A 48,283-nucleotide genomic window follows, 5' to 3' on the forward strand; every position below is an offset into this window, starting at 1 on the left:
GCGGTGGTGACGTGAGCGTGCGGTGGCGGTGTCGCGGTCGTGCGGTGGTGGGACGTCGGTGCGGGCGTCGCGGCGGTGCCCCCCCCCCCGCCCGCCCGCCCCGCCGCCCCCGCCGCCCCCGCCGCCCCCGCCGCCTCCGCGGCCTCCGCCGCCTCCGCCGACCCCACCGCCTCCGCCGGCCCCGCCGCCCCCGTCCCGCTCTCCGGCCGCTTCGACGACGACGCACGCCATCTCGCCGAACAGGCCGCGGCAGCCGAGCGGATCCTCGCGGCGCTGCCCCCGGTCCCCGGGAGGTCCCGGGACGAGCGGGCCCGCGCCGCGACCGCGCACGCGGAGGTCCGCGCCGTCCGGCGGGACTTCCTCGCCCGGCACACCGACACCGTCTACGGGCTGCTCACCGACGGCCTGACCCGGCGCCCGCGCCTGCCCGACCTCGTGGACGCCGCCGCCGACCGGGTGCCCGGCCTGGTGCCCACCCGTGCGCAGATGGCCGCCGAACTCCGCTTCGTCCAGGCCGAGAAGGAAGGCCGCGAGATCGACCAGGGCCGGTTCTGCGGCGCCGTGCTGCGCTCGCCCACCGCCGGCCGGCACCTCGTGGAGACGATGCTCGGGCCCACCCCGCGCGCCCTGGAACTCCTGGACCGCTTCCGCGCCGAGGGCCGCGTCGAACTGGACGCCGTCCACGTCGAACGCCGCGGCACCGCGGCGCACGTCGAGTTCCGCAACCCGGGCCGGCTCAACGCCGAGAACGCCCGGCTCGTCGCCGACCTCGACACCGCCGTCGACCTCGTCCTGCTCGACGACACGGTCCGCGTCGGCGTCCTGCGCGGCGGCACCACCGACCACCCCGCCCACCGGGGGCGGCGCGTCTTCAGCGCCGGCATCGACCTCACCGACCTGCGCGACGGCCGGATCCCGCTGGTCGGCTTCCTCCTCGCCCGGGAACTCGGCTACGTCAACAAGCTGCTCCACGGCCTGCTGACCGACCCGGCCCCCGGCGCCGGCAGCGAACGGTACGTCACCAAACCGTGGATCGGCGCCGTCGACACCTTCGCCATCGGCGGCGGCATGCAACTCCTGCTCACCATCGACCACGTCGTCGCCGAAGAGGGCGCCTACGTCAGCCTGCCCGCCGCCGAGGAGGGCATCGTGCCCGGCGCGGGCAACCTCCGGCTCACCCGGCAGACGGGAGCCCGCCTCGCCCGGCAGGTCGTGCTCGGCGGACGCCGGATCGCCGCCACCGACCCCGAGGCCGCCGCGGTCTACGACGAGGTCGTCCCCGCCGACCGCATGGACGAGGCGGTCGAGCGCGCCGCGGCGGCCCTCGCCGCCCCCGCCGTCGCCGCCAACCGGCGGATGCTCGCCCTCGCCGAGGAGCCGCTCGACCACTTCCGCACCTACCTCGCCGAGTTCGCCTTCGCCCAGGCGGACCGCGCCTACGCCCCGGACGTCCTCGACAAGGTCGAACGCCGCTGGCAGGAGCGCGAGCGGCGGCGCGCCGCACGGGGGAGCCGGACATGACCGGTGCCCCCGACCTGAGCGCGGCGGACCTGCACGGGTCCCTCCAGGACCCGGTGCTCGGCGCCATCGGCTTCCTCAACGAGGTGATGGACCGCCACCCCGACGCCATCTCCTTCGCCCCCGGCGCCCCGCACCCCGACTTCGTCCAGGGCCTCGACCTGCGGACCCTGACCGACCGCTTCCTCAGCCACCTGCGCACCGACCGCGGCCTCGACCCGTCCCGCGCCGAACGCGTGCTCTACGAGTACGGCCCCGCCCAGGGGCTCATCAACGACCTCGTGACCGAGGCCCTCCGCACCGACCAGGGCATCCACGCCGCACCCGAGGACGTCGTGATCACCGTGGGCGCCCAGGAGGCCATGCTCCTCACCCTGCGGGCCCTGTACCGGGACGCCGCCCACGACGTGCTCGCCGTGGCCGACCCGTGCTTCCCGGGCATCGTCGGCGCCGCACGACTCCTGGACATCCCCGTCACCGACGTCCGCGAGGACGCCGCCGGACTCGACGTGGAGCACCTCGCCGCCCGCTGCCGGCAGGCCCGGTCCGAAGGGTGCCGCGTCCGCGCCTGCTACGTCGCCCCCGACTTCTCCAACCCCGGCGGCGCCCGCATGACCCTCGACGCCCGGCACGCGCTGCTCGACCTGGCGGAACGCGAGGACCTGCTGCTCATAGAGGACAACGCCTACGCCTTCACCGCCCCCGAGGACGACGCCCTGCCCGGCCTCAAGGCCCTCGACACCTGGCGGCGCGTCGTCCACCTGGGCACGTTCGCCAAGGTCGGGTTCCCCGGGGCCCGCGTCGGCTACGCCGTCGCCGACCAGCGCGTCGGCCGGGCCGGCGGCACCCGGTCCCTCGCCCGGGAGCTCGCCGACCTCAAGACGATGGTCACCGTCAACACCTCGCCCCTGTCCCAGGCCGTCGTCGGTGGCCTCCTGCTGGAACACGGGCGCTCCCTGCGGGCCCTGGCCCGGCGCAAGGCCGACCGCTACCGGTCCAACCTCGCCCACCTGACCGGCGCCCTGGAACGGCACCTGACCGACGACGCGCCGCCGGGCGTCTCCTGGCACCGCCCGGCCGGCGGCTTCTTCGCCCGCGTCGACCTGCCCGTCCCCGCCGACCTCGCCCTCCTGGAGGTCTCGGCGGACCGGTACGGCGTGCTGTGGACGCCGATGCGGCAGTTCTCCCTCACCGACCGCGGCGACCGGCAGATCCGGCTGTCGTGCAGCTACCTGGAGCCCGACCGGATCGAGACCGGTGTGCGGCGCCTCGCGGCCTTCCTCAGGAAGGAGGCCGCGGGATGACGAGCGGACACCGCACGCGGGCCGCCACCCCCCGACGCCCCACGAAAGGCCCCCGCCGATGCGCCTGAACAGTTACGACGACTTCACCCCGCTGAAGGAGGTCGTCCTCGGCTCGGCGGACGGCTACCTCGACCGGGTGCGCGACATGTCGTTCGACATGTTCATCAGCGACAACCTCTCCGGAGCCCGCGGCTACTACCCCTCCATCTCCACCTGGCGCGACGGCGAGGAACGCCGCGACCGCAACACCCCCCACCGCCTGGCGCAGAAGGAGCGCTTCCTCGGCGAACTCGTCGAGGACGTCGAAGGACTCGCGGCGCAGCTCACCGCGCTCGGCGTCACGGTGCACCGGCCCCTGGCGCCCGCCCGGGAGACGACCCGGGTCGCCACCCCCGCCTTCGAGGCCGCCGTCACACCGCCGCTGAACCTCCGCGACAACACCCTGATCATGGGCGACGAGATCATCGAGACCCCGCCCATGCTGCACGACCGCTACTTCGAGACCCAGTTCCTCAAGCCGGTCTTCCTGGAGTACTTCCGCGGCGGCGCCCGCTGGACGACCATGCCGCGCCCGCTGATGACCGACCACTCCTTCGACCCCGCCAACGTCGCCCACGCCGCACCGAACATCGAAGTCCCCCTCGAGCCGCGGGAGTCGCCGTACGACGTGGGCATCGAACCGATGATCGACGGGGCCAACTGCCTGCGGCTGGGCCGCGACCTGATCGTCAACGTCTCCAACGCCAACCACGCCCTCGCGCTCGACTGGCTGACGCGCCACCTCGACGGACGGTTCCGCGTGCACCGCATGGACCGGCTGACCCAGAGCCACATCGACTCCGTCGTGGTCCCGCTGCGCCCCGGCACCCTGCTGCTGCGCGACCCGGGCGTCGTGGACTACCTGCCCGAGGCCCTGCGCGGCTGGGACGTCGTGGTCCCGCCGCCGCCCGGCGTCGACGACTACCCGCAGTACGAGAACGACGACCCGATCCCCGCCAGCCCCTACATCGACCTCAACGTGCTCTCCGTCGACGAGGACACCGTCCTGGTCAACGACGCCTGCAAGACCCTCGTGGCCACGCTGGAGCAGCACGGGTTCACCGTCGTCCCCGTCCGCCACCGCCACCGGCGTCTGTTCGGCGGCGGCTTCCACTGCTTCACCCTCGACACGGTGCGCACCGGCGGAGCCGAGGACTACCTGGCCTGAACACCCCGCCCCGACCGCACGCCGACCCCCCCGACAGCAGGAGCGTCCCGATGCAGGAAACAGCACCCGACCCGGCCGCCGGGCGGCAGCCGGCACCCGCCGGGCCGGAGGACGCCGTCGCGGCCCGCGCCCACGCCTGCGCGGCAGCCCTGGCCTCGGACCCGGCCTCCGTACGGCTCGCCGCACGGCTGAAGGTCGCCTCGGTACTCCTGGGCAGGGCCTCCCCGGCCCCCGACGCCTCCTGGCGCGACCTGGTGCGCCACGTGGGCACCGACGACGGACGGAGCGAGGCGCAGGAGGCCTGGGCGAACGCGTCGGCCGCGGCCGACGCGACCGCCGAACGCCTCGGAGGGTACGAGCTGCGCGCGCTGCGGCTGATGACGGACGACCCGGACCTGCCGCACACCCGGCACGGGCTCCTGACGCCGGAGGAGACCGAGGCCGTCGTCGCACGCGGCGCCGGACCGCTGCGGCCGCTGCCGGGCCGCCGCTTCCACGAACTCTTCGAGGAACGTGTCCGGCGCCACCCCGACGCCGTGGCCGTCGTGCACGGGACCACCACGCGCACGTACCGCGAACTCAACGACGACGCCAACCGGATCGCCGGGGCGCTGCTGCGGGAGGGGCTTGCCCCGGAGGACGTCGTGGCCGTCGTCACCGGACGCCACCCGCTCTGGCCGGCCGCGGTGCTCGCCGTCTTCAAGGCGGGCGGCTGCTACCTGCCGCTGGAGCCCGAGTTCCCCGCCTCGCGCATCGCCAGGACCCTCACCCGCAGCGAGTGCCGCTGGGTGCTCTCCGACCCCGACGTGCCGTCCCTCGACGAGGCCCTGCACGGCCGCGACACGATCCGCCGGATGACCGTCGGGGACCTCGCCCGCGGCGACGGACCCACGCGGGACCCGGGCGTCGCCGTGGCCGGGGACCAACTGGCGTACGTCTACTTCACGTCGGGGTCCACCGGTGAGCCCAAGGGCGCCATGTGCGAGCACGACGGCTTCCTCAACCACCTCTACGCCAAGATCGAGGACCTCGGCGTCCAGGAGGGCGACACCGTCGGGCAGACCGCCCCCCAGTGCTTCGACATCTCCCTGTGGCAGCTGGTCTCCCCGTTCCTCGTCGGCGGCCGCGTCCTGCTGGTCGAGCAGGAGGCCGTACTGGACGTGGCCCGGTTCACGGACCTCGTCAACCGGCACCGCGTCCAGGTCCTCCAACTCGTGCCCACCTACCTCGAACTCGTCCTCGCGGAGGCCGCCCGGGGCCGCGCCGCCCTGCCGCACCTGCGCGTCATGGCCGTCACCGGCGAGGCGCTCAAGAAGGAACTGGTGCGCCGCTGGTTCGAGCAGTTCCCCGGCGTGCCCCTCGTCAACTGCTACGGCCTCACCGAGGTGAGCGACGACTCCCACCACGGCGTCATGCGCACCGTGCCGGACCACCGCTCGGTGCCGCTCGGCGACACCATCCGCAACTGCCGCGTCTACGTCATGGACGAACAGCTCCACCTCGTCCCCGACGGCGCCCCGGGCGAGATCGTCATCGCCGGTGTGTGCGTCGGCCGCGGCTACGTCAACGACCCCGACCGCACCACCGCCGTCTACCGCCAGGACCCCCTGCGGCCCGCCGAACGCCTCTACCGCTCCGGCGACTTCGGCCGCCGGCTCCCCTCCGGCGAACTGGAGTACCTGGGCCGGCGCGACGCCCAGGTGAAGATCAGCGGCTTCCGCATCGAGATCGGCGAGATCGAGGACCGGCTGCTCCAGGTCCCCGGCGTCCGCGACGGTGCCGTCGTCGTCGCCGGCTCCGACGACGCGCCCCAGCTCGTCGCCTACTACACGGGCGAGGACGCCCCCGACGGAGCGGGCACCGCACACGCCCTGGGCACCGCCCTGCCCCACTACATGGTTCCGCACCGGCTCCACCGCGTCCGTGAACTCCCCCTGTCCGGCAACGGGAAGATCGACAAGAAGGCCCTCACCGCCCGCGCCCGCGACAACGCGCACGCCCGGGGGAGCGCCGGCACCGGCGCCCCGCGGCTGGACACCCCCGCCGAACGCCGTGTCGCGGCCGTCTGGGCCCGCCTGCTGCACGTGCCGGAGGACCGCATCGGACGCGACAGCCGCTTCACCGACCTCGGCGGCACCTCCCTCACCGCGATCCGCCTGGCCATCGAACTCGACCGCAGGGTGACCGTCGCCGAACTCCGCGACACCCCCACGGTCGCCGAAGTCGCCGCCCTGCTGGACGGCAAGTCCGCGCCCGCCACGGCGCCCGCACCCCCGCCGACGTCGCGCGCGTCGCGGCCGCGCTCGGCATCGAACCCCTGACGGAACGGGAGGGCTTCGCGCCCCGCACCGCACTCGCCCCCGGCGTGTACTCCGGCAGCCACTGGCCCGCCGAGGACCCGATGTGCATGCACCACGAGCTGAGCCACGCCGCCACCGTCCCCGGCACCCTGCTCTTCGCGTGCCTCACCGCCCCCGACAGCGGAGGCCGCACCACCGTCGCCGACTCCCAGCAGGTACTCGCCGCGCTCCCGTCCGGCCTGACCGCCCGCTTCGCCGAGCACGGCTGGCTGCTGCGCCGTGCCTACCACGACGTCGGCCTCTCCTGGCCCGAGGCGTTCGGCAGCACCGACCGCGCGCCGGTCGACGCGTACTGCGCCGAAGCAGCCGTCGAACCCACCTGGCTCGCCGACGGCCGTCTGCTCACCCGCCAGCGCCGCGCCGCGGTGGTGCCCCACCCGCGCACCGGAGCCCCCTGCTGGTTCAACCAGATCGCCTTCCTGAACGGCCTCACCCTCGAACCCGCGATCCGGGAGTACCTCACCGACGTCTACGGACCCGGCGGGCTGCCCTTCGACACCGCCGCGGGCGACGGCGGCCCCGTCACCGCCGGCACGGTCGAGGAGATCAACGCCGTCTACGACCGGTTCACCGTCGGGGAGCCCTGGCAGCAGGGCGACGTCCTGCTCGTCGACAACATCCGCACCGCCCACGCCCGTGAACCCTACGAGGGCGCCCGGGAGATCGCCGTCGTCCTCGGCGACCCGGTACGGCTGCCCGGCCACGTCCTGCCGCTGAGCGACGGCGGGCCCTCGTGACGCGTCCCGGACCCGCCGTCCGCGACGGCCGGCCCGCACCCGACGCCGCCGGGCCGGCCACCGCCCCGGCGACGTACGCCCAGGAACGCGCCTGGCTGGCCTCCCGGCTGGCCCACGACCCGCCCACCTACTGCGCCGTCGACGAGTTCCCCCTGCACGCGGCCGTGACCGCGAACGACCTCGTGCACGCCCTGTATGTCCTCATGGACCGCCACGAACCCCTGCGCACCGTCCTGCGGACCGTGGACGGACGGCTCCGCCAGGAGGTGCACCCGCGCCCCGAGCCGAAGATCGAACTGGCCGACCTGAGCGCGCACGACCACGCCGCACAGGCCGAGGAGCGGCGCTCCCTGCGCGCCCGGCTGGCCCGCACCCCGTTCGACCCCCACCGGGCGCCCCAGTGGCGCGCGGCCGTCCTGAACCTGGGGGAGGGGGCCTGGTCGGTGGTCTTCGCGGCCCACCACACGGTGTACGACACCGCCTCCGGCTTCAACGTCCACGCCGAACTCACCGAACTCTGCGCCGCCGCCGAGGAAGGACGCGAGGCCCGCCTGCCCCGGCTGCCCCTCGGCTACGGCGCGTACGCGCGGCGCGAACGCGAGCGGGCACGCACCGGCGGCGCCGACGCGGCCGCCGCCCACTGGCGGACCCGGCTGCGCGGGCTGCCCCCCGTGCACACCGTCCCGCTGGACCGGCCGCGCCCACCCGCCCGCACCTTCCGCGGGGGCGAGGTGCGCGCCGCCCTGCCGGTCGGCGTCACCGCCGCCCTGACCGGAGCCGCCCGGCACCACGGGACCCGCCCCGTCATGCTGTTCCTCGCCGCCTGGACCGCCCTGCTCCACCACCACTCCGGCGCCACCGACCTCGCCGTCGGCCTGCCCGTCGCCGGCCGCGACGACCCCGCCACCCGCGCCATGGTCGGCACCTTCGTCAACATGCGCGTCCTGCGGGCCGACCTCTCCGGCGACCCCGACGGCACCGAACTGGTCCGCCGCACCACCGCCGCCGTCCGCGCCGGGGAGAAGTTCGACATCCCCTTCCAGAGCCTCGTCGAACTCCTCGCGGCGCCACGCCTGCCCGGCGTACCGCCCCTCTACCAGCTCGCCTTCAACCACACCCCCGCCGACGGTCTGGGCCCGCCCGTCTCCTCCTGCGAGGAGGACCTCCTCCTCGACGTCGCCGGCAGCGGCCTCCGCCTCGTCTACGACGCCGCCCTCTTCGACCGCTCCACCGCCGACCTGCTGCTCGCCGACTACCTGCGGCTGCTCGCCGCCCTCCTCGACGCTCCCGGCACCCGCCTCTCCGCGCTGCCGACCGGCACCGCCCCCCGGGGCACCCCGCGCCCCGCACCCACCGCGCCGCGCGCACGGACCGCCCCGCGCGACGCGGCCGAGGAACGGGTGGCGGCCGTCTGGCGGACGCTGCTCGGCACCGACACCGTCGACGTCCACGAGGACTTCTTCACCGCGGGCGGCCACTCGCTCCAGGCCCTGCGTCTGCTGGCCCGCCTCGCCCCGGCGCGGGGAAGCGGCCCCACGCTGCGGACCTTCTTCGCAGACCCGACGGTGGCCGGACTCGCCACCGCCCTGAAAAGCACCCCGGACGGGAGGACGGCATGGCGGTGACCGGCCGGATCGACGGCACACCGAGCGACGTGTGGCACGAGGAGGTGCTCGCCGCGCAGTTCGCCCACGAGGCCGAACACCTGCTGCCCCACTACGTCGCCGTCGAGCGGGCCCTCCTGCGCGAGTACCTGAGGATGGGGCTGGTCGACACCGCGGGCGCCGCATCCCTCGACGCCCGCCTCGGCTCGCTCGACGCCGACGCGATACGCGCCGACCCGCAGCGGAACATGTCCGACATCTCCTTCGCGCTGGAACACCACGTGCAGTCCGGCCCCACCCCGCCCTTCGCCGCCTGGCACGTCGACCGCAGCCGCAACGACGCCCAGGTGTGCGCCCAGCTCATGGCAGCACGCACCGGCTTCACCGCCGTCGCGGCGGACCTCCTGGACCTCGGCCGGGCCGTCACCGCCCTAGCCGCCCGCCACACCGACACCCCCATGCCCGGCTACACCCACGGCCAGGCCGCGCAGATCATCACCCCCGGCTACCACCTCGCCGCCCTCGCCGCCGAGACCAACGCCGCACTGCGCCGCATGCTGCACACCTACGACGAGACGGACGCCTGCCCGCTGGGATCCGGCGCCATGGCCGGACAGGAACTGCCCTGGGACCGCGACCGGCTCGCCGCCCACCTCGGCTTCGCCCGAGCCCAGCCGCACGCGCTGGTCGGCGTCGCCTCCCGCACCTGGACCACCGCGATGGCATCGGACCTCGCCGGCTACGCCGCCGTCCTCAGCCGCTTCACCACCGACTTCATGACCTGGGGCGGCAGCGGCTTCGGCTTCCTCGACCTGCCCGACGACCTCGCGGGCATCTCCGCGGCCATGCCGCAGAAGCGCAACTTCCCCGTGCTCGAACGCATCCGCGGACGCTGCGCCCATGTCGTCGGCCGGGCCGCCGACCTCGTCGCCGGACAGCGCAACACCCCGTACAGCAACACCGTCGAGGTGTCGAAGGAGACCGGCGCCCACCTGTACACCCAGGCCCGGGCCATGCGCTCTCTGCTGCGTCTGACCCACGCCGTCGTCACCGGCACCACCTACCGCACCGACCGGATGCGCGGCGCCTGCGCCGAGGACCACCTCGGCGGCTTCACCCTCGCCAACCGCCTCACCCTGGACTGCGGCATCCCCTGGCGCACCGCCCAGATCGTCGCCGGACGCTACGTCAAGCGCGCCGTCGAGCAGGGCCTGCGCGCCGACCGCCCCGACGCCGGTCTGCTGCGGGCCTGCGCCGCCGAATCCGGTCACGAGGCCGAACCGGCCGCCGAACTGCTCGCCGAGTCCTTCGACATCGACGCCGGACTGCGCGCCAAGCGCTCGGCCGGCTCCGCCCACCCCGACCAGGTCGCGCGGCTCCTCGCCGACGAGTCGCGCGAACTCGACCGGCTCGACGCCGAGTGGTCGCGCAGGACCGCACACCGGACGGCCGCGGCACGTCACCTCGAAACCCCCGTCACCGCACGGGACGAGGCATGACGGGGCTGCCGGCGGCCGCCCGCCGGGTCGCCGTGGACATCGCCGAGGGCAGCGGCGCCGCCTGCGGCACCTTCGGGGAACTCCTCCAGGGCGTCCTGCCCGACGGCACGGCCTTCCTCGCCACCCTCCCGATCAGCCTCGGCAGCCGCGCCCGGTTCCGCTTCGACCCGCACGGCCCGCTCCACGTCTACCCCGCGCACAAGACCAAGTCGCTCACGCTGGCGAGGGCCATGCTCGACGCCCACGGCGACGGCGGCGGGGGCACCCTCCTGCTGGACAGCGACCTGCTCGTCGGCAAGGGACTCGCCAGCTCCTCCGCCGACCTCGTCGCGACGGCCCGCGGCGTCGGCACCGTACTCGGACTGGACACCTCACCGGCCGCCGTCGAGGACTGGCTGCGCCCCGTCGAACCCACCGACGGGGTCATGCACCCCGGCGTCGTCGTCTTCGAACACCGTGCCGTCCGGCTCCGCGCCCGCCTCGGCGTGCTGCCGCCCGTCACCGTCGTCGCCGTCGACGAGGGCGGACACCTCGACACCGTCGCGCACAACCGGCGCCCCCACCCCGTGCCGCCCGGACTGCGGCACGAGTACGCGCGACTCGTCGACGACCTCGCCCGCGCCGTGCGCGGCGCCGACCTGAGCGCCGTCGGCGCGGTCAGCACCCGCAGCGCCGTCCTCAACCAGCGCCGGCTGCCCAAGCGCAACCTCGACGCCATGACCGCCATCGCCGACCGCGTCGGCGCCCCCGGAGTGGTCTGCACGCACAGCGGCACCATGCTCGGGCTGCTCCTCGACACCACCGCCGACGGGCACCGGGAGAGGCTCGCAGCGGCGCGCGCCGCCTGCTCCGGGCTTCCCGGAACCCTCTCCGTCTACCGCTCGGCCGCCGCGGAGGCGCCGGAGACGCGGTAGCCGGAGAGGGGCACCGGATCACACCGCGGCGGACTCCGCGCTCTTCGTCCAGTGCATGCCGTCCTGCGCGACGACCAGCCCGTCCTTGACGGCCGGAACGTCGTCGTCCGCCTCACCGAAGGCCGCCTGCATCTGGATGCGGTGCCCCTCCCAGTGGACGTCGCGGGACTGCTGCCGCAGGTCCTTCTTGCGCTGGTCCCGGTAGTCGTCGGAGGTCAGCGCCGTGTCGTCCGAGGCACCGCCGCCGACCAGCCCGACGAACGCCCCGGCGCCGGGCGCGGGGTCACGGGTGACGCGCCGGGCGTCGTCGAAGTACTGCTGCTCGTCGCGGGTGACGTCGTAGAAGCTGACGAGGAAGTCGTGGAAGGTCTGGTACTCCTTGCGGTAGCGGGCCTCGTACTCCGCGAAGCACTCCTCTTCCTCCAGGTCGCCGCGGAGCACGCTGTTGACGGAACGCGCGGCCAGCAGTGCGCTGAACGTGGCCATGTGCACGCCGGAGGAGAACAGCGGGTCGATGAAGCCCACCGCGTCGCCCACCAGCGTCAGGCCCGGCCGCCAGAAGCCGTCGTGCAGGTACGAGTAGTCCTTGCGCACCCGGACCTCGCCGTACGGCCCGCTGGTGACCCGTTCCGCCTCCGACAGGTAGTCGGAGACGAGCGGGCAGTCGGCGATCATCCCGGCCAGCGCCTGGCCGCGGTCGCCCCGGATCCGGTCGGCGCACTCCTTGCGCACCACCGCGCCCACCGAGGTGAGGGTGTCGGAGAGCGGGATGTACCAGAACCAGCCCGAGTCGAAGGCGACGCAGGTGATGTTGCCGCTGTTCGGCGCGGGCGGTCGCTTGCCGCCCTCGAAGTAGCCGTAGAGCGCGATGTTCTGGAAGAACTCCGAGTAGCGGCGCTGGCCGCCGACGCGTGACTGCAGCCGGCTCTGGTTGCCGGAGGCGTCGACGACGAACCGCGCGCGCGTCTCCCGCCCGGTGCCGTCCTCGTCCGTGTAGCGCACCCCGTTCACCCGGCCGTCGTCCTCCAGGACGTCGCGGACCGCGCAGCGCTCACGGACCACGACGCCCTTGCGCCGGGCGTTGTCGAGCAGCAACTGGTCGAACTTCATGCGCTCGACCTGGTAGGCGTACGAGGTGGGGCCCGCGAACTTCTCGGAGAGCGCGAAGTCGAAGGTCCACGGTTCGGTGCTGGAGCCCCAGCGGAACGTGCCGCCGTGCTTCTTCACGAACCCGGCACCGTGCAGTTCCTCGGACACGCCGAGGAGCGCGCAGATCCCGTGCACCGTGGACGGCAGCAGGGACTCACCGATCTGGTGCCGGGGGAAGCTCTCCTTCTCCAGCAGCAGGACACGGTGCCCCTGCATGGCCACGAACGTCGCGGCCGACGACCCGGCGGGGCCGCCTCCTACGACGATCACGTCGAACGGCTCCGCCGATTCCGAATCGCCGGTACTGGTCATGGTGGCCCTTCCGACCGAGGGGAGACCGGCCGATGGGACCGGCCGGCGGCGACCACGGCGCGGTCGTCCGGACGGAATCCTCGCGGGCGGAGCCCCCCGGAACATCGGTGTCAGCCACCGTTACGCGCGGCGGCGCCCCGCGCTCACACCATCGGCGAGAAGAAGTACGTGTTGCGGGCCTCGAAGAGCAGGTCCTCGTTCAGCCGGAAGAAGTCGGCGAACCGCAGGTCCACCTCGCTGCCGTCCTTCAGCGTCCCGTGGAACTCACCCTCCACGGCGGCGTCGCCCGTGCCGACCACCAGGCTGACGACCGTGTGACTCCCCGTGTCGATGACCCGCTCACCACGGTAGAAGGCGTCGAGTCCGTCCCGTCCGACGATCGGTTCGTAGCCCGGACGCTCGTACACCGCGCGGTCGGCGAAGAGCCCGACGACTCCCCGGACGTCTCCGTCGTCCACCAACGCGTAGTAGCGGCGGACTCGTTCGGCGATCTGGTCCACCTCGAAAGCGGTCATGCCGTTTCCTTCCGGTCATGAGGGCGCTCGGCGCTCCGCGCGACGGGGAGCCGACCGGCGCCGACGGTGGGGGGAAGAGGGATCCGGTCCGCGGTGCGCGAGAACGGGTCCGGCAGGCGACAGGCGAACGGCCTGGCTGCGTGAGTTCTGCGAGAGCTGTGCAACTCCTGCAAGACTAGACACACTTCGGCGGGTTGTGGCGGCCCGCCGGGAAAAGAAGTCCGGTGGGCGGCACCGTCGTCGGGGCCGGCGTCGGCCGGCCCCGGGTCACGGCTCGCGACGGGCGTCCGCGGCGTCCGCGGCGCCCCGCGGCCGCCCCAGGGCGCTGCGCAACTCCTTCCGTCCCGACAGGCCGAGCTTGCGGTAGACGGAGGTGAGATGCAGTTCCACCGTGCGGCGCGTCACGAAGAGCGCCTCCGCGATCTGCAGGTTGGTCCGCCCCGCCGCCGCCAGCCGCGCCACCTGCTTCTCGCTGCGGGTGAGTTCGCCCGCACCGCGCGAGGCGGCGCGCCGCGGCCGGGCCCCCGCGCTGAGCAGCAGACCGTGCGCCTCGTCGTGCAGGGCGTGGGCCCCGAGCGCGTGCGACTCGTCCCAGCCCCGGCGCAGCACCTTCCGGGCCGGTCCGACGTGCCCGGCCCGCAGCAGCGCACGGCCGCGGGCCACCCGGGTCCGTGCCAGCGAGAGCGCGGCCCCGCTCTGCGCCAGCACGCTCTCGGCGTCCTCGAGGATCTGCGGGCGCCCGCGTTCCCCGCCCGCCGAGGCCAGCAGTTCCAGTGCGGTGCCCAGGGCGACGGGGAAGTCGGCGGAGTGCGCCAGATCCACGGCCCGGGTGGCCAGACGGCCGGCCTCGGCCGGGTCGCCGGCGGCCAGGTGGGCGTGGCCGGCCCAGTACCACCACGGCGAGGCGGCCGGGTTCGTCCGCTGCCACAGCCCCTGCCGGCGGCCGCACTCCGTCAGATCCGCCACCGCGGCCACCGGGTCGTCCTGGGCCAGCCGGAGCCGCCCGCGGGCGGCGAGGTACTCGTTCCACTGCCAGGCGTCGTCGATCGTGTCCGGCGGCACCGTACCGGCCAGGGCCTCGGCCGCCACGACGTCGCCCCGGTCGAGGAGCGCGTGCAGCCGGACCGCCAGCGCCAGCGTCTGGTGGTGGGTGACCCGCGCGCCGGGCGTCGACCCCAGGGCCTGGGCCGTGGAGCGGAGCGCCTGGTCGATACGCCCGAGCCGCTGGGCGGCCTCGCCGTCCAGGGCGAGCAGACCCGCCCGCAGGTGGTCGGGCACGGCGTCGGCACCCTCCAGCAGCTGCTGGTACACGTGGGCGGCGTCGGCGGGACGGTCCGCGTACGCCAGCGCGGCGGCCGCGGCGGCCAGCGAGACGGGGGAGTCGGTGAGCGGAGTACCGCTCAGCAGCACTCTGTCCGCCGCGGACAGTGCCTGCGGGAGGCGCTCGCCCCGGCTCACCGCGATGAAGGCCCGGCCCGCCAGCAGGGCCCGCTCCTCCGCGGTCGTGCCGGGCAGGTCCAGGCGCAGCGACACCCCTTCGAGCAGGTCCGTGTAGGCCTCGCGGTTGTCGGTCGCGGCCAGCAGCATGTCCGCCTCCAGCAGCTGGAGACGCGCCCGTCCGGAGGGCGAACCGGTGTCCTGGGCGGCCAGCAGCTGAGCCGCGCGTCCCGTCCTGCCGGTGCGGGTCAGTGCGCCGACGAGTGTGCTGAGCACCGTCAGACGCAGGTCGGGGTCGGGCAGGCGGTCCAGCACGGACGTCAGGTGCCCGATACCGGACTCCGCGTCCACCCTGCTCTCGGCGATGCCCAGTTCCGTCACCAGCACCGGGTCGCAGGTGTCCTCGCGGCCGGGCGGGACGCAGGACCGCAGTAGCCTCACCGCGTGTTCCGCGGCCCCGCGCAGGAGAGCCGTGCGGGCCTCCTCCCGCAGCAGGGCCCGCGCCCACGGCTCCCGCGCGACGGCCGGTGACGCCAGCAGATGCCCGGCGATGTCGCCGGCCGGTGCTCCGCTGTCGTGCAGCAGCCGGGCGGCGCGCCCGTGCAGGTCCGTCCGGGTCCTGGAGGGGGTGCCCGTCAGGACCGCGTTCCGGACGGCGGGGTGCGCGAGGGACCACGTGTCCGCGGCGGACGCCCGGGCCAGCCCGACCGCTTCCAGCCTGCGCAGGGCACGGGTGAACGCGGTCGTCTCCACCCGCGCCAGACCGGCCCCGGTCGTGGTCGCGGTCCCGTCGCCCAGCACGGCCATCGCCTGCGCCGCGCGCACCGCGACGGGGGACTGCCCGTGCAGGAGACGCCGCACCCGTGCACCGAACAGCGGGATGTCGCCCCCGCCCGCCGCTTCGAGACCGGCGCCCGTGAGCGGCAGGCGCAGCTCGCCCAGTCCGGCGACCAGCGCCGTCACCAGCGAGGGGATACCGCCGGTCGCGGCCAGGCAGCCCGCCTGGAACCCGGCCTCGACGGCGGTCCCCGCCAGGCGGCGCACCACCGTGGCGACACCCGGCCCGGAGAGCGGCCGGGGCCTGAGCACCTCGAGCATCGAACGGGTCGCCCACTCCATGGGCGCGGCCGGCTCCTCGCGGTCGCGCCAGCCGAGGGCCAGCAGGACCGGCAGGTCGTGCCGGGTCCGCATGAGACGGACGAGCGCCCGGATCGACGCCAGGTCGGCGCGGTCGGCGTCGTCGACCGACAGGAGCGTCGGACGCGTCACCGAGGCGGAGCCCACCATTTGCAGGTAGGCGAGGAGCGGGCCGTGGAGCGGCGGTGCGGCGGCGGCATCGGGCGAGGCGACCGGGACGCGTGCCCGCCCGCCCCGGTCGCCGGACCGCCCGCCCCGGGCGACGGCGCGTCCGTCGGGGGCCGCGGGGTCGAGGGCGGCGGTGCCGAGCGGAGCGCTCGGGGAGCCGAAGCGGAGCATCCGTTCCCGCGCCCCCGCCGTTTCGACGACGCGCAGACCGCGGCGCTCGGCCTCCTCGGCCAGCGCCCGCAGGAGCGCCGTCCTGCCTATGCCGGCCGGCCCCTTGACGACGACGAGACCGGTGCGTCCCGCCGCGGTACGGCGGACGAGGTCGCGCAGGACAGCGGTCTCCCGCTCACGTTCGACGAGGTGCGGATGTGTCCGACCGGCCGACAGCTCTTGGTCGTGGGCGCCCGACGTAGTGATACTGACCGCCTCCCTGGGCCCTGCACCCGGTCCTGATCACACCATGATCGAGTGAAATCGACCTTAGGAAGCGGAATCCTGCTCGGTCAAGCAAACCTTCGCGCGGTGCGAAAACACTGTGGTCCCGGGGTTCGGTGCGCCGTTCACCGCGCGCCGATGTCCGGTGGAAGGGCATGGCGCCCGCTGATGCCGAGCTTGCGGTACGCGTTGGTCAGATACCTCTCGATCATGCGCCTGGACACCTGGAGCTCACGCGCGATGTCCGCGTTGTGCAGTCCGGCGGCCGCCAGCCCGGCGACCCGCGCCTCGGACGGAGTGAGTTCGAGCGGCTGCTCGGGCACGGCGGGGCGCCGGCCGATCTGCTCCCGGATCTGCCGCGTCACCCGGTCCGCACCGCATACGACGGACAGCTCGCGGGCCCGTTCCAGCGCGCCGGCGGCCCGCCGCCCGTCCACGCCCTCCCTGCTGCCGTAGGCGTACAGCGCCAGGCACAGCTCGTGGGCGTTCGTGGACCGCTCCAGCACGGAGACCGCCTCCGCCAGCAGCTCCGTTCCCCGGCGGCCCGGTGTGACGCGGCCGAGCGCCACCAGTGCCCGCCCCACCACGGACGGTGCGCCCCACCGGCGTGCCTGCTCCACCTCCAGCCGTGCCGCGGCCAGCGCCCGGTCCTGCTCGCCCAGCCGGTGGTGCATGAGCGCGGCCCGGGAGGACCACGGCAGCACGGCCGGATTCGACCAGCCGATCCGCTCCAGCCGCTCACCGGCCGTACGGAAGTGGTGGAGGGCGATGAGGTCGTGCCGGCGCCGGGCCGCGAGCAGACCGCGCGTCATGTGCAGGAGCGCGGCGTGGTACTGGTCCTGGTGGTGGGACAGGTTGCCGGTCAGCAACCTCTCGGCCAGCTCGGGCTCGTCGCTGTGCAGGGTGACGATGGTCTGTACGGCGGTGCAGAGGGCCGAGGCACGGGCCTGCGCCTCCTCGGCCGTGCCGGTCGGTACGACCGCCCGGCGGGCCTCGGCGATCCGGCCGTGGGAGAGGGCCACCATGGCGCGCTCCGCCCGCAGCACGGCCGTCTCCGCGTCCGTGTCCCGGTGGCCGATGCGCCGGCCGACCTCGTCCAGCCAGCGGACCGTCGGGGCGGTGTGCTCCGCGGCGGCCAGGGCGTTCACCGCCAGCGGCAGGGGAGTGTGGGCATGGCGGGGATCCGGCGGTTCGAGGGCCAAGAGGGGTGCGCCGAGGTCCGCCACCCGTTCGGCCGACGCGTTGTTGGTGACGAACGCGACGTGGATCAGCGCGGCGAGCAGTTCCCGTTCGCCCACCGTCCCCGCGGGCGGCCGGGACCCCAGCCCGTCGAGCCGGCGCAGAGCGGCCGGAAGGACCGCGGGGTCCTGGGCGCCCAGGGCGTAGTGGCGGGCCTCCAGCCGCAGCGCGAGTTCGGCCGCCGCGGCGTCGTCCCCGCCCCGCGTCCGCAACCGGGCGGCGAGGTCCCCGGTCAGGGCGGCGATGCCGGACTCCGACGGCTGGTAGAGCAGCGGGCCCAGCTGCACCGCGGCGGCGGCACGGTCCAGGGTGGACTCGAACAACGGCAGCGCCTCGACCACGTGCCGCAGCGCGGCGACGGTCGCGAACTGCCGCTCCGCCACGGCCAGGTCGGTCAGCACCCGGGCCCGGAGCAGGCCGGTGCACGAGCCGTCCAGCAGGGCCTGGCGCAGATACCGGGCCGCGTCGCGCGGCGCTCCCCGCGCCAGCGCGCGGTCGGCGGCGGCACGCAGGATGCCCACAGCCCCCGGAGCCCGCAGGGTGTGCACCGACATGAGCTGCCCGGCGGCGGCCTCCACGGAGTGCCCCGTCCGGTGCAGCAGGACCGCGGCGCGGTTGCGCATGACGGTGAGCTCGTCCGCCGGGACGCCGTCCGCCAGCGCGTCCCACAGGAGCGTGCCGTACCCCTCGTTCCCCGGCCGGCCCAGCCCCCAGCGGTGCAGTGTGCCGACCGCCTCCGCGTACCCGGCCGCGTCCAGGTCCGCCAGCAGGGCGGCGACCCGCTGGTCCGCACCGCCGCCCAGGACGCACAGGGCCTGCACGGTGCGGCGCACCGGGCCGGGCTGGGACCGCAGGAAGGCGGACAGGTACTGGCACAGGGTCTCGGAGCGGAGCGTACGCACGAGTTCCGCGTCCTGGGCCCGGGGCCGCAGACCGCGGGAGTAGGCCTCGTCCAGCAGGGACCGGAGCAGCAGCGGATTGCTGGCGGACCGCACCCGCACCGCCGTCACGAACTCCGCGTCCGCGCCGCCGCCCAGGGCGGCCTCGACCGACCGGCGCACGGCCCCGGGGCCGAGGGGGCCCAGCCGGACCCTCCGGTCCGCCGCGCCCACCAGCGCGCCCAGGGCGGAGCCCGGGGCGGGCACGGCACCGGACGGCAGCGACAGGGCGAACACGACGCGGCGGCCGTGCCGTCCGTCCAGGCCCTTCGAGAGCTCCGCCAGCGACTCCGTGTCGCACCACTGCAGATCGTCGACCAGGACGAGTACCGCACCGTCGCCGGGCACACCGTCCAGGACCGCCGACAGGGGTACCCGGTCGCCGACCGGTCCGCGGTGCGCGTCGGCGCAGGCCCGCCGCGCCTTGCCGGATCCCGCCGTCGCCGCGACGCAGGCCGCGGACTCCACCAGCTGGTCGACCACACCGAACGCCAGCGACCGCTCCGAGCGGGACGCCTGCGCCCTGAGGACCGTGATCCGCGCGCCGGACGCCTGCTGGGGCAGGGCTTCGAGGAACGACGATCTGCCCGCGCCGAGCGGCCCCTCGACCAGCAGCATCGACCCGTGTCCCGCCGCGGCCCGGCGCAGGCAGGCAGCCGCCAGCGCCAGTTCGGTCTCACGTTCCAGTAGCACCTAAGTCGTCCCGTTCCCCTGCGCTCCGGCGGCCGTCCCCGTAGGTACTTCTACCCATCCTCGGACCGACGAGCGCCGGAACACCGCCGGGCCCGCCACCGCGTCCGCATCCAGTACGCATCAGGCGGACGAACGGCTCACACCCCGCGACGGGCCACTACGGGGACAGAGCGCAACGGGTGAAGATGTCCGTCAGCTCCCGGGCCAGGTGGTCCAGATCGGCGACAGCGAACAACTCGTGGTGGCGGACCACGTTGTCGAGGGCGCCCTGCACGGCCAGCGCCAGCACCGGCGGGTCGGCGATGCGGAACTCGCCCGCACGGCATCCCTCCTCGAGCAGTGCCACCAGACTCTCCACCGACAGAGCGCTGCGCGCGACGTCGTCCAGCTCCGGTACCGGCCGCTCGCGGACGAGTTCGGCGATCTCGGTGAGCGCCCGGGCGTGCGCCGGGTAACGGGTCATGAAGTCGAAGTGCGCGGCGATGTAGGCGACCAGCTTCCCGTGATACGTCGCCTCCTGCGCGACGCGGCTGGTCCGCAGCGTCCCCGCCTTCTCCACGATGGTGCGGGTGACTTCCCGCAGCAACTGCGGCTTCCCGGCGAAATGGTAGGAGATCAGGCCGGTGCTGCTCAGGTTCGCGTGTCTGCAGATCGCCGTGAACGACGTCTTCGTGTGGCCGATCTCGGCCAGTGTCTCGATCGTGGCCTCGACGATCTGCGCCCTCCGCGCCTCCTGGGTGAAGGTGCGGCCGTGCACGGGGCCGGAGACCGGTTTCCTGTACATCGTGTCCTCAAGTTGGTGGTGACAGGCGCTTGTCCTGTTTCGGCCGCCCACGGGACGGCTGCGAAACCCGCACCCCGGCAGCCCCCGTCCGGCAAACTCCCGGAACACGGCCCCAGTTCTAGCAGGCACGTTGCGAGTGGGCGGTCCCCGCGGCGCCGTAACGGTGGATCCCACCGAGGACCGGTCCGGCGCGCGCCGTGAGGATGGCGGCGCGGCGGTGGAGCGGCCACCGCGCCAAGACACGGGAAAGGGCGGTGGGACAGGTGAACCCGTTCGACGATCCGGACGCCACCTTCCAGGTCCTCGTCAACGACGAGGGGCAGCACTCGCTGTGGCCCGCGTTCGCGGAGGTCCCCGACGGCTGGACCGTCGCGCACGACGAGGACAGCCGCGAGGCGTGCCTGGCCCACATCGAGGAGAACTGGACCGACCTGCGGCCCAGGAGCCTGATCGAGGCCATGGAACGCTGACCGAGGCACACCCCGAGGAGCGCGCATGCGACACGACACCCTCGTCGACGCCATCGGCAACACCCCGGCCGTCCGGCTGCGGACGGACACCCCCGACGGCGTCGAGGTCTACGCCAAACTCGAACTGCTCAACCCCTACGCCATGAAGGACCGCGTCGCCCGCCGCATCATCCTCGAGGCCCGCCGCACCGGCGCGCTGCGAGAGGGCGCTCCCATCGTGGAGAGCTCCTCCGGCACCATGGCCCTCGGCGTCGCCCTGGTCGGCACCTATCTCGGACACCCGGTGCACATCGTCACCGACCCCCGCATCGACCCCGTCACCCTCGCCAAGCTGGAGGCGATGGGCTGCAGGGTGCACGTCGTGGAGGCCATGACCGCCCAGGGCTGGCAGAGCGCGCGCCTCGAACGCCTCGCCGACCTGATGCGCGACCTGCCGGGCGCCTGGTGGCCGCAGCAGTACAGCAACCCGGACAACCCGGCGGCCTACCGCACCCTCGCCGACGAACTCCTCGACGACCTGGGCACCGTCGACGTCCTGGTCGGCTCGGTCGGCAGCGGCGGCTCGCTCTGCGGCACCTCCGCCGCGCTCCTGGAGCACCTGCCGGACCTGAAGGTGGTCGGCGTCGACTGCGTGGGCAGCGTCCTGTTCGGCCAGCCCGACCTCACCACCCGCAAGCAGAGCGGACTCGGGAACAGCCTCTACCCCGACAACATCGACTACCGGCTCTTCGACGAGGTCCACTGGCTCTCCGACGACGAGGCCTTCGACGCGACGAAGAGCCTCGCGAGGGAACAGAAGATCTTCGCCGGCAACACCTCCGGTTCGGTCTACCGGGTCCTCACCCACCTCGCGGCCCACGCCGCGCCCGGCACCCGGCTCGTCGGCATCATGCCGGACCGCGGGGACCGCTATGCCGAGACCGTCTACCGCCACGAGGCCGCGGGCCCCGTCGCCACCGTCCCCACCGAAGTGCCCTTCGGCACGACCGTCCACCGGTGGTCCTACGCGGCGATTCCGCGCCGGCACCGCCCCGTGCTCTTCTTCGTCGAGTCCAACACCACCGGCACCGGCATGCTGGCCCTGCGCACCGCGACCCGGCTCGGCCTCGCCCCGGTCCTGCTGACCAAGGACCCGGCCCGGTACGCGGGACTGGAGGAGACCGGCTGTCCCGCCGTCCGCTGCGACACCGAGGACGAGGCGGCCCTGCGCGCCGCCGCCGACTCGGCCGCCGCAGGACGCCCCGTCGCGGGGGTCACCACCACCAGCGACTTCTACCTCGTCCACGCGGCGGCCCTGGCCGGGTCGTTCCGGCGGCCCGGACACGCCTCGGGCACCGCCGCGCTCTGCCGTGACAAGTCGCTGAGCCGCGCCGTCCTGGGCGAGGCGGGTGTGCCGCAGCCCGCCCACGCCGTCGTCGCGTCGGCCGACGACGTCACCGCCGCCGTCGCCCGCGTCGGCCTGCCCTGCGTGGTCAAGCCGGCCGACGGCTCCGGCTCGCAGGACGTGCGCTGGTGCGCCGACGAGGCGAGCGCCCTCGCGCAGGCCGCGCGGATCCTCGCCGTCAGCGAGAACGTCCGGGGCCAGCAGCGCGCGGGCAGGGTACTCGTCGAAGAATTCGCGCAGGGCCCCGAGTACAGCGTGGAGATGTTCTGCGCCGGCGGCGAGGCCGTGTGCGTCGGAATCACCCAGCGGACCACCACCGCACTGCCGTACTTCGTCGAGACCGGCCACCTCTTCCCGGCCGTACTGCCCGCCGCGGCCGAGGCGGAGCTGGCGGAGAGCGCGCGGCAGGCACTCAAGGCCGGCGGCTTCGAACTCGGCCCCGCCCACGTCGAGGTCCGGCTGACCCCGACGGGACCCGTCGTCATCGAGGTCAACGGACGCCTGGCCGGCGGCATGATCCCCGAGCTGATCCGCGCGGCGACCGGCATCGACCTGCTGGAGCAGCAGCTCCGCGCCGCCACCGGGCGTCCCCTCGCGCTGGGCGCGGACCGTGCCCGGCACGCCGGGCTGCGGTTCCTGACGGCGACGGAGACAGGACGACTGACCGGCATCATCGGTGCCGCCGAGGCCGCCCGGGTCCCCGGCGTCGAATCCGTCGTCACCACCGGAGTACCCGGCCGCGCGGTCCGCCCGCCGCAGGACGCCTACGACCGCCTGGGCCACGTCGTCGCCGTCGGCTCGACACCGGGGGAGGTCGAGACCGCCCTGGACACCGCGACGGCACTGATCCGGGTGGAGACCACCCCGACCCCCTGAGACCGCCGCACCACCGGCTGCCCCGCCGACCGCACTACCCGGGCACCCGTGCGCACCTGGAGGCGCCACCGGCCGCACCGCCCGCCGGGTCGGCCGGCCGGCTCCCCCAACCGTCGGACAACCGGCGGTGCAGCCGGTAGGCACCCCGCCCGAGCCCGGCTGTTCCGGCCCGCGCCCGGCTGTTCCGCCCGGGTTCGGCTGCCGGGCGGTTCGGGCTGCCCTGTCCAGCCCGGCCACCCCGCCCTGCGCCCGGCTGTCCCTGCACGGACTCCGGTCACCTCGTCCTGTGGCCGGCTGTCCCTGCACGGGCTCCGGTCACCCCGTCCCGCACGCCGCTGCCCGCTGCCCCTGCACGGCCCCGGCCTTGGGCCGGGGCCGTGCAGGGGGCCCCGGGCCCGGGGCTTCGCGACGGGGTTCGGGACCGACCGCCGCACCGCCGTTCACTCGGCGGCCGTGCCACGACGCCCCGAGGGACGACGCCCCGAGGGACGGCGGCCCGCGTGGCGGCTACGCGCCCCGCAGTCCCGGGCGGGCGGCTCCGCCCCCGAGGCTCACCCCCCGCAGTACCTCGCGGGGATCGGGCAGCCGCCGCAGCGCCACGGCCGCCGAGGCCGACGCCGACGCGAACGGTGCCGGGGCAGGCGCGGGCGGCTGCGGGCCGTCGGACTGCTGCTGCGCCGCCCACGCCGCGATGTGCGCCCGGGACCGCAGCCCCAGTGTGGTGCGGATGTGCCGGATGTGCGTCTCCACCGTGCGTACGGACACATGGATGCGCGCCGCGATCTGCCGGTTGGTCAAACCCTCCACGACCAGTGCGGCCACGTCCCGCTCCCGCCTGCTCAGCGGATGCGCGGCCCCCCTGGCCCGAGGCTCCGCCGATTCCTCGCCGAGCGCCAGGCACAGCGCCTGCCGCCACGGCATCGACCGCCCCGCCTCCAGCCAGGACTCGGCCCGGCCCACGGGCAGCGCCCGCAGCGCGGTCTCGCGCGCCTGCTGGACATGCTGCCGCCACCAGCCGCTCTCTCCCGGCCTGCCGCCGCGCACCCGCTCCGCCACGCCCAGCAGGCGTACCCCCCGGTCGAACCGGTAGCCGCGGGTGGCGACCAGCGCCAGCCCCTCCAACGCCCGTGCGGCGTCCTCATGATGATGCGCACGGCAGCGCAGCGCCTGTGTGAAGTACTCCTCCGCCCGTTTCAAGTCGCCCTTCTCCAGCGCCAGCGAACCAGCGGTGGACAGAACGGCGCTCAGCCACTGCGGGGCCACCCCGCGGCGCAGCACGGGAAGGGCCCGTCCGAGCTCGCGTTCCGCGCCCGCCGGGTCGCCGTTCTCCAGCCAGTGCCGGGCGAGGGCGCCCAGACTCAGTGCCACGAGGGTGTCGTGCTGCGACCGCAGTCCGATCTCCAGCGACTCGTCCAGATCGTCGAGGGACGCCCGGTGCTCGTCGCGCCCCTGGCGCAGGATCCCGCGTTCCAGCAGCAGCCGGCCCAACAGCGCGGTGCGGCCCCGCCGCCGCTCCTCCCGCACCGCCCGGTCGATGCGCAGCGCCGCCTCGTCGGGCTCGGTGTCCCGGCAGGCGAGAGCCGCCGCCTCCAGTGCCACGGCGCGGTACTCGGAGTCCGGTGCGGTCTGCGCCAGGGCGTGCTCCACGAGCCCGGCCACCTCGGCGCCCCGCCCCTGCGCCCACTCCACCGCGGCCAACGCGCCGGCGAGGAGCAGCTGGCGTTCGTCGGAGCCCGTTCCCAGCCGCCGCACCGCGTGCGCGAGGTTGACGCGCTCCTCGGTCAGCCGGTCCAGCGTCGCGACCGGCACCACGGCCTCGTTCCGCAAGGGGAGCGACATCGTCGTCAGCCAGGCGGTCAGCTGTTCGTACGTCGCCGTGTCCTCGCCCTCGGCGACGAGCCGCTCCTGCCCGAAACACAGCGTGGACTCCAGCATCCGGAAGCGGGCGGCGCCACCGCCCGCGCCCGTCAGCGGGGTGATGACGGACTTCGACTCCAGGGCGACCAGGAGTTCCGGCAGCGCGATCGCCGCCCCCGGCACGTCCGCCGTGACCGCCGTGGCCGCGTCCGGCCCGAAACCGCCCGGCAGGACCGACAGCCGTCGCAGCAGCGCCTGTTCCACCGGCTTCAGCAGCGCGTACCCCCACTCCAGCGCGGCGCGAAGACTCTGGTGGCGGTCGTCGGCGAGCCGCCAGCCGTTCGTCAGGAGCGCCAGCCGGTCGTGCAGCCGGGAGCGGATCTCGGCCGGTGGGAAGACCCGGATCAGCCGGGCGGCCATCTCGATGGGGAGCGGCAACCCGTCCAGACGCGCGCATATATCGGCCACGTCGGCGGCGTTGTCGCGGCTGAGCCGGAAGTCCGGGGCGACGGCGCGGGCCCGGTCCATGAAAAGCGAGACCGCGTCCGAACGCAGGCTGTCGGCAAGCGAGTCGACGGACTCGGGATCGCTCAGCGCCAGACCGGTCACGGAGAACACCGACTCGCCCGGCAGACACAGCGGTTCCCTGCTCGTGGCGAGCACGCTCAGCCGCGGTCGTCCGGGGAGCAGCTCGGTCAGCAGCGTCCCGCACGTGTACAGGACGTGGTCGCAGTCGTCCAGGACGAGCAGCCGGTCCGGGGCCGAGGCCGCCGTGCCGCCGTCCGGTTCGTCGCCGAGTGCCTCGAGAACGCGTCGGCGCACGGCCTCGGCGCCGGTGACCGCGCCCAGCCTCACCACCGACACCTCGCTCCGGCGGCCGCGCGCCTCCTGCCCGGCCACCTCCAGCGCCAGCCGGGACTTGCCCACGCCGGCGGGGCCGGTGAGCGTCAGCAGCCGCACCTCGTGCAACAGCCGGGTCAGCTCGACCAGTTCGTCGGCCCGGCCGACGAAGCTGCTCAGCTGGGTCAGGAGCTCGCTGCCCAGTCCGGCGTCCACACCGCCGGACCTGTGCCGCAGCCGGTAGGAGCGCTGCCGGCAGGCGTTGGAGCAGTAGCGGGCCCGGGGCTGCGAGGTGCGGGACTGTTTGGAGCGGGTCAGTGAGGTTCCGCAGGTGTCGCACGTGACAGTCGTGGGGGTGGACATGGCACACACCTTTCGTGGTGTCGGCGGGTGCAGTGACGCGCTGTACTTCGGAAGGGGAGGCCGACTGCGGAGAAACTAAAACAGCCGGTCGGAAGAAGGCATGAAACCGGCGTGGCGAAAACGCCGGAAAACAGCGCGGAGCAGCGGCGGGCAGCCGGACAATTGAAAAGAAACTTTCCAGTGCATCGGTGCGCGCCGGGCCCGGTCCGCCGTCGGGAAGGCGAAGAAGGAGAGCAGCGGTCCGGGGAACTACCGGCCGCGTGTGCTCGCGTTCGGCCCGGTCATCCGCCGGTGAACCGGCCGTACCGGTTCAGCAGCCGGACGTCGGTGTGCGGGGTATCTGCAAGGCGGGTGGTCACTACCGGATACCCTCTTTCTGCACTGATGTGGGGGTGTCACCGAGGACGAATGCCGGGACGCGGGGCACCCGATTCGCTTCGCGTGATTGCATCCGAGCCTAGGAATGGCCGCGTCCGCGGGTCAAGCAACGCTTTGCTCGTACCCAAAAGACTGTGGTTCGGAGGTTCGGTGGGGCACGGTGCCCGTTTCTCCGGACGACGGAGTCCGTTTCGGGCCCGTTTCGAAAAGGCACCCCGCGCGGCTGCTCGCGGACCGCGCCCCAAACGTCGTACGGCGGACCCGTTTCGTGTGCGGAGGACGCCGGATTACTTCCGTTTCCCGGTGGCCCGGCGGTCGCGGCCCATGATCAGCCGGGCAGCTCCGCCTCCACCAGATCGGCCGCTCGCCGGGAGCCGTCTCCCGGTGCGAGTTCCCGCTGCGCTGCGCAGCGCGCGGCGACGGCCGGATCGTCGGCGAGCCGCAGAACGGCCGCACGCAGCGCCTCGACGGCGACGTCGGCGGAGTCGACGCGCTCGGCGACACCCAGCCGGACCAGCATGGCGGCGTTGTCGAACTGATCGCCGGCCTGGGGCACGCAGAGCATCGGGGTGCCGGTGGCCAGGCCCTCCTGGGCGCCGCCGGCACCGGCGTGGGTGACGAAGAGGTCGGCCTGCCGCAAGACGCCCGGCTGGGGCACCCAGGGTCGGACCTCGACGTTGTCCGGCAGCGAGCCCAGTTCCTCCACCGACACCTGGCTGCCCACCTGGAGCAGCAGATACCAGTCGGGCAGCGTGCCGAAGGCCTCCGCGCAGGTCCGGTAGAAGCGGGGCTGTTTCGTGAAGTTGGAGCCGAGCGAGACCAACGCGACGCGCCTGCCCGCTGCTTCGGCAGGGCGTGTCCAGACATCGTGATCCGGCCGCTCGCCCTGGCACGGGCCGACGAAACTGTAACGGCGGGTGTCCACACGGTCGGCGTGGGGCTGGAGGGCGGGGTGGATCAGGACGAGCGAGCGCGGCGGGCGGCTCATGAAGGTGTCCGGGTCGACTCCCGCCAGGCCGTTGGCGCCGAGCCAGGAGCGCCAGTGCGCGTCATGGGCGCGGCCGCGAGCGCAGGACTTCAGCTCCTGGGCCAGCTTCGCACCGACCTCCTCCTCGTAGCCCTCCCAGGGCACCAGCTGGGGGGACAGTTGCACGTAGCCCACGGACCAGCGGTGCGCGAGCACCTGGGCCGCCCAGCCGGAGAAGTCGCTGAGCACCAGGTCCGGGACGTCGTTCCGGTAGAGCTCCGCCAACTGCGGGAGCGCCTGGACGGCGTCCCGCAGGAACAACTCGGCGACGTCGAGCCGGGTCTCGCCCCATCTGCTCTGGTCGTCCCCGGCGGCGGGCAGTGTGGACCTCCAGACCCGGGGCTCGGCCCCGGTGGCGCGCACCCGCTCGACGAAGTCGCCCTCGTCGGGGATGGCATAACTGACCCGGTGGCCGCGGGCGACCAACTCCCGGACGATTCCCAGGCTCGGATTCACATGACCGTGGTGGGCGATACTGACCATGGCGACGTGACTCATGCTGTGGACGGTAGTGGAGACGACCTATGCCCACAACGGTCTTCCGGGGCGTGACAGCGGGGTAGGGGAACGGGTGCGGTGATCCACGACTCAGGGAGCGTCCATGGCCGAAATTCGATCCGTCCAGGTTGCCGAAGGATTTCACGTCTTCGCGCCACAGGTGGAAGGCGCACTCATTTCCGAGATCCACTTCATCTACAACGAGGTGTTCGTGGAGCGCGACTACCTCAAACACGGGATACGCATTCCCGGTTCCGCGCGGGTCGTGGACGTCGGTGCGAACGTGGGCATGTTCTCACTGTTCGTCGTGGGTGAGTGCCCGGATGCCCGGATCCTGGCCTTCGAACCGATTCCCGAGATCTACCAGGCATTGCGGGAAAACCTGAGCAGGTACGGCGCGAAGGGCGTGAAACCGGTGCGGGCGGCGCTCGGCGGACTGCCCGAGGAACAGGTCCGGTTCACCTATTTCCCCGCGCTGCCCGGTAACTCCACGCGCCACCCCGAGGAGAAACAACTCAACAAGAGGCTGGTCCAGGAGCAACTGGGCCCCGAAGCGGTGGACCGCATCCTGGGCGCCGTCGAGGTGGAGGCCGAGGTGCTCCGGTTGTCCGACGCCCTGCGCGACTGGGCGCCCGAGGGGCCGATCGATCTGCTGAAGATCGATGTGGAGGGCTCGGAACTCGAAGTCCTGGAAGGCCTCGACGGCTCGGACTGGCGACGGATCCGACAGTGCGTGATCGAGGTGCAGGACCTAGACGGCCGCCTGGACGCCGTACTCGGCCTGCTCGGTGCCGAGGGTTTCACCGTCGCGACCGAACGTGCGACCAACATCCCGGACGTGCTGCGCCACTGGATGGTGTACGCCGCGAAGGAGGCCGGCCAGTGACCAGCCCGACGCCGCCGTCGGGCTGAAACGGCCTTCGCAGGGTCCGTCTGTACGATGCTCGGGCGTCTTGCCTCACGTACCTCGCCGACAACGGTGTGCCGGATCACCTGCTCGCCGGGTGGGCCGGACACCAACGTGAAGACGACGAGGAAGCGGTACGTGGAGCCGGACGCGGCGGACCTGCTTCCGGCGGCGGAGGCGTGTGGAGGTCTCGCGGGGGGAGTGTGACAGATCATGACAGACAAAGGTGTGAACCCGTGACCGAAGGCAAGACCGAGACGCTGCAGTACCGCTTTGACGGGCCGGAACACCTACCAGTCCTGATCCTCGGTCCCTCACTGGGCACCACCTGGCACATGTGGGACCGGCAGGTCCCCGAGCTGTCGCAGCAGTGGCGGATCTTCCGGTTCGACCTGCCGGGGCACGGGGGCGCTCCGGCCCATCCGGCCGGTTCCGTCGCCGAACTCACCGAGCGCCTGCTCGCCACCCTCGACGGGCTCGGGGTGCAGCGCTTCGGCTACGCGGGCTGCGCGTTCGGCGGTGCCGTCGGCATCGAGCTGGCGCTGCGGCACCCCGAGCGCCTCGCCTCCCTCGCGCTCATCGCCGCCTCGCCCCGCTTCGGCACGGCCGACGAGTTCCGTCAGCGCGGCGTGATCGTCCGCACCAACGGGCTCGACCCCATCGCGCGCAGCTCACCGGAGCGCTGGTTCACCGGCGGGTACGCCGCCGCCCAGCCCGCGATCACCGAGTGGGCCGTACAGATGGTGCGCACCACCGACCCCGGCTGCTACATCTCCGCCTGCGAGGCCCTGGCCGCCTTCGACGTGCGCGGCGAACTCGGCCGGGTCGGCGTCCCCACCCTGGTCCTCGTCGGCTCCGACGACCAGGTCACCGGCCCCGCCGAGGCCCGCACCCTGGTCGCCGGCATCCCCGACGCCCGCCTCGCCGTCGTCCCCGGCGCCTCCCACCTGGTTCCCGTCGAGCAGCCCGCGGCCGTCACCGACCTGCTGGTCCGGCACTTCACCACCGCGTGGCAGGCCCCGCACGACATCAACGCCACCGGCCAGATCCCCGTACCGGCCGCCCATCCCGCCGCACCGCCGGCCCCCGCCTCCGCCCCCGCCGCCGGGGCGCCGGGCGTCGCGCAGCCGGCCCTGGCCGCGCCTCCCCAGGCCGCGCCCATCGCCGAGATCGAGCCGGCCGCCGTGCCCCAGCAGCCGCAGGGGCGGCCCGACCCGTACGACACGGGGCTCAAGGTGCGCCGCGAGGTGCTCGGCGACGCTCACGTCGACCAGGCGCTCGCGCAGGCCGACGCGTTCTCGGAGGACTTCCAGGAGCTGCTCACCCGGTACGCCTGGGGCGAGGTCTGGGACCGGCCGGGCCTGGACCGGCGCTCCCGCAGCTGTGTCACCCTCACCGCCCTCGTCGCCGGCGGCCACCTGGACGAACTCGCGCCCCACCTCAGGGCCGCCCTGCGCAACGGCCTCACCCCCGGCGAGATCAAGGAAGTGCTGCTGCAGGCCGCTGTCTACTGCGGCGTACCGGCCGCCAACCGGGCCTTCAAGGTGGCCCAGCAGGTCGTGCGCGAGGCGACGACACCGCAGGAGTGAGCGGACCGCGGGCGAGCGCCCCGCCGGTGCGGGATCCGGGCGCGGCGGCAAGATGGGGAGCATGAAGCTCACCAAGAAGTCGCACTCCTGCGTCCGCCTCGAGAAGGACGGGCAGACGCTCGTCCTGGACCCCGGCGGTTTCAGCGAGGAGGACGCCGCGCTCGGCGCGGACGCGATCCTCGTGACCCACGAGCACCCCGACCACTTCGACGAGCTGCGGCTGCGCGCCGCGATGGAGGACAATCCGGCGGCGCGGATCTGGACGCTGAAGTCGGTCGCGGAGAAGATCTCGGGGGCGTTCCCCGGCCGCGTGCACACCGTCGGCCACGGGGACGCCTTCACCGCGGCCGGCTTCGACGTACAGGTCCACGGCGAACTGCACGCGGTGATCCACCCGGACATCCCGCGCGTCACCAACATCGGCTTCCTCGTGGAGGGCGGCAGGCTCTTCCACCCCGGCGACGCCCTCACCGTCCCCGACCGGCCGGTGGAGACGCTGATGCTCCCCGTCATGGCCCCCTGGAACAAGATCGCCGAGGTCATCGACTACGTCCGTGAGGTCGGCCCGCAGCGTGCCTACGACATCCACGACGCGCTGCTCACCGACCTCGCCCGCCCGGTCTACGACCGGCAGATCGGGGAGCTGGGCGGCGCCGAGCACCTGCGGCTGGCCTCGGGGGACTCCGCCCGGGTGTGACGCCCCGCGGACGTGCGGGTCCGGTCGCGTTCCGGGCCGGGCAACGGCGGGACCGCGTTGTCGGTGCCGCCCGGTAGGTTGGGGAACATGCGCATCGCGACCTGGAACGTGAACTCGATCACCGCCCGCCTGCCGAGGCTCCTGGCCTGGCTGGAGGGCAGCGGCACCGACGTGCTCTGCCTCCAGGAGGCCAAGGTCGCCGAGGAGCAGTTCCCCTTCGACGCGCTGCGCGAGGCGGGCTACGAGTCGGCGGTCCACGCCACCGGCCGGTGGAACGGAGTGGCGGTGCTCTCCCGCGTCGGTCTGGAGGACGTGGTCAAGGGACTGCCGGGCGACCCGGGGTACGACGGCGTGCAGGAGCCCCGCGCGATCTCCGCCACCTGCGGCCCGGTCCGCGTCTGGTCGGTGTACGTGCCCAACGGCCGCGAGGTGGAGCACGCGCACTACGCCTACAAGCTCCAGTGGTTCGAGGCACTGCGCGCGGCCGTCGAGGGCGACGCGGCCGGCAGCCGCCCGTTCGCCGTGATGGGCGACTACAACGTCGCACCGACGGACGACGACGTCTACGACCGTGCCGCCTTCGAGGGCTCCACCCACGTCACCCCTGCCGAGCGCGCCGCCCTCGCCTCACTGCGCGGCGCCGGCCTGTCCGACGTGGTCCCGCGCCCGCTGAAGTACGACCAGCCCTTCACGTACTGGGACTACCGCCAGCTCTGCTTCCCCAAGAACCGGGGCATGCGCATCGACCTGGTGTACGGGAACGAGCCCTTCGCCAAGGCGGTCACCGACTCCTACGTCGACCGCGAGGAGCGCAAGGGCAAGGGCGCCTCGGACCACGCGCCGGTCGTGGTGGACCTGGACGTGTGAGGACACACCGCCGTGCGCGCCGTGTGGTGCGCACGGCGGTACGAATGACAGTCTGGTGGTATGAACTTCCCCTTCCTGGGCAAGCGGCGCGAAGGTCCCCGGGTGCACGACGCCGAGGGCATCGGCGACCTGCTCGCCGAATGCGATCTGCTGCGATCGCAGGCGCTGCGGGAGGGGGTCCGGCTCGACGACTCGGCGTACTCCTTGGAGCAGCTCGACCAGGTGCTCCCGCGCTGGCGGAGCGACGAGGAGATCCAGTCCTGGCTGGGCAACGACGCGGGTCTCTATCTCGGCACGGTGATCGTGCGCACCGTGCCCGGTGCTGTCTGGGCCATCCGGTCCGACGGCCAGCCGGTCGTCCGGCTGGCCTCAGGCCGGGAGTTCGACGTGGTGGCGAGCGGGCACGCGTGGGCGGAGAGCGGCGTCCCCGAACTCTCGCAGCTGTACGGCGAAGTTGCCGAAGCGTGAACCCTTGGCCCAACAAGCGCCTTAAATAGGGCTAATGCCTGGATCATGCGTGTCGTCAGTATTCGTCCCCTTCGTCTGGGTACCTTGCAGTCGCCAGGGCGCACACGACCGCACAGGGGGACACGCAGGGTGCAGCCGGAGATCACTGCTCGCGCGGTAGGGCGGACGCCACGACGGGGCGTCCGCGGGCGAGGAGAAGGTCAGCTGCACGCCGGGTCCGGGCCCGTCGGGGGTCGTGGAGCGCCGGTCCGGGTGCCGGGGGCGGCAGGGGGTCGGTGGCCACCGGGGTAGCACCCCGGCCTTCTCGACAGACAGGGCGGGGGCGCGTATGTTGCCGCGCGGTAAGCGCTTTCCAGCGCCGGCCTTCGACTCTTCGACCTCGACGAACGTCAAGGAATCCGTGAAGCAGCACAGCCCCGTGGACCAGAATCCGACCGCCCCGCTGCCACCGCCGCACACCCGGACCGGCGCCGCCCCCGGCATCGCGGGCGACTTCGCGCCGCCCGCCGCGGACCGGCCGAAACGCCGGTACGCCGTCGCGGGAACCGGCCACCGCGCCGGGCTGTACGTCGCGGGCCTGACCGGCGACCACGCCGACGTCGGAGAGATCGTCGCCTGGCTCGACCCGAACCCCGGACGGATCGACCACCACGACGCCGAGGCCGGACACGCGCTCGGCCGGGGACGGCCCCTGGGCCTGCCCCGCTACGCACCGGACGCCCTGGAGCGCATGATCGCGGAACAGCGCGTGGAGACGGTCGTCGTCACCAGCGTCGACCGCACCCATGCGGACCTGGTCGACCGGAGCCTGCGGGCCGGTGCCGACGTCGTCGTGGAGAAGCCGCTGACCACCGACGCCGCCGGGTGCCGGCGCATCGTCCGGGCCGTCGCCGACACCGGCCGCGACGTCGTCATGACGTTCAACTACCGTTACGCCCCGCGCAATGCGATGCTGCGGCAGGTCGTCGCCGACGGACGGGTGGGCCGGGTCACCGGCGTCCACTTCGAGTGGGTCCTCGACACCATGCACGGCGCCGACTACTTCCGCCGCTGGCACCGCGAGAAGGCGAACTCCGGCGGCCTGCTGGTGCACAAGGCCAGCCACCACTTCGACCTCGTCAACTGGTGGATCGACGACGTCCCCGCCCGCGTCCACGCCTCCGGCGGTCTGCGCTTCTACGGCGACGCCAACGCGGCCGCCCGGGGGATGGGCCCCCGGCCGGAGCGCGGAACCGGCGCGCCCGCCGACCCGTTCACGCTCGACCTGCGCGACGACCCACGGCTGGAGGCGCTCTACCTGCGCGCGGAGGACCACGACGGGTACCTCCGCGACCGGGACCCGTTCGCCCCCGGGATCACCATCGAGGACAACATGGCCGTCCTCGTCGACTACCGGCGGGGCGCCACCCTCACCTACTCACTGAACGCCCACAGCCCGTGGGAGGGCTACCGCGTCTCGGTCAACGGCACCCTCGGCCGGGCCGAACTCAGCGTCGTGGAACGCGGACACCTGCAACTCGGCGACGACGGCACCATCGACCTCGACCCCTCCGCCTCCCCGGCCGGACCCGACCTCGATCCGGTCCGCCCCGTCGGAGAACGCCTCGTCGTGCAGCAACACTGGGGCCGCGCCGAGGAAGTGGCCGTACCCGACGGCGTCGGCGGTCACGGCGGCGGCGACGCCGTCCTCCTGGCGGACGTCTTCCGCCGCGACCTGCGCCTGCGCCCCGACCCGCTGCACCGCCCCGCGGGCCACCTGGACGGGGTGCGGGCCGTGGCGGTCGGCATCGCGGCCAACGAGTCGATGCGCACCGGCCTGCCCGTCCGCGTCGAGGACCTCGGCCTCGGCCTGTGAACCGCCGTCCTACGCCGCCCGGTGGTTGCGCGGTGCCGTCGGCGTGGGGGTCGGCAAGGGGCTGGTGGCGGCGCGGGTGACGTCCGCGACGAGTTCGACGACGTCCGGGCCGTACGCCTGGGAGTTGACCACCTTAAGGAGCAGCACGAAGGAGTTGCCGCCGTGCTTGCGGGCCAGCTTCTCGTGGTGCCGGGCGAGGTAGCGGGTGGCCGCCTGGTTGGTGATCGCCCGCTGGCCGCAGAAGAGGAACGCGGGGCGGGCCTCGGGCCGGTCCCCGGCGGTGAGACGGGCCAGCAGGACGTACTCCGTGATCCCGGCGTCGAGGCGGTAGCGCTCGCTGCCTATCTGGAAGGCACCGCGGTCCGGTCCGGGCTCCGGGTCGACGTTCACCCGCACCCCGGGCAGCATCGCCGCCATGTGGGCGGCCATGCGGCGGTTGGAGGCGGGCCCCCCGACGCAGAACTCCGTGCGCTCGCCGAAGCCCTGGCCGACCATGTCCTGGGTGACCACCTGGAAGTGCGCGCCGCAGTTCTTGACCAGCGCCGACAGTTCGAGGAGCGCGAACACGTCGAAGCGGTGGACCGCCGGTTCCGAGGCGGCGGGGTCGCGGTTGACGACGAGCAGCGACTCGGAACTGTCCGGCAGCCCGAAGAACGCCTGCTTGCGCCGGAGTTTCCGCCTCAGCAGATAGGTACGGGCGAACCAGCCCAGCGTGGCGCTGATGCCCGCCGCGACCACACCCAGGACGATCTCGAGTACGTCGTCAGTCATGGGCGCGCATGCTAGCGGGCAGGCGCGCACCCGTGTTCGACGGGGCTCCCGCGCGAGGAGCGCGGGCGGCCGCGGACGGGCCCACCGGCTCCCCGTGTCGCGCACCTGACGCGGGCATGACGGTCAACTAAGCTGCCCCAACGGCCGAGCCGGCCCAACGGCATTCCCTGGAGGTGCGGATGCGTCGCCCTGTCGCACGGAATCTGACGGTCCTGGCGGTCTCGGCCGCCGTGGTGGTGTCCGTGGGAGCGGCCGCGCCGCCCACCCACCCGAGCGGGCCCGTCGCGCCGAAGACCCCCGTCGCCGTCGGCCACGGCGGCGCCGTCTCCAGCGTCGACCGGGACGCCTCCGCCGCCGGCATCGAGGTGCTCCGCAAGGGCGGCAACGCCGTCGACGCCGCCGTGGCCACCGCAGCCGCGCTCGGCGTCACCGAGCCGTACTCCGCCGGAGTCGGAGGCGGCGGCTACTTCGTGTACTACGACGCGCGATCGCGCACCGTGCGCACGATCGACGGCCGCGAGACCGCGCCGCTCACCGCCGGCGAGGACCTGTTCACCGAGGACGGCGAGCCCCTCGCCTTCGCCGACGCCGTCAGCAGCGGGCTCGCCGTCGGCACCCCGGGCACCCCGGCCACCTGGCAGACCGCGCTCGAGAAGTGGGGCAGCCGGGGGCTCTCCTCCGTGCTGGCGCCCGCCGAGCGCCTCGCCCGGCACGGCTTCACCGTCGACGACACCTTCCGCTCCCAGACCGCCGCCAACGAGGAGCGGTTCCGCTACTTCCCGGACACCGCCGAGCTGTTCCTGCCGGGCGGCGAACTCCCCGTCGTCGGCTCCACGTTCAAGAACCCGGACCTGGCGCGCACGTACCGGGAACTCGGCCGCGAGGGCGTCGGCGCGGTCTACCACGGCGCACTCGGCGAGGACATCGTCGACACGGTCAACGAGCCGCCCGTCGACCCCGGCTCCGGCTGGAACGCCCGCCCCGGCGACCTCACCGCCAAGGACCTCGCCGCCTACCGGGCCAAGGTCCAGGCGCCGACGAAGACGTCGTACCGCGGTCTGAACGTCTACTCCATCGCACCCTCCTCCTCCGGCGGCACCACCGTCGGCGAGGCACTGAACATCCTGGAGCGCACCGACCTCTCCGCCGCGGACAAGGCCGGCTACCTGCACCGCTACATCGAGGCCAGCCGCATCGCCTTCGCGGACCGCGGGCGCTGGGTCGGCGACCCCGCCTTCGAGGACGTACCCGAAAGGGAACTGCTGTCGCAGCGGTACGCCGACTCGCGCGCGTGCCTGATCAAGGACGACGCCGTGCTCACCAGCCCCCTGGCGCCCGGCGACCCGCGGCACCCCGCCCCCTGCGCGGGCGGTGGGACGGCGGCCCCGACGACGTACGAGGGGGAGAACACCACCCACCTGACCGTCGCCGACAAGTGGGGCAACGTCGTCGCCTACACCCTCACGATCGAGCAGACCGGCGGCAGCGGCATCACCGTGCCGGGCCGCGGCTTCCTGCTCAACAACGAGCTGACGGACTTCTCCTTCGCGCCGGCCGCCCCCGCGGTGCACGACCCGAACCTGCCGGGCCCCGGCAAGCGGCCGCGCTCCTCGATCGCACCGACGATCGTCCTGGACCGCCACCACAAGCCCGTCGTGGCTCTCGGCTCGCCCGGCGGCGCCACCATCATCACCACCGTGCTCCAGACCCTCACCGGCTTCGTGGACCGCGGGCTGCCGCTCGTCGACGCGATCGCCGCACCCCGCGCCAGCCAGCGCAACGCCGCCCAGACCGAACTCGAACCGGGCCTCTACGACAGCGGACTGCGGGCGGAGCTGGAGGCCCTCGGCCACTCCTTCAAGGAGAACCCCGAGATCGGCGCCGCGACCGGTGTGCAGCGCCTGCCGGACGGCAAGTGGCTGGCCGCCGCCGAGAAGGAGCGGCGCGGCGGCGGCTCGGCGATGGTCGTCAGGCCGGTGCGGCAGCGGTAGTCACAGCTCGGGGGCGGGCTGCTCGGGCGTACGGAACGCCAGGCGCCCGTCCTCGACGTCGACCGTCACCCGGCCGCCCTCCGCGACCCGGCCGTCGAGGAGGAGCCGGGACAGCTCGTTGTCGACCTCGCGCTGGATGGTGCGGCGCAGCGGACGCGCCCCGTACTCCGGCTGGTAGCCGCGCTCGGCGAGCCAGTCCACGGCCGCGTCCGTGAAGTCGACGGTGATGCCCTGCGCCTGCACCATGCGGCGGGTCTGCTCCAGGAGCAGGCTGGTGATCTGCCGCAGCTGCTCGCCGCTGAGCTGCCGGAAGACCACGATCTCGTCGACGCGGTTCAGGAACTCGGGCCGGAAGTGCTCGCGCAGCGGGCGCAGCACCTGCTCCCGCCGGGCCTCCTCGTCCGCCTCCGCGCCGCCCGAGCCGAAGCCGATGCCGGCACCGCGCCGGGTGATCGCGTCGGAGCCCAGGTTGCTGGTCATCACGACGACCGCGTTGGTGAAGTCCACCGTCCGGCCCTGCGAGTCGGTCAGCCGGCCGTCGTCCAGGACCTGGAGCAGGATGTTGAAGACGTCCGGGTGCGCCTTCTCCACCTCGTCGAGCAGCAGCAGCGAGTACGGGTGGCGGCGCACCACCTCGGTGAGCTGCCCGGCCTCCTCGTGCCCGACGTAGCCGGGCGGGGCCCCCACCAGGCGGCTGACGGTGTGGCGCTCCTGGTACTCGCTCATGTCGAGGCGGACCATCCGGTCCTCGCTGCCGAACAGCGCCTCGGCCAGCGCGCGGGCCAGTTCGGTCTTGCCGACGCCGGTCGGTCCGAGGAAGAGGAAGCTGCCGATGGGGCGGTCGGCGCTGGACAGTCCGGCGCGCGAGCGCAGCACGGCGTCGGAGACGACCCGTACCGCCTCGTCCTGGCCGACCACCCGCTCGTGCAGGTGGGACTCCAGCCCCAGCAGGCGCTCCTTCTCCTCCTGGGTGAGGCTGCTGACGGGGATGCCGGTCTGCCGGGAGACCACCTCGGCGATCGCCTCCGTGCCGACGACGAGCTTCATCCCCTCGTCGGCCTCGCCGTCGCCGGTGGCCTCGGTGATCCGCTGCTTCACCTCGGCGATCCGGTCGCGCAGCTGCGTCGCCCGCTCGTACTGCTCGTCCGCGACCGCCTGGTCCTTGTCCCGGACCAGCTGGTCGACCTCGCGCTCCAGGGCGCGGACGTCCGTGCCCTTGGTACGGGACTGGAGCCGCACGCGCGCGCCCGCCTGGTCGATCAGGTCGATCGCCTTGTCGGGCAGCCGCCGGTCGGTGAGGTAGCGGTCGGACATCTCGACGGCCGCCACCAGCGCCTCGTCGGTGTAGCGGACCTGGTGGTGGGCCTCGTAGCGGTCGCGCAGGCCGCGCAGGATCTCCACGGCGTCGGCCGTGGTCGGCTCGGGCACCAGGATGGGCTGGAAGCGGCGGGCGAGGGCCGCGTCCTTCTCGATCCTGCGGTACTCCTCCAGCGTGGTGGCGCCCACGACGTGCAGCTCGCCGCGGGCCAGCGCCGGCTTGAGGATGTTCCCGGCGTCCATCGACCCGCCCTCGCCGCCGCCCCCGGCGCCGACGACCGTGTGCAGCTCGTCGATGAAGATGATCAGCTCGTCGGAGTGGGCGCGGATCTCGCCGACGATGGTGTTCATCCGCTCCTCGAAGTCGCCCCGGTAGCGGGTGCCCGCGACCACGCCGGTCAGGTCCAGCGCGACCACCCGGCGGCCGGTCAGCACGTCCGGCACGTCGCCGTCGGTGATGCGCTGCGCCAGCCCCTCCACCACGGCGGTCTTGCCGACGCCCGCGTCACCGATCAGCACCGGGTTGTTCTTGCCGCGGCGCGAGAGCACCTCGACGGTCTGCTCGATCTCCTCCTCACGCCCGATCACCGGGTCGATCCGGCCCTCCTGGGCCAGACCGGTGAGGTCGCGGCCGTACTTGTCCAGGGTCGGCGTGTTCGTCGCCGCGGCCTCGGGGCGGGCCTTCGCCGCGTCCGGCGGCTCCGTGGGCAGGGCCGACGGAGCGAACCGGGCGGCGTTCAGGATGTGCCCGGCGGCCGAGTCCGGGTTGGCGGCCAGCGCGCTCAGCACATGCTCCGGGCCGATGTACCCGGTGCCGGTGGAGCGGGCCAGCTCGTGCGCGTCCAGCAGGGCCCGCTTGACCGCCGGGGTGAGCGAGAGCGACGTGGGCGGCGGGACCTCGCCCGGCGGATGCTGCACCGGGCCGGTCCGCTCGTCGATCTGCGACGCCAGCGAGTCGGGATCGGCCCCGGCCCTGCTGAGCAGACCCCGGGTCGGCTCCGCGGCCAGCGCGGCCCGCAGCAGGTGCTCGGTGTCCAGGTCCCGGCTGCCGTGCTCGGCGGCGTACTGCGCGGCCCCGCGCACCAGCTCCCGGGCGGGCTGGCTGAGCAGCCGGCCGATGTCGATCTGCCTCGGCCTCGGCCCGCCGAAGAAGCGTGCCAGGAATTCCGCGAACGGGTCGCCCTCGGGGCCCATGAAGCCGCTGCTCATCGTCTTGAGTCCTCCGCTGCTCCGCTGACGGCGTGCCGGGGCCGGGTAACCCGGTCGGCGCGCGCTCATGCCCAACATGACACGTTCTGTTCCGGTGGGCATGCCGGGAGGCGGGGGAGGACCGGGCGCCTCGCGCGCCGGGTGCCCGGGGCCTTTTGCGCGGGGTGCCCGGTGCCTCCCGCCCGAGGTGCCCGGGGCCCCTCGCGCGGGGGTCCCGCCGGTTTCAGAGGCCGTCGCGCGACGTCAGGACGCGCGGACCGTCCTTGGTGATCGCCACGGTGTGCTCCACGTGCGCCGCCCTGGTGCCGTCGTTCGAGCGCAGGGTCCAGCCGTCCGCGGCCGCGTGGTAGTCGTCCCGGCCGCCCGCGATCAGCATGGGCTCGATGGCGACGACCATCCCGTGGCGCAGCGGCAGCCCGCGTCCCGGCCGGCCCTCGTTGGGCACGCCCGGGTCCTCGTGCATGTGCCGGCCGATGCCGTGGCCGCCGAAGTCCTCCATGATCCCGTAGCCGCCCGCCCGGCACACCGTGCCGACGGCGTGCGCGATGTCGCCGATGCGGTTGCCGACCACGGCCGCCGCGATGCCCGCGTCCAGGGCCCGCTCCGCGGTCTCGATCAGCGTCACGTCGGCCGGCCGGGGCGTGCCCACGACGAAGCTGAGCGCCGAGTCGCCGGCCCAGCCGTCCAGCAGGGCGCCGCAGTCGACGGAGAGGAGGTCCCCGTCGCGCAGCCGGTAGCCGTCCGGGATGCCGTGCACGATCGCGTCGTTGACCGAGGCGCAGATCACGCCCGGGAAGGGCGTCGGCGCGAAGGAGGGCCGGTACCCGAGGAAGGGCGAGCCCGCGCCCGCCTCCCGCAGCACCCCGTGCGCCACCGCGTCCAGCTCCAGCAGGGACACGCCCACGTCCGCGGCCTGCCGTACGGCGGTCAGGGCGCGCGCGACGACCTGCCCGGCCGCGTGCATGGAGTCGATCGATGTGTCCGTCTTCAGTTCCACCATGCCAATTACTATACCGGTATTTGAATTGGGTCCCGTGTGCGGGTGCGGTATTAGAATGACGCCATGGTGCGCACACCCCTGACCCCCGAAGAGCGCGAGCGCGGCGAGCAGCTCGGGCGCCTGCTCCGCGCGGCCCGCGGCGACCGGAGCATGACGGAGGTCGCCGCCGTGGCCGGCGTCTCCGCCGAGACCCTGCGCAAGATCGAGACCGGCCGGGCGCCCACCCCGGCGTTCTTCACGGTGGCCGCGCTGGCCGGCGCGCTGGGGCTGTCCATGGACGACCTGGTGGGCAGGTGCGCGCCCGTGATGGCCTGAGGCGGGCGGCGCCCACCCGCGGCGGCGCCCCACCCACGGGGGCGCCCCACCCGGCGGTGCCCACCCACGGGAGCGTTCCCCCCCCACGGCGGTGCCCAGCCACAGGGGCGCTCACCCACAGGGGTGCGAAACACGATCGACACCGCGGCTTGACGGCGATGGTCTTGGCAAGCCCGTCCGGCCAGGCTTACGTTCGTCCCTCTACGGCCTGCTACGGCCTGCTCTACGGGTGTAGAGGCTCTGACGTCGTGTCGAAGGAGCACCTCATGGCCAACGTCGTACGTGCCGCTCTCGTCCAGGCCACCTGGACCGGCGACACCGAGTCCATGGTGGCGAAGCACGAGGAGCACGCCCGCGAGGCCGCCCGGCGGGGCGCGCAGGTCATCGGGTTCCAGGAGGTCTTCAACGCCCCCTACTTCTGCCAGGTCCAGGACCCCGCGCACTACCGCTGGGCCGAGCCCGTGCCCGACGGCCCCACCGTCGGCCGCATGCGCGCACTCGCCCGCGAGACCGGCCTGGTGGTCGTCGCCCCCGTCTTCGAGGTCGAGCAGTCCGGCTTCTACTACAACACCGCGGCCGTGATCGACGCCGACGGCACCGTCCTCGGCACCTACCGCAAGCACCACATCCCGCAGGTCAGGGGCTTCTGGGAGAAGTACTACTTCCGGCCCGGCAACCTCGGCTGGCCGGTCTTCGACACCGCCGCCGGCAAGGTCGGCGTCTACATCTGCTACGACCGGCACTTCCCGGAGGGCTGGCGCCAGCTCGGTCTCGGCGGCGCCCAGCTCGTATACAACCCCTCCGCCACCCACCGCGGCCTCTCCGCCCACCTGTGGCAGCTCGAACAGCCCGCCGCGGCCGTCGCCAACGAGTACTTCGTCGCCGCCATCAACCGGGTCGGCCGGGAGGAGTACGGCGACAACGACTTCTACGGCACGTCGTACTTCGTGGACCCGCGCGGACAGTTCGTCGGCGAACCGGCCGGCGACACCAAGGAGGAACTCGTCGTCCGCGACCTGGACTTCGACCTCATCGACGAGGTCCGGCAGCAGTGGGCCTTCTACCGCGACCGCCGCCCCGACGCCTACGAGGGGCTGGTGCGGCCGTGACCCCCGACCTCTTCGGCCGCCACCGCGCCGTCCTGCCCGACTGGCTCGCCCTGTACTACGAGGACCCGCTGGAGATCACGCACGGCGAGGGCCGGCACGTGTGGGACGCCGCCGGCAACAAGTACCTCGACTTCTTCGGCGGCATCCTCACCACGATGACCGCGCACGCCCTGCCCGAGGTGACCAAGGCGGTGAGCGAGCAGGCCGGACGGATCATCCATTCCTCGACCCTCTACCTCAACCGGCCCATGGTCGAACTCGCCGAACGCGTCGCACGGCTCTCCGCCGTCCCGGACGCCCGCGTCTTCTTCACCACCTCCGGCACCGAGGCCAACGACACCGCCCTGCTGCTCGCCACGGCGTACCGGCGCAGCAACACCGTCCTGGCCATGCGCAACAGCTACCACGGCCGCTCCTTCGGCTCCGTCGGCATCACCGGCAACCGCGGCTGGTCCCCGACGTCGCTCTCCCCGCTGCAGACGCTGTACGTCCACGGCGGCGTGCGCACCCGCGGCCCCTACGCCCACCTGGACGACCGGGAGTTCATCGACGCCTGCGTCGACGACCTCCGCGACCTCCTCGGCCACACCCGCGCCCCCGCCGCGCTGATCGCCGAGCCCGTCCAGGGCGTCGGCGGCTTCACCTCCCCGCCCGACGGCCTCTACGCCGCCTTCCGCGACGTGCTGCACGAACGGGGCATCCTCTGGATCTCCGACGAGGTCCAGACCGGCTGGGGCCGCACCGGCGAGCACTTCTGGGGCTGGCAGGCACACGGACGCAGCGGCCCGCCCGACATCGTGACCTTCGCCAAGGGCATCGGCAACGGCATGTCCGTCGGCGGCGTCGTCGCCCGCGCCGAGATCATGAACTGCCTCGACGCCAACAGCATCTCCACCTTCGGCGGCACCCAGGTCACCATGGCCGCCGCACTCGCCAACCTCGCGTACCTCCTGGAGCACGACCTCCAGGGCAACGCCCGGCGCGTCGGCGGGCTGCTCACCGAACGGCTGCGGGCCGTCGCCGCCCAGGTGCCGCACGTGCGGGAGGTGCGCGGGCGCGGACTGATGATCGGCATCGAGCTGACCCGGCCGGGCACCGACGAGGCCGCCCCCGAGGCCGCGTCCGCGGTCCTGGAGGAGGCCCGCGCGGGCGGACTGCTCGTCGGCAAGGGCGGCGGGCACGACACCAGCGTCCTGCGCGTCGCCCCGCCCCTGTCCCTCACCGTCGCGGAGGCCGAGGAGGGCGCCGCGATCCTCGAACGCGCCCTGCGGAGCATCTGACCGCCGCCGCCCCGGGGCGCCGTCCGGGTCCCGCCGGGGCGTGGGGCGCACGGAGGCACCGTCGCCTCCGAGCCGGCCCGGTCCGCACGACACGCCCGACCCCAGGAGGCGGCCGCCATGACCACCACCTCGCACATCCCGGCCCAGCAGCCCTGGGAACCCGCCCTGTCGGTCCGCCAGGTGCTCGGCCTCGACAGAGTGCTGGCCGGGCAGCCCGAGGTGGTGGCCGGCGCCCACCGGCTGGACCGGCCCGTGCGCTGGGTGCACGTGGCCGAGGCCGCCGACGTCGGCGTGATGCTCAGCGGCGGCGAGATGGTGCTCACCACCGGCGTGCTGCTCGCCGGGGACGAGGACAAGCAGAGCGAGTACATCCGCTCCCTGGACCGCGCCGAGGCCTCGGCCGTCGTGCTCGGCCTCGGCCGGGCCTTCCCCGCCCCGCCCGACGTGATGCGCAGGGCGGCCGAGCGCTGCGGCCTGCCGCTGGTCGTCCTGCACCGTCCCTTCCCCTTCGCCGAGCTGACCGAGGAGGTGCAGTCGCGGCTGCTGCGGCGCAAGTTCGCCGCCGTCAGCCTCTCCGAGGCCGTACGCACCGAACTGACCGGCCTGATCACCGCCGGGGCCCCGGTGCAGCGCCTGCTCGACGAGGTGGCCCGGCACGCGGGCTGCCCGGTCGTCGTCACCAACCTCGCCCACCGCGTCCTCGCCACGGCGGGCGAGCGGGCCGCGGTCGACGACGTGCTGCGGGACTGGGAGCGCATCGCCCGCCAGGCCGGTCAGACCGGTGCCGGGCCGGCCGACGGCTGGATCCGCGCCGAGCTGAGCTGCCGCGGGGAGCGCTGGGGCCGGCTGGTGCTCTGCGGCGACCGGGGCGACCGGGCCGCGGGGCGGCTGCTGGCCGACCGCGCCGCCGAGGCCCTCGTCCTGCACCGGATGCTCGCCGGGGACGGCACCCACGGCGCCGTCCTCGCGGGCGCCGCGGGCGCCGGGGGTCCGGGCACCTGGGATGCCTGGGACTCCTGGGAGGAGCAGTCCGCGCGGGGCCTGCTCACCGACCTGGTCAGCGGGGCGGTACCGGCCCGCCAGCTGCTGCCCCGGGCCCGTGCCGCCGGACTGCCGGTCAACCGCCGGGTCTTCGTGCCGCTGGTCGTGCGCGGACCGGACCCCGGCAGGCCTGCCCGGGTGCTGCGCCTCCTGGGCCTGCCCGCGATCGCCGCCGGCCTCGCCGACGACCGGGTCACCGTCCTGCTCAGCCTCGCGCCCGACCAGAACGCCCGGTCCCTCACCGCCCACTTCGCCGACCGGCTGCGGTCGGAACCCGACGCGGACCGCACCGTGGTCGCGGCCGCCGACGCCCGCGCCGACTGGTCGGACGTGCCCGCCGGACTGCGCGAGGCTCAGCAGGTCGCCGACGCCGTCGCCGACTCCGCGACCGCCCTCGACCCGCCGCCCGTCGTGCGTCTGCGCGACGTCCACCTGCGCGGCCTGGTACGGCTGCTGCGCGACGACCCGCACGTGCAGTCCTTCGCCGAACGCGAACTGGACGGGCTGCTGCGCGGCCCCGAGCGGGACCTGCTGCCCGTACTGCGCACCTACCTCGCCACCGGACGCAACAAGTCCCGCACCGCCCAGCTCCACCACGTCTCCCGGCCCGCCCTCTACCGCCGTATCGAGGCCATACAGGACCGGCTCGGCGTCGACCTCGACGACTTCGAGCAGGCCGCCTCCGTCCACATCGCGCTCCTCGCCCACGACGCGCAGCACGACGCACCGCAGCACGACGCACCGCGGGGGTGACACCGTGCAATGCCCGACCCCCGCAGACGTGACACCGTGCCACTCATTCCGGCCACCCGCCGTCCCTAGTCTCGCCGTACCCCGAGTGCCACACCGAGCCGATCGAGCGAGTGGAGGCCGAAGATGAGCCGAGTGATCCGTGCCGCGCTCTTCCAGACCGCCTGGACAGGCGACAAGGAGTCGATGATCCAGGTCCACGAGCAGGCGGTGCGCGACGCCGCCGCCCAGGGCGCACAGGTCATGTGCTTCCAGGAGCTGTTCTACGGACCGTACTTCTGCCAGGTCCAGGACCCCCAGTTCTACGCCTACGCCGAACGCGTCCCCGACGGCCCGATCGTGGAGCGCTTCCAGCGCCTGGCCCGCGAGCACGGCATCGTCCTGGTGCTCCCCATGTACGAGGAGGAGCAGCCCGGCGTCCTCTACAACACCGCCGCCGTCATCGACGCCGACGGCTCCTACCTCGGCAAGTACCGCAAGACGCACATCCCGCAGGTGCGCGGCTTCTGGGAGAAGTTCTACTTCCGCCCCGGCAACAGCGGCTGGCCGGTCTTCGACACCGCCGTCGGCAGGATCGGTGTCTACATCTGCTACGACCGGCACTTCCCCGAGGGCTGGCGGGCCCTGGGACTCGAAGGCGCCGAGATCGTCTTCAACCCGTCGGCCACCTCGCGCGGCCTCTCCGGCTACCTGTGGCAGCTGGAACAGCCGGCCGCCGCCGTCGCCAACGAGTACTTCGTCGGCGCCATCAACCGCGTCGGCGTCGAGGAGTACGGGGACAACGACTTCTACGGCACCTCGTACTTCGTCGACCCCGAGGCGCAGTTCGTCGGCGAGGTCGCCGGCGACAAGGAGAGCGAACTCCTCGTCCGCGACCTCGACATGGCCACACTGCGCGAGGTCCGCGACCGCTGGCAGTTCTACCGCGACCGCGCGCCCGGCGCCTACTCCCCGCTGACCGCGCCCTGAACCGCCGGGACCCGACTGGAGGGAACAGCAGCATGAGCAGTCGTACCGTCATCCGCGGCGGCCTCGTCGTCACCGCCTCCGACGAACTCCACGCCGACGTCCTCATCGAGGACGGCCGCGTCGCCGCGCTCGCCGCGAGCGGCACCCCGGCCGCCGAGGCGTTCACCGCCGAGCGCGTCATCGACGCCACCGGCAAGTACGTGATCCCGGGCGGCGTCGACGGGCACACCCACATGGAGATGCCGTTCGGCGGCACCTACGCCGCCGACACCTTCGAGACCGGCACCCGGGCCGCCGCCTGGGGCGGCACCACCACCGTCGTCGACTTCGCCATCCAGAGCGTCGGACACTCCCTGCGCGAGGGCCTGGACGCCTGGCACGCCAAGGCCGAGGGCAACTGCGCGATCGACTACGCCTTCCACATGATCGTCTCCGACGTGCACGAGGAGACGCTCAAGGAGATGGACCTGCTGGTGGAGGAGGGCGTGACCTCCTTCAAGCAGTTCATGGCGTACCCCGGCGTCTTCTACTCCGACGACGGCCAGATCCTGCGGGCCATGCAGCGCGCCGCCGACAACGGCGGACTGGTCATGATGCACGCCGAGAACGGCATCGCCATCGACGTCCTCGTGGAACAGGCCCTCGCCCGCGGCGAGACCGACCCCCGCTTCCACGGCGAGGTCCGCAAGGCCCTCCTGGAGGCCGAGGCCACCCACCGCGCCATCCGGCTCGCCCAGGTCGCCGGCGCGCCGCTGTACGTCGTGCACGTCTCGGCGACGGAGGCGGTCGCCGAGCTGACCCGCGCCCGCGACGAGGGCCTCCCGGTCTTCGGCGAGACCTGCCCGCAGTACCTCTTCCTGTCCACCGACAACCTCGCCGAGCCCGGCTTCGAGGGCGCCAAGTACGTGTGCAGCACGCCCCTGCGGCCCAGGGAGCACCAGGCCGCCCTGTGGCGGGGGCTGCGCACCAACGACCTCCAGGTGGTCTCCACCGACCACTGCCCGTTCTGCTTCACCGGCCAGAAGGAGCTGGGCCGCGGCGACTTCTCCAAGATCCCCAACGGCATGCCGGGCGTCGAGAACCGCATGGACCTGCTCCACCAGGCCGTCGTCGAGGGACACATCGGCCGCCGCCGCTGGATCGAGATCGCCTGCGCCACCCCGGCCCGCATGTTCGGCCTCTACCCGAAGAAGGGCACCATCGCGCCCGGCGCCGACGCGGACATCGTCGTCTACGACCCGCACGCCGAGCAGGTCCTCTCCGCCGAGACCCACCACATGAACGTCGACTACTCCGCGTACGAGGGCAGGCGGATCACCGGCCGGGTGGAGACCGTGCTCTCGCGCGGCGAACCGGTCGTCACCCAGCGGGAGTACACCGGGCGCAAGGGCCACGGCGTCTACACCCCGCGCGCCACCTGTCAGTACCTGAACTAGGAGCGGTGCCCATGGACTTCGGACTCGTCCTGCAGACCGACCCGCCGGCCTCCCGCGTCGTGGAGCTGATGAAACGCGCCGAGGACAACGGCTTCAGCCACGGCTGGACCTTCGACTCCGCCGTGCTCTGGCAGGAACCGTTCGTCATCTACAGCCAGGTCCTGGCCAACACGCGCACACTGAAGATCGGCCCGATGGTCACCAACCCGGGCACCCGCACCTGGGAGGTGACCGCCTCCACCTTCGCCACCCTCAACGACATGTTCGGCAACCGCACCGTCTGCGGAATCGGCCGCGGCGACTCCGCGATGCGGGTGGCCGGCCGCAAACCCAACACGCTCGCCCGGATCAGCGAGGCCATGAAGGTCATCCGCGCGCTGGGCAGGGGAGAGGAGGCCGACCCCGGCGGCGGCACCGCCGTCAGGTTCCCCTGGGTCCGGCCCGGCGCCGAAGTGCCCGTGTGGATGGCCGCGTACGGGCCGAGGGCCCTGAAGATGACCGGCGAGGAGGCCGACGGCTTCATCCTCCAGCTCGCCGACCTCTACCTGACCGAGTACATGGTCAAGGCCGTCCGGGATGCGGCCGAGGCCGCCGGACGCGACCCGTCCGAGGTGACGGTCTGCGTCGCCGCCCCCGCCTACGTCACCGCCGACGACTCGCCCGCCGCCCTCGCCCACGCCCGCGAGCAGTGCCGCTGGTTCGGCGGCATGGTCGGCAACCACGTGGCCGACCTGGTCGCCAAGTACGGCGCCCGCACCGGCGCCGTACCCGGCGAACTCACCGACTACATCAAGGCCCGCCAGGGCTACGACTACGCCCACCACGGACGCAGCGGCAACCCGGACACGCAGTTCGTGCCGGACGAGATCGTCGACCGCTTCTGCCTGATCGGACCCGCCGACCGGCACATCGAGAAACTCAACGCCCTGCGCGACCTCGGCGTCGACCAGTTCGCGCTCTACGACATGCACGACGCCCAGGAAGCCGTGATCGACACCTACGGCACGAAGGTCATCCCGGCCGTCAACGCCCAGTCACTTATACACATCTCCGAACCCACGACACTAAG

The 48,283-nt window shown here is 73.6% G+C and carries 34 protein-coding genes; 24 read left to right on the plus strand and 10 right to left on the minus strand.

Annotated elements, in window-relative coordinates; translation table 11 throughout:
* The first annotated feature begins 75 nt into the window (after positions 1-75).
* Genes dpgC through HZS56_RS21960 form a run of 8 tightly spaced genes read left to right on the plus strand, consistent with a single transcriptional unit; the run spans position 76 to position 11,143 of the window.
* Positions 76-1,521, plus strand: coding sequence for a (3,5-dihydroxyphenyl)acetyl-CoA 1,2-dioxygenase DpgC (gene dpgC / locus HZS56_RS21925; protein ID WP_216722468.1), 1,446 nt, complete (start codon positions 76-78; stop codon positions 1,519-1,521).
* Positions 1,518-2,822 carry an aminotransferase-like domain-containing protein gene (locus tag HZS56_RS21930; RefSeq protein WP_216722469.1) on the plus strand — a complete coding sequence of 435 codons (1,305 nt, stop codon included), beginning with the start codon at positions 1,518-1,520 and terminating at the stop codon, positions 2,820-2,822. The genes dpgC and HZS56_RS21930 overlap by 4 nt, the downstream gene beginning before the upstream one ends.
* Positions 2,823-2,880: 58 nt before the next feature.
* Complete coding sequence (locus HZS56_RS21935; protein WP_216722470.1) at positions 2,881-4,029, plus strand: glycine amidinotransferase; 1,149 nt, start codon at positions 2,881-2,883, stop codon at positions 4,027-4,029.
* A gap of 50 nt (positions 4,030-4,079) precedes the next feature.
* Complete coding sequence (locus HZS56_RS21940; protein ID WP_216722471.1) at positions 4,080-6,350, plus strand: non-ribosomal peptide synthetase; 2,271 nt, start codon at positions 4,080-4,082, stop codon at positions 6,348-6,350.
* Positions 6,347-7,126 carry a TauD/TfdA family dioxygenase gene (locus HZS56_RS21945; RefSeq protein WP_253914653.1) on the plus strand — a complete coding sequence of 260 codons (780 nt, stop codon included), beginning with the start codon at positions 6,347-6,349 and terminating at the stop codon, positions 7,124-7,126. Before HZS56_RS21940 ends, HZS56_RS21945 begins: the two co-directional genes overlap by 4 nt.
* Positions 7,123-8,751, plus strand: a complete 1,629-nt coding sequence (locus HZS56_RS38930) for a condensation domain-containing protein (protein ID WP_216722472.1) — start codon at positions 7,123-7,125, stop codon at positions 8,749-8,751. The genes HZS56_RS21945 and HZS56_RS38930 overlap by 4 nt, the downstream gene beginning before the upstream one ends.
* Positions 8,742-10,229 carry a lyase family protein gene (locus HZS56_RS21955; RefSeq protein ID WP_216722473.1) on the plus strand — a complete coding sequence of 496 codons (1,488 nt, stop codon included), beginning with the start codon at positions 8,742-8,744 and terminating at the stop codon, positions 10,227-10,229. Before HZS56_RS38930 ends, HZS56_RS21955 begins: the two co-directional genes overlap by 10 nt.
* Positions 10,226-11,143, plus strand: coding sequence for a GHMP family kinase ATP-binding protein (locus tag HZS56_RS21960; RefSeq protein WP_216722474.1), 918 nt, complete (start codon positions 10,226-10,228; stop codon positions 11,141-11,143). The genes HZS56_RS21955 and HZS56_RS21960 overlap by 4 nt, the downstream gene beginning before the upstream one ends.
* A gap of 18 nt (positions 11,144-11,161) precedes the next feature.
* Here the strand turns inward: HZS56_RS21960 and HZS56_RS21965 are convergent, their stop codons facing one another.
* The 5 genes from HZS56_RS21965 to HZS56_RS21985 all read right to left on the minus strand — a co-directional run bounded on the left by HZS56_RS21965 (position 11,162) and on the right by HZS56_RS21985 (position 19,950).
* Positions 11,162-12,604: an FAD-dependent oxidoreductase gene (locus HZS56_RS21965; RefSeq protein ID WP_216722475.1), complete on the minus strand. Its 1,443-nt coding sequence runs from the start codon at positions 12,602-12,604 to the stop codon at positions 11,162-11,164.
* 143 nt (positions 12,605-12,747) lie between these two features.
* A complete protein-coding gene (locus HZS56_RS21970; protein WP_216722476.1) occupies positions 12,748-13,119 on the minus strand; it encodes a nuclear transport factor 2 family protein in 372 nt (123 codons plus the stop codon).
* A 267-nt stretch (positions 13,120-13,386) separates the two neighbouring features.
* Positions 13,387-16,278, minus strand: coding sequence for an AAA family ATPase (locus HZS56_RS21975; RefSeq protein ID WP_308408125.1), 2,892 nt, complete (start codon positions 16,276-16,278; stop codon positions 13,387-13,389).
* A gap of 143 nt (positions 16,279-16,421) precedes the next feature.
* Complete coding sequence (locus HZS56_RS21980; RefSeq protein ID WP_216722478.1) at positions 16,422-19,166, minus strand: AAA family ATPase; 2,745 nt, start codon at positions 19,164-19,166, stop codon at positions 16,422-16,424.
* A gap of 157 nt (positions 19,167-19,323) precedes the next feature.
* Positions 19,324-19,950, minus strand: a complete 627-nt coding sequence (locus tag HZS56_RS21985; RefSeq protein WP_216722479.1) for a TetR/AcrR family transcriptional regulator — start codon at positions 19,948-19,950, stop codon at positions 19,324-19,326.
* A gap of 263 nt (positions 19,951-20,213) precedes the next feature.
* On the opposite strand from HZS56_RS21985, the gene HZS56_RS21990 reads away from it, so the two are divergent.
* Together HZS56_RS21990 and HZS56_RS21995 are read left to right on the plus strand one after the other, a co-directional pair.
* Complete coding sequence (locus tag HZS56_RS21990) at positions 20,214-20,420, plus strand: MbtH family protein (protein ID WP_308408126.1); 207 nt, start codon at positions 20,214-20,216, stop codon at positions 20,418-20,420.
* Positions 20,421-20,445: 25 nt separating this feature from the next.
* Entirely contained in the window at positions 20,446-22,680 is a 2,235-nt protein-coding gene (locus tag HZS56_RS21995; RefSeq protein ID WP_216722480.1) for a pyridoxal-phosphate dependent enzyme, read from the plus strand.
* 507 nt (positions 22,681-23,187) lie between these two features.
* On the opposite strand, the gene HZS56_RS22000 is transcribed toward HZS56_RS21995, so the two are convergent.
* Positions 23,188-25,740 (minus strand): ATP-binding protein, encoded by a 2,553-nt coding sequence (locus HZS56_RS22000; RefSeq protein ID WP_216722481.1) that lies wholly within the window; start codon positions 25,738-25,740, stop codon positions 23,188-23,190.
* Positions 25,741-26,446: 706 nt separating this feature from the next.
* The gene (locus tag HZS56_RS22005) at positions 26,447-27,643 is read right to left on the minus strand and encodes a macrolide family glycosyltransferase (protein WP_253914651.1); all 1,197 of its coding nucleotides are present in this window, start codon (positions 27,641-27,643) and stop codon (positions 26,447-26,449) included.
* A gap of 103 nt (positions 27,644-27,746) precedes the next feature.
* Between HZS56_RS22005 and HZS56_RS22010 the strand changes: the two genes are divergently transcribed.
* The 6 genes from HZS56_RS22010 (at position 27,747) to HZS56_RS22035 (ending at position 34,026) form a co-directional block, all read left to right on the plus strand.
* Entirely contained in the window at positions 27,747-28,529 is a 783-nt protein-coding gene (locus HZS56_RS22010; protein WP_216722482.1) for an FkbM family methyltransferase, read from the plus strand.
* A 257-nt stretch (positions 28,530-28,786) separates the two neighbouring features.
* Positions 28,787-30,139, plus strand: coding sequence for a bifunctional 3-oxoadipate enol-lactonase/4-carboxymuconolactone decarboxylase PcaDC (gene pcaDC, locus HZS56_RS22015; RefSeq protein ID WP_216722483.1), 1,353 nt, complete (start codon positions 28,787-28,789; stop codon positions 30,137-30,139).
* A 61-nt stretch (positions 30,140-30,200) separates the two neighbouring features.
* A complete protein-coding gene (locus tag HZS56_RS22020; protein ID WP_216722484.1) occupies positions 30,201-30,836 on the plus strand; it encodes an MBL fold metallo-hydrolase in 636 nt (211 codons plus the stop codon).
* Between the two features lie 87 nt (positions 30,837-30,923).
* Positions 30,924-31,703: an exodeoxyribonuclease III gene (locus HZS56_RS22025; RefSeq protein ID WP_216722485.1), complete on the plus strand. Its 780-nt coding sequence runs from the start codon at positions 30,924-30,926 to the stop codon at positions 31,701-31,703.
* Positions 31,704-31,763: 60 nt separating this feature from the next.
* Positions 31,764-32,171 (plus strand): DUF6278 family protein, encoded by a 408-nt coding sequence (locus HZS56_RS22030; protein WP_216722486.1) that lies wholly within the window; start codon positions 31,764-31,766, stop codon positions 32,169-32,171.
* Positions 32,172-32,571: 400 nt separating this feature from the next.
* Positions 32,572-34,026 carry a Gfo/Idh/MocA family oxidoreductase gene (locus HZS56_RS22035; RefSeq protein WP_308408124.1) on the plus strand — a complete coding sequence of 485 codons (1,455 nt, stop codon included), beginning with the start codon at positions 32,572-32,574 and terminating at the stop codon, positions 34,024-34,026.
* Positions 34,027-34,035: 9 nt separating this feature from the next.
* Here HZS56_RS22035 and HZS56_RS22040 read toward each other — a convergent pair whose 3' ends face one another.
* Positions 34,036-34,797: a hypothetical protein gene (locus tag HZS56_RS22040; protein ID WP_216722487.1), complete on the minus strand. Its 762-nt coding sequence runs from the start codon at positions 34,795-34,797 to the stop codon at positions 34,036-34,038.
* A 179-nt stretch (positions 34,798-34,976) separates the two neighbouring features.
* Here HZS56_RS22040 and ggt point away from each other — a divergent pair, with 179 nt between their 5' ends.
* Entirely contained in the window at positions 34,977-36,788 is a 1,812-nt protein-coding gene (gene ggt, locus HZS56_RS22045; protein ID WP_216722488.1) for a gamma-glutamyltransferase, read from the plus strand.
* On the opposite strand, the gene HZS56_RS38765 is transcribed toward ggt, so the two are convergent.
* Together HZS56_RS38765 and map are read right to left on the minus strand one after the other, a co-directional pair.
* A complete protein-coding gene (locus HZS56_RS38765) occupies positions 36,789-39,314 on the minus strand; it encodes an ATP-dependent Clp protease ATP-binding subunit (RefSeq protein ID WP_216722489.1) in 2,526 nt (841 codons plus the stop codon).
* A 223-nt stretch (positions 39,315-39,537) separates the two neighbouring features.
* Positions 39,538-40,314, minus strand: coding sequence for a type I methionyl aminopeptidase (map, locus tag HZS56_RS22055; protein ID WP_216722490.1), 777 nt, complete (start codon positions 40,312-40,314; stop codon positions 39,538-39,540).
* A 63-nt stretch (positions 40,315-40,377) separates the two neighbouring features.
* Here map and HZS56_RS22060 point away from each other — a divergent pair, with 63 nt between their 5' ends.
* The 7 genes from HZS56_RS22060 to HZS56_RS22090 form a co-directional block, all read left to right on the plus strand.
* Positions 40,378-40,629, plus strand: a complete 252-nt coding sequence (locus HZS56_RS22060) for a helix-turn-helix domain-containing protein (protein ID WP_216722491.1) — start codon at positions 40,378-40,380, stop codon at positions 40,627-40,629.
* Positions 40,630-40,895: 266 nt separating this feature from the next.
* On the plus strand, positions 40,896-41,738 hold the full coding sequence (locus HZS56_RS22065) for a nitrilase-related carbon-nitrogen hydrolase (protein ID WP_216722492.1): 843 nt from the start codon (positions 40,896-40,898) through the stop codon (positions 41,736-41,738).
* Positions 41,735-43,018 (plus strand): aspartate aminotransferase family protein, encoded by a 1,284-nt coding sequence (locus tag HZS56_RS22070; RefSeq protein ID WP_216722493.1) that lies wholly within the window; start codon positions 41,735-41,737, stop codon positions 43,016-43,018. The genes HZS56_RS22065 and HZS56_RS22070 overlap by 4 nt, the downstream gene beginning before the upstream one ends.
* A 117-nt stretch (positions 43,019-43,135) precedes the next feature.
* Positions 43,136-44,812, plus strand: coding sequence for a PucR family transcriptional regulator (locus tag HZS56_RS22075; protein WP_216722494.1), 1,677 nt, complete (start codon positions 43,136-43,138; stop codon positions 44,810-44,812).
* Positions 44,813-44,935: 123 nt separating this feature from the next.
* On the plus strand, positions 44,936-45,778 hold the full coding sequence (locus tag HZS56_RS22080) for a nitrilase-related carbon-nitrogen hydrolase (protein WP_216722495.1): 843 nt from the start codon (positions 44,936-44,938) through the stop codon (positions 45,776-45,778).
* A 32-nt stretch (positions 45,779-45,810) separates the two neighbouring features.
* The gene (hydA, locus tag HZS56_RS22085; protein ID WP_216722496.1) at positions 45,811-47,214 is read left to right on the plus strand and encodes a dihydropyrimidinase; all 1,404 of its coding nucleotides are present in this window, start codon (positions 45,811-45,813) and stop codon (positions 47,212-47,214) included.
* Positions 47,215-47,225: 11 nt separating this feature from the next.
* Positions 47,226-48,283, plus strand: a 1,058-nt coding sequence (locus tag HZS56_RS22090) for a TIGR03842 family LLM class F420-dependent oxidoreductase (protein WP_216722497.1), incomplete at its 3' end; no start/stop codon positions are given.

It is taken from the genome of Streptomyces mayonensis, assembly GCF_018982965.1.
GTDB lineage: Bacteria > Actinomycetota > Actinomycetes > Streptomycetales > Streptomycetaceae > Streptomyces > Streptomyces mayonensis.

Coding starts and splice junctions, on each gene's coding strand:
- HZS56_RS21930 (WP_216722469.1), top strand. CDS start 1,518: ATGACCGGTGCCCCCGACCTGAGCGCGGCGGACCTGCACGGGTCCCTC.
- HZS56_RS21935 (WP_216722470.1), top strand. CDS start 2,881: ATGCGCCTGAACAGTTACGACGACTTCACCCCGCTGAAGGAGGTCGTC.
- HZS56_RS21940 (WP_216722471.1), top strand. CDS start 4,080: ATGCAGGAAACAGCACCCGACCCGGCCGCCGGGCGGCAGCCGGCACCC.
- HZS56_RS21955 (WP_216722473.1), top strand. CDS start 8,742: ATGGCGGTGACCGGCCGGATCGACGGCACACCGAGCGACGTGTGGCAC.
- HZS56_RS21960 (WP_216722474.1), top strand. CDS start 10,226: ATGACGGGGCTGCCGGCGGCCGCCCGCCGGGTCGCCGTGGACATCGCC.
- HZS56_RS21965 (WP_216722475.1), bottom strand. CDS start 12,604: ATGACCAGTACCGGCGATTCGGAATCGGCGGAGCCGTTCGACGTGATC.
- HZS56_RS21970 (WP_216722476.1), bottom strand. CDS start 13,119: ATGACCGCTTTCGAGGTGGACCAGATCGCCGAACGAGTCCGCCGCTAC.
- HZS56_RS21985 (WP_216722479.1), bottom strand. CDS start 19,950: ATGTACAGGAAACCGGTCTCCGGCCCCGTGCACGGCCGCACCTTCACC.
- HZS56_RS21995 (WP_216722480.1), top strand. CDS start 20,446: ATGCGACACGACACCCTCGTCGACGCCATCGGCAACACCCCGGCCGTC.
- HZS56_RS22000 (WP_216722481.1), bottom strand. CDS start 25,740: ATGTCCACCCCCACGACTGTCACGTGCGACACCTGCGGAACCTCACTG.
- HZS56_RS22005 (WP_253914651.1), bottom strand. CDS start 27,643: ATGAGTCACGTCGCCATGGTCAGTATCGCCCACCACGGTCATGTGAAT.
- HZS56_RS22010 (WP_216722482.1), top strand. CDS start 27,747: ATGGCCGAAATTCGATCCGTCCAGGTTGCCGAAGGATTTCACGTCTTC.
- HZS56_RS22020 (WP_216722484.1), top strand. CDS start 30,201: ATGAAGCTCACCAAGAAGTCGCACTCCTGCGTCCGCCTCGAGAAGGAC.
- HZS56_RS22025 (WP_216722485.1), top strand. CDS start 30,924: ATGCGCATCGCGACCTGGAACGTGAACTCGATCACCGCCCGCCTGCCG.
- HZS56_RS22030 (WP_216722486.1), top strand. CDS start 31,764: ATGAACTTCCCCTTCCTGGGCAAGCGGCGCGAAGGTCCCCGGGTGCAC.
- HZS56_RS22040 (WP_216722487.1), bottom strand. CDS start 34,797: ATGACTGACGACGTACTCGAGATCGTCCTGGGTGTGGTCGCGGCGGGC.
- ggt (WP_216722488.1), top strand. CDS start 34,977: ATGCGTCGCCCTGTCGCACGGAATCTGACGGTCCTGGCGGTCTCGGCC.
- HZS56_RS38765 (WP_216722489.1), bottom strand. CDS start 39,314: ATGAGCAGCGGCTTCATGGGCCCCGAGGGCGACCCGTTCGCGGAATTC.
- map (WP_216722490.1), bottom strand. CDS start 40,314: ATGGTGGAACTGAAGACGGACACATCGATCGACTCCATGCACGCGGCC.
- HZS56_RS22060 (WP_216722491.1), top strand. CDS start 40,378: ATGGTGCGCACACCCCTGACCCCCGAAGAGCGCGAGCGCGGCGAGCAG.
- HZS56_RS22065 (WP_216722492.1), top strand. CDS start 40,896: ATGGCCAACGTCGTACGTGCCGCTCTCGTCCAGGCCACCTGGACCGGC.
- HZS56_RS22075 (WP_216722494.1), top strand. CDS start 43,136: ATGACCACCACCTCGCACATCCCGGCCCAGCAGCCCTGGGAACCCGCC.
- HZS56_RS22080 (WP_216722495.1), top strand. CDS start 44,936: ATGAGCCGAGTGATCCGTGCCGCGCTCTTCCAGACCGCCTGGACAGGC.
- hydA (WP_216722496.1), top strand. CDS start 45,811: ATGAGCAGTCGTACCGTCATCCGCGGCGGCCTCGTCGTCACCGCCTCC.